Origin of the sequence: Kitasatospora sp. NPDC051702 (genome assembly GCF_040681575.1) — a bacterium.
In the GTDB taxonomy this organism is placed as follows: Bacteria; Actinomycetota; Actinomycetes; order Streptomycetales; family Streptomycetaceae; genus Kitasatospora.
The window spans coordinates 56,139-113,809 of record NZ_JBFAZB010000021.1; the positions used below are offsets into that span (position 1 = coordinate 56,139).

General features: G+C 74.3%; 43 protein-coding genes, 2 tRNA genes and 1 pseudogene (2 of these 46 cut by a window edge). 35 read left to right on the forward strand and 11 right to left on the reverse strand.

Annotated elements, in window-relative coordinates:
- The 4 genes from AB0N04_RS19200 to AB0N04_RS19215 form a co-directional block, all read left to right on the forward strand.
- Positions 1-674: the 3' portion of an FtsW/RodA/SpoVE family cell cycle protein gene (locus tag AB0N04_RS19200; RefSeq protein ID WP_360213593.1), read on the forward strand. Its footprint begins 682 nt before the window's first position; 674 of the gene's 1,356 nt are visible here — the last part of the coding sequence; its start codon lies off the left edge, out of view; it ends in the stop codon at positions 672-674.
- Between the two features lie 44 nt (positions 675-718).
- Positions 719-2,179, forward strand: coding sequence for a penicillin-binding transpeptidase domain-containing protein (locus tag AB0N04_RS19205; protein WP_360213633.1), 1,461 nt, complete (start codon positions 719-721; stop codon positions 2,177-2,179).
- A 248-nt stretch (positions 2,180-2,427) separates the two neighbouring features.
- Entirely contained in the window at positions 2,428-3,924 is a 1,497-nt protein-coding gene (locus AB0N04_RS19210; protein WP_360213595.1) for an amino acid permease, read from the forward strand.
- A gap of 127 nt (positions 3,925-4,051) precedes the next feature.
- Positions 4,052-5,461, forward strand: coding sequence for a glycosyltransferase 87 family protein (locus AB0N04_RS19215; RefSeq protein WP_360213597.1), 1,410 nt, complete (start codon positions 4,052-4,054; stop codon positions 5,459-5,461).
- Positions 5,462-5,590: 129 nt separating this feature from the next.
- On the opposite strand, the gene AB0N04_RS19220 is transcribed toward AB0N04_RS19215, so the two are convergent.
- Together AB0N04_RS19220 and AB0N04_RS19225 are read right to left on the reverse strand one after the other, a co-directional pair.
- Positions 5,591-7,360, reverse strand: coding sequence for a penicillin-binding transpeptidase domain-containing protein (locus AB0N04_RS19220; protein WP_360213599.1), 1,770 nt, complete (start codon positions 7,358-7,360; stop codon positions 5,591-5,593).
- 194 nt (positions 7,361-7,554) lie between these two features.
- Positions 7,555-9,378 carry a phospholipid carrier-dependent glycosyltransferase gene (locus AB0N04_RS19225; RefSeq protein WP_360213601.1) on the reverse strand — a complete coding sequence of 608 codons (1,824 nt, stop codon included), beginning with the start codon at positions 9,376-9,378 and terminating at the stop codon, positions 7,555-7,557.
- A gap of 106 nt (positions 9,379-9,484) precedes the next feature.
- Here AB0N04_RS19225 and rsmI point away from each other — a divergent pair, with 106 nt between their 5' ends.
- The 7 genes from rsmI to AB0N04_RS19260 all read left to right on the forward strand — a co-directional run bounded on the left by rsmI (position 9,485) and on the right by AB0N04_RS19260 (position 17,718).
- Positions 9,485-10,378, forward strand: coding sequence for a 16S rRNA (cytidine(1402)-2'-O)-methyltransferase (gene rsmI, locus AB0N04_RS19230; protein ID WP_360213603.1), 894 nt, complete (start codon positions 9,485-9,487; stop codon positions 10,376-10,378).
- Positions 10,379-10,678: 300 nt separating this feature from the next.
- Positions 10,679-11,104, forward strand: a complete 426-nt coding sequence (locus tag AB0N04_RS19235) for a hypothetical protein (protein WP_360213605.1) — start codon at positions 10,679-10,681, stop codon at positions 11,102-11,104.
- A gap of 147 nt (positions 11,105-11,251) precedes the next feature.
- On the forward strand, positions 11,252-12,874 hold the full coding sequence (gene metG / locus AB0N04_RS19240) for a methionine--tRNA ligase (protein ID WP_360213607.1): 1,623 nt from the start codon (positions 11,252-11,254) through the stop codon (positions 12,872-12,874).
- Entirely contained in the window at positions 12,874-13,749 is an 876-nt protein-coding gene (locus tag AB0N04_RS19245) for a TatD family hydrolase (RefSeq protein WP_360213609.1), read from the forward strand. Before metG ends, AB0N04_RS19245 begins: the two co-directional genes overlap by 1 nt.
- A 70-nt stretch (positions 13,750-13,819) precedes the next feature.
- Entirely contained in the window at positions 13,820-14,701 is an 882-nt protein-coding gene (gene rsmA, locus AB0N04_RS19250) for a 16S rRNA (adenine(1518)-N(6)/adenine(1519)-N(6))-dimethyltransferase RsmA (RefSeq protein WP_360213611.1), read from the forward strand.
- Positions 14,698-15,615, forward strand: coding sequence for a 4-(cytidine 5'-diphospho)-2-C-methyl-D-erythritol kinase (locus AB0N04_RS19255; RefSeq protein WP_360213613.1), 918 nt, complete (start codon positions 14,698-14,700; stop codon positions 15,613-15,615). The genes rsmA and AB0N04_RS19255 overlap by 4 nt, the downstream gene beginning before the upstream one ends.
- 285 nt (positions 15,616-15,900) lie before the next feature.
- A complete protein-coding gene (locus AB0N04_RS19260; RefSeq protein ID WP_360213615.1) occupies positions 15,901-17,718 on the forward strand; it encodes an ABC-F family ATP-binding cassette domain-containing protein in 1,818 nt (605 codons plus the stop codon).
- A 46-nt stretch (positions 17,719-17,764) separates the two neighbouring features.
- Here AB0N04_RS19260 and AB0N04_RS19265 read toward each other — a convergent pair whose 3' ends face one another.
- A complete protein-coding gene (locus tag AB0N04_RS19265; RefSeq protein ID WP_360213617.1) occupies positions 17,765-19,684 on the reverse strand; it encodes an FUSC family protein in 1,920 nt (639 codons plus the stop codon).
- Between the two features lie 408 nt (positions 19,685-20,092).
- Between AB0N04_RS19265 and AB0N04_RS19270 the strand changes: the two genes are divergently transcribed.
- From AB0N04_RS19270 to AB0N04_RS19285, 4 genes are all read left to right on the forward strand, one after another.
- On the forward strand, positions 20,093-20,572 hold the full coding sequence (locus tag AB0N04_RS19270; RefSeq protein ID WP_360213619.1) for a hypothetical protein: 480 nt from the start codon (positions 20,093-20,095) through the stop codon (positions 20,570-20,572).
- Positions 20,573-20,615: 43 nt separating this feature from the next.
- Positions 20,616-22,322 carry a hypothetical protein gene (locus AB0N04_RS19275; protein WP_360213621.1) on the forward strand — a complete coding sequence of 569 codons (1,707 nt, stop codon included), beginning with the start codon at positions 20,616-20,618 and terminating at the stop codon, positions 22,320-22,322.
- A gap of 99 nt (positions 22,323-22,421) precedes the next feature.
- Positions 22,422-23,738, forward strand: a complete 1,317-nt coding sequence (locus AB0N04_RS19280) for a S8 family serine peptidase (protein WP_360213623.1) — start codon at positions 22,422-22,424, stop codon at positions 23,736-23,738.
- A gap of 177 nt (positions 23,739-23,915) precedes the next feature.
- Entirely contained in the window at positions 23,916-25,250 is a 1,335-nt protein-coding gene (locus tag AB0N04_RS19285; RefSeq protein ID WP_363364854.1) for an MFS transporter, read from the forward strand.
- Positions 25,251-25,372: 122 nt separating this feature from the next.
- On the opposite strand, the gene AB0N04_RS19290 is transcribed toward AB0N04_RS19285, so the two are convergent.
- Complete coding sequence (locus tag AB0N04_RS19290) at positions 25,373-25,969, reverse strand: flavodoxin family protein (protein ID WP_360222346.1); 597 nt, start codon at positions 25,967-25,969, stop codon at positions 25,373-25,375.
- A gap of 200 nt (positions 25,970-26,169) precedes the next feature.
- On the opposite strand from AB0N04_RS19290, the gene AB0N04_RS19295 reads away from it, so the two are divergent.
- The 5 genes from AB0N04_RS19295 to AB0N04_RS19315 all read left to right on the forward strand — a co-directional run bounded on the left by AB0N04_RS19295 (position 26,170) and on the right by AB0N04_RS19315 (position 30,378).
- Complete coding sequence (locus tag AB0N04_RS19295) at positions 26,170-26,640, forward strand: helix-turn-helix domain-containing protein (protein ID WP_360222348.1); 471 nt, start codon at positions 26,170-26,172, stop codon at positions 26,638-26,640.
- A gap of 315 nt (positions 26,641-26,955) precedes the next feature.
- A tRNA-Thr gene (locus AB0N04_RS19300) sits at positions 26,956-27,031 on the forward strand.
- A gap of 169 nt (positions 27,032-27,200) precedes the next feature.
- On the forward strand, positions 27,201-27,869 hold the full coding sequence (locus tag AB0N04_RS19305) for a response regulator transcription factor (RefSeq protein ID WP_360222351.1): 669 nt from the start codon (positions 27,201-27,203) through the stop codon (positions 27,867-27,869).
- Between the two features lie 256 nt (positions 27,870-28,125).
- On the forward strand, positions 28,126-29,088 hold the full coding sequence (gene galE, locus AB0N04_RS19310) for a UDP-glucose 4-epimerase GalE (protein ID WP_360222354.1): 963 nt from the start codon (positions 28,126-28,128) through the stop codon (positions 29,086-29,088).
- Between the two features lie 324 nt (positions 29,089-29,412).
- Positions 29,413-30,378 carry a response regulator transcription factor gene (locus AB0N04_RS19315; protein ID WP_360222357.1) on the forward strand — a complete coding sequence of 322 codons (966 nt, stop codon included), beginning with the start codon at positions 29,413-29,415 and terminating at the stop codon, positions 30,376-30,378.
- 97 nt (positions 30,379-30,475) lie between these two features.
- Here AB0N04_RS19315 and AB0N04_RS19320 read toward each other — a convergent pair whose 3' ends face one another.
- Complete coding sequence (locus AB0N04_RS19320) at positions 30,476-30,973, reverse strand: MarR family transcriptional regulator (protein ID WP_360222360.1); 498 nt, start codon at positions 30,971-30,973, stop codon at positions 30,476-30,478.
- 111 nt (positions 30,974-31,084) lie between these two features.
- Here AB0N04_RS19320 and AB0N04_RS19325 point away from each other — a divergent pair, with 111 nt between their 5' ends.
- Positions 31,085-31,876, forward strand: a complete 792-nt coding sequence (locus AB0N04_RS19325; RefSeq protein WP_360222363.1) for a methyltransferase domain-containing protein — start codon at positions 31,085-31,087, stop codon at positions 31,874-31,876.
- A gap of 113 nt (positions 31,877-31,989) precedes the next feature.
- Here the strand turns inward: AB0N04_RS19325 and AB0N04_RS19330 are convergent, their stop codons facing one another.
- The gene (locus AB0N04_RS19330; protein WP_280678407.1) at positions 31,990-32,592 is read right to left on the reverse strand and encodes a TetR/AcrR family transcriptional regulator; all 603 of its coding nucleotides are present in this window, start codon (positions 32,590-32,592) and stop codon (positions 31,990-31,992) included.
- 173 nt (positions 32,593-32,765) lie between these two features.
- Positions 32,766-33,776: a fatty acid desaturase gene (locus AB0N04_RS19335; protein ID WP_360222366.1), complete on the reverse strand. Its 1,011-nt coding sequence runs from the start codon at positions 33,774-33,776 to the stop codon at positions 32,766-32,768.
- A gap of 257 nt (positions 33,777-34,033) precedes the next feature.
- Between AB0N04_RS19335 and AB0N04_RS19340 the strand changes: the two genes are divergently transcribed.
- The 7 genes from AB0N04_RS19340 (at position 34,034) to AB0N04_RS19370 (ending at position 39,651) form a co-directional block, all read left to right on the forward strand.
- A tRNA-Gln gene (locus AB0N04_RS19340) sits at positions 34,034-34,104 on the forward strand.
- Positions 34,105-34,247: 143 nt separating this feature from the next.
- Positions 34,248-35,726: a bifunctional UDP-N-acetylglucosamine diphosphorylase/glucosamine-1-phosphate N-acetyltransferase GlmU gene (gene glmU, locus AB0N04_RS19345; RefSeq protein ID WP_360222369.1), complete on the forward strand. Its 1,479-nt coding sequence runs from the start codon at positions 34,248-34,250 to the stop codon at positions 35,724-35,726.
- A gap of 202 nt (positions 35,727-35,928) precedes the next feature.
- Positions 35,929-36,906, forward strand: a complete 978-nt coding sequence (locus AB0N04_RS19350) for a ribose-phosphate diphosphokinase (protein WP_360222372.1) — start codon at positions 35,929-35,931, stop codon at positions 36,904-36,906.
- Between the two features lie 301 nt (positions 36,907-37,207).
- Positions 37,208-37,792 (forward strand): 50S ribosomal protein L25/general stress protein Ctc, encoded by a 585-nt coding sequence (locus AB0N04_RS19355; protein WP_360222375.1) that lies wholly within the window; start codon positions 37,208-37,210, stop codon positions 37,790-37,792.
- Positions 37,793-37,900: 108 nt separating this feature from the next.
- Complete coding sequence (pth, locus tag AB0N04_RS19360; RefSeq protein WP_360222378.1) at positions 37,901-38,479, forward strand: aminoacyl-tRNA hydrolase; 579 nt, start codon at positions 37,901-37,903, stop codon at positions 38,477-38,479.
- A 136-nt stretch (positions 38,480-38,615) separates the two neighbouring features.
- Positions 38,616-38,942, forward strand: a complete 327-nt coding sequence (locus AB0N04_RS19365) for a hypothetical protein (protein WP_360222381.1) — start codon at positions 38,616-38,618, stop codon at positions 38,940-38,942.
- A 187-nt stretch (positions 38,943-39,129) separates the two neighbouring features.
- A complete protein-coding gene (locus AB0N04_RS19370; protein ID WP_360222384.1) occupies positions 39,130-39,651 on the forward strand; it encodes a SigE family RNA polymerase sigma factor in 522 nt (173 codons plus the stop codon).
- A 297-nt stretch (positions 39,652-39,948) separates the two neighbouring features.
- Here the strand turns inward: AB0N04_RS19370 and AB0N04_RS19375 are convergent, their stop codons facing one another.
- Positions 39,949-40,263 carry a hypothetical protein gene (locus AB0N04_RS19375; protein WP_360222387.1) on the reverse strand — a complete coding sequence of 105 codons (315 nt, stop codon included), beginning with the start codon at positions 40,261-40,263 and terminating at the stop codon, positions 39,949-39,951.
- Between the two features lie 40 nt (positions 40,264-40,303).
- On the opposite strand from AB0N04_RS19375, the gene AB0N04_RS19380 reads away from it, so the two are divergent.
- Positions 40,304-40,729, forward strand: coding sequence for a hypothetical protein (locus AB0N04_RS19380; protein WP_360222390.1), 426 nt, complete (start codon positions 40,304-40,306; stop codon positions 40,727-40,729).
- 66 nt (positions 40,730-40,795) lie between these two features.
- Here the strand turns inward: AB0N04_RS19380 and ppc are convergent, their stop codons facing one another.
- Positions 40,796-43,531, reverse strand: a complete 2,736-nt coding sequence (gene ppc / locus AB0N04_RS19385) for a phosphoenolpyruvate carboxylase (protein WP_363364882.1) — start codon at positions 43,529-43,531, stop codon at positions 40,796-40,798.
- Positions 43,532-43,866: 335 nt separating this feature from the next.
- Between ppc and AB0N04_RS19390 the strand changes: the two genes are divergently transcribed.
- Positions 43,867-45,135 carry a histidine kinase gene (locus tag AB0N04_RS19390; protein ID WP_360221391.1) on the forward strand — a complete coding sequence of 423 codons (1,269 nt, stop codon included), beginning with the start codon at positions 43,867-43,869 and terminating at the stop codon, positions 45,133-45,135.
- Between the two features lie 70 nt (positions 45,136-45,205).
- Here AB0N04_RS19390 and AB0N04_RS19395 read toward each other — a convergent pair.
- Positions 45,206-45,682, reverse strand: a pseudogene (locus AB0N04_RS19395) (SUKH-3 domain-containing protein); the annotation flags it as partial.
- Between the two features lie 115 nt (positions 45,683-45,797).
- The gene (locus AB0N04_RS19400; RefSeq protein WP_360221388.1) at positions 45,798-46,259 is read right to left on the reverse strand and encodes a YwqJ-related putative deaminase; all 462 of its coding nucleotides are present in this window, start codon (positions 46,257-46,259) and stop codon (positions 45,798-45,800) included.
- A 735-nt stretch (positions 46,260-46,994) separates the two neighbouring features.
- On the opposite strand from AB0N04_RS19400, the gene AB0N04_RS19405 reads away from it, so the two are divergent.
- The 5 genes from AB0N04_RS19405 to AB0N04_RS19425 form a co-directional block, all read left to right on the forward strand.
- The gene (locus AB0N04_RS19405; RefSeq protein ID WP_360221385.1) at positions 46,995-47,996 is read left to right on the forward strand and encodes an SMI1/KNR4 family protein; all 1,002 of its coding nucleotides are present in this window, start codon (positions 46,995-46,997) and stop codon (positions 47,994-47,996) included.
- A gap of 60 nt (positions 47,997-48,056) precedes the next feature.
- On the forward strand, positions 48,057-50,762 hold the full coding sequence (locus AB0N04_RS19410; RefSeq protein WP_363364870.1) for an SUKH-4 family immunity protein: 2,706 nt from the start codon (positions 48,057-48,059) through the stop codon (positions 50,760-50,762).
- A 266-nt stretch (positions 50,763-51,028) separates the two neighbouring features.
- Positions 51,029-52,426, forward strand: coding sequence for a hypothetical protein (locus AB0N04_RS19415; protein WP_360221379.1), 1,398 nt, complete (start codon positions 51,029-51,031; stop codon positions 52,424-52,426).
- 719 nt (positions 52,427-53,145) lie between these two features.
- Positions 53,146-56,775: a transcription-repair coupling factor gene (gene mfd, locus AB0N04_RS19420; RefSeq protein WP_360221376.1), complete on the forward strand. Its 3,630-nt coding sequence runs from the start codon at positions 53,146-53,148 to the stop codon at positions 56,773-56,775.
- A gap of 136 nt (positions 56,776-56,911) precedes the next feature.
- Positions 56,912-57,671, forward strand: partial view of a MazG family protein gene (locus AB0N04_RS19425; protein WP_360221373.1) — the 5' portion only. 266 nt of this gene lie beyond the right edge of the window; 760 of the gene's 1,026 nt are visible here — the first part of the coding sequence; its start codon is at positions 56,912-56,914; the stop codon falls past the right edge of the window.

A 57,671-nucleotide genomic window follows, 5' to 3' on the forward strand; every position in this document is an offset into this window, starting at 1 on the left:
TGGTGCTGGAGACGGACCTCGGCACCTCGCTGCTGTTCTTCGGCCTGTTCGTGGTGATGCTGTACGTGGCCACCGCGCGCACCGGGTGGGTCGCGATCGGGCTGGTGCTGGCGGCGGTCGGGGCGGTGACGGTGGGCCGGCTCTCGCCGCACGTGCACAGCCGGGTCGCCGACTGGCTGGACCCGCTGGGATCGATCGCGGCGGGCCGGGGCGCCAACCAGATCGCCCAGTCGCTGTTCGCCTTCGCCTGGGGCGGGGAGCTGGGCACCGGCCTCGGCAACGGCCACTCGGTGCTGATCGGCTTCGCCGCCAAGTCCGACTTCATCCTCGCCACCCTCGGTGAGGAGCTCGGCCTCGCCGGGCTGATCGCGGTGTTCCTGCTGTACGCGGTGCTGGTCTCCCGGGGGTTCCGGACGGGCATCGCCCTGCGTGACCCGTTCGGGCGGCTGCTGGCGATCGGGCTGGCCGCGATCGTCGCCCTGCAGGTGTTCGTGGTGGCGGGCGGGGTGCTCGCCCTGATCCCGCTGACCGGGATGACCCTGCCGTTCGTCGCCCAGGGCGGGTCCTCGGTGGTCACCAACTGGATCATCGTGGCGCTGCTGGTGCGGATGAGCGACACCGCCCGCCGGCCGGCGCCGGTCGCCGCCCGGTCCGCGGCGGGAGGGCGGCCGTGACGGGCGCGGGCCCCCGGGGGAACGGGCCGCAGGGGCTGCCGGGCATCTCCGTCACCGGGCGCCGGGCGGGCACCTTCTGCCTGCTGCTGATCGCCGCGCTGTGCGTCCAGGCCACCCGGGTGCAGGTGTTCGAGGCGGACGGGCTCGACCACAACACCGCCAACCAGCGGCTCACCGTCGAGCGGTACTCCCGGCCGCGCGGCGACATCCTGGTCGGCGCGGACGCCGTGACCGGCTCGGCGCCCACCGGCGGCCGCTACGCCTACAAGCGCACCTACACCGACGGCCCGCTGTTCGCGGCGGTCACCGGCTTCGCCTCGCAGGCCTACGGCGCCAGCCAGCTGGAGGGCGCCGAGGACGACCTGCTGTCCGGCACCGACCCGGGGCTGTCCGGCTGGGCGGTCTGGGACGCGGTGGCCCGCCGGCGGAACCCCGGCGGGGACGTCCGCACCACGCTGAACCGGGCCGCCCAGGAGGCCGCGATGCGCGGGCTCGGCAGCCGGCAGGGCGCGGTCGCCGCGATCGAGCCGGCCACCGGCCGGATCCTGGCGCTGGCCAGCACGCCCTCCTACGACCCGGGCGGTTTCGCCGGCTCCGGCGCGGCCGACCAGGCCGCCTGGAACCGGCTGCGGCTCGACACCGACCAGCCGATGCTCAACCGTGCGCTGCGCCAGACCTACCCGCCCGGGTCGACCTTCACGGTGGTCACCGCGGCGGCCGCGCTCGCGAACGGGGTGGTCACGGACGTCGACGCGCCGACCGGTGCGCCCTCCCCGTACGTGCTGCCGGGGACGGCCACGACACTGGTCGACGACACCCCGGAGTGCGACCGGCCCGGGCAGTCGCTGGACACCGCGATGGTGCTCAGCTGCAACAGCGTCCTCGGCTACCTCGGGGTGCGGACCGGGCTGGACCGGACGGCGGCGATGGCCGAGAGCTTCGGCTTCAACGACCCCGGGCTGGACACGCCGGTGCGCGCCGCCCGGTCGAACTTCGACACCACGATGGACCAGTCGCAGCTGGCGCTCTCCTCGATCGGCCGGTTCGACACCGCGGCCACCCCGCTGGTGATGGCGATGGTCGCCGCCGGGGTCGCCAACGGCGGCACGGTGATGCGTCCACAGCTTGTGGACGAGCTGACCAGGAGCGACGGCGGCACGGTGCGGCTGATGAAGCCCGCCACCTACCGGAGGGCGATGACGCCGGAGGTGGCCGCGCAGGTGCAGCGGCTGATGACCGACGCGGTGGAGCGGGGCACCGGCCGCGACGCCCGGATCCCCGGTGCGGTGGTCGGCGGCAAGACCGGAACCGCCCAGCACGGGGTGGACAACGGCGCGACGCCGTACGCCTGGTTCATCGCCTGGGCCGGGCCGGCCGGCTCGGACCGGGTGCCGCCGGTGGCGGTGGCGGTGGTGATCGCGGACAGCGGTGCCGCGGAGGCCACCGGCGGCGGGCTCGCCGCGCCGGTCGCCCGCTCGGTGATGCAGGCGGTGCTCGGCGGTTGATCTTCGCGACGGCCTCTGACCTGCTGCTTTAACCGCTGGAGAGGAGATGCGCCGTTTGCGAAGTGTCCGGTTTGTGTGCCCCGTTGCGCCGATTCGTACAATGCGCCGAGCGAGACTGTTCGTTTGCGACACTGGTGCATTCGCGGGGTACTGTCCCATGTTTGTTCGGTTGGTCCCCGATGACACCCCACGGGGCGTCGGGTGACCGGCCGCTAGGACACCCTCCCCCGCCTAGAAGGACCGCAGTTTTGGCCAGCAACTCCCTCGGCGCGCGTCTGCTGCGACGCAAGCCCGTCTCATCACTCATCGCCGAGAGTGAGGGCCATGGCCTTCCCGCCGGCGCGCCCGAGGAGGGCGGACGCTCCGGCATCCACCTGCGCCGCACGATCGGCCTCTGGCAGCTGTCCTCGATCGGCATCGGTGCCACCATCGGCACCGGCATCTTCTTCGTGCTCAGCACCGCGGTGCCCTCGGCCGGCCCGGCCGTCATCCTGTCCTTCGTGATCGCCGCGGTCACCGCCGGACTCACCGCGCTCTGCTACGCCGAGATGGCCTCCGCGATCCCGGTCTCCGGCTCCTCGTACTCCTACGCCTACGCCACGCTCGGCGAGGGCGTCGCGTTCGGCGTCGGCATCTGCCTGCTGATGGAGTACGGCGTCTCCGCCTCGGCGATCGCGGTCAGCTGGGCCGAGTACCTGAACAAGTTCCTCGACCTGGCGTTCGGCGTCACCATCCCGGAGCAGCTGTCCGGCGCGCCGGACAGCACCCACTGGTTCAACCTGCCGGCGCTGCTGCTGGTCGCCATGGTCTGCTTCCTGCTGATCCGCGGCGTCAGCGAGTCGGTGAAGGTCAACGCGGCCATGGTCGGGATCAAGATCCTCATCCTGATCCTCTTCGTCGGCGTCGCCCTCACCGGCTTCCACTCCGGCAACCTGACCCCGTTCATGCCGCTCGGCATCGGCGGCGTGCAGGTCGCCGCGTCCAGCATCTTCTTCTCCTTCATCGGCCTGGACGCCGTGTCCACCGCCGGTGAGGAGGTCAAGAACCCGCGCCGCACCCTGCCGCTGGCGATCATCATCTCGCTGGTCGTGGTGACCCTGCTCTACATCCTGGTCGCGCTGGCCGGCATCGGCGCCCAGCCGTGGGAGAAGTTCGACGGCCAGGAGGCCGGGCTCGCCCAGATCCTCCAGGACATCACCGGCCAGAGCTGGCCCGCGATGGTCTTCGCCGTCGGCGCGATCATCTCGATCTTCAGCATCACCCTCGTGGTGATCTACGGCCAGACCCGCATCCTGTACTCGATGGGCCGCGACGGCATGCTGCCCAAGCGCTTCGCCCAGCTCTCCCCGCGCACCGGCACCCCGGTCTGGAACACCCTCGTGGTGGGCCTCGGCGTCGGCGCCCTGGCCGCGTTCATCCCGCTGAACATCCTGGCCGACATCACCAGCCTCGGGACCCTCATCGCCTTCTCGGTGGTCTCGATCGGCGTGATCATCCTGCGCCGCACCCAGCCCGACCTGCCGCGCGGCTTCAGGGTCCCCGGCTACCCGGTCGTCCCGCTGCTCAGCGTCGCCTTCTGCATCTACCTGATCACCGGCCTGCACGCGGACACCTTCCGGGCCGGCGGGATCGCCATCGCCGTCGCCGTGGTCGTCTACTTCGGCTACAGCATCAAGCACTCCAAGCTGGAGCAGTCGGCCCAGCAGGCCGTCACGGCGGACACCCCCGCCGACACGAACAGCTGAACCGGACGTATCCGGACATGAGGGGCCGCCGGTGGGAACGACACCCGGCGGCCCCCCTCGTGCCACCACTCGCGCCGTGGTCGACGCCATGGCGACAGGGCCCCGCTCCCACCCATAACCTTCCACCATGGTGAGCACCCGCACGCCCGGCTTCTCCCGCCCGCGCGGCCGCTTCACCGGCCGCTCCAGAACGCCGGCCCCGCCGACCCCCGACGGAACGCCGTCCGCACCCGGACGGCTGCCGCTGGGCTTCTCCAGTCGGCCGTTCCCCCGTCAGCGGGGCGAGAGCACCTTCCCGCCCACGCCCGATCGGCTGAATCCCGCCCGGCTCGCCTCGACGCGCACCGTCCAGCTCCTCGGCTGCCTGATCGCGGCCGGCTGGGCCGCCGCCTTCCCGCTCGTCTCCGACCTGCCCAACCAGCGGCTGTGGGGCCTCGTCGCGGCTCCCTCGTACGCCCTGGCCGGACTGCTCTGCCTGACCCTGCCGCGCCGCTTCGCGGCCCGCGCCGCCGCCGCCGTCGCCATGGTCGGCGCCGTCCTCGCGCCACTCGCCCTGCTCGCCCTGCACGGCCGCCACCAGTCCGAGGTGATGGTCGTCGAACGCTCGGCGCACCTGCTGCTCACCACCGGCAGCCCGTACCTGCCCCACCCGGTGGTGGTCACCGACTACAACCCGTACCTGCCGGCGATGACCCTCTTCGGGATGCCGCGCCAACTGCTCGGCGACGGGAACGCCTTCGCCCGGGTCGCCGGGGACGCCCGGATCTGGTTCGCGCTCACCTTCGTCGCCTGTCTGCTGGCCAGCTGGCGGCTGCTGAGGCCGTCCCGGGACCGCGCGCCGCTGCTGCCGCTCGCCGTCCTCACCGCCTCGCCGCTGATCGCCCTGGCCTTGGTCGTCGGTGGCGTCGACCTCCCGCTGATCGGCGTCTGCTGCCTCGCCATGGCCCTCGCCGAGCGCGACCGCACCGTCGGCGCCGGCCTGGTGCTCGCCCTCGCCTGCACCCTCAAGTGGACGGCCTGGCCGGCCCTGCCCGTCGCCGCACTGCTGCTCTGGCGCCTCTACGGCCGCCGGCCCGCCGCCCGCACCGCGCTGATCGCGTTCGGCACCGGTCTGGCCGTCATCCTGCCCTCGGTGCTCACCCAGGCCGACGCGCTGCGCGAACAGGTCGTGCGCTTCCCGCTCGGGCTCACCGCCATCCGCACCCCCGCCGGTAGCCCGCTGCCGGGCAAGGTGCTGGCCGGCTTCGGGCCCACCGGGCACTCCGTCTCGCTGGCGCTCATGACCATGGGCGGCATCGGGGTGGCCATCTGGCTGCTCGCCCGGCCGCCGGTCTCCGCGATAGCGGCCGCCGACCTGCTGGCCGCCGGACTGGCCATCGCGTTCATGCTCGCCCCCGCCGGGCGCTTCGGGTACCTGGCGCTGCCGGTGGTGCTGGTGATCTGGCCCCGGCTGGCCGCCCGGCGTTGGACCAGCCGCAGGCCCGTCCCTCCGCCGCGCATGCTGGGGCGGCCGGAGCCCGCGCTGCCGCGGGGCTGAGGCGGTTGGAGCCCGCGCTGCCGCGGGGCTGAGGCGGTTGGGCCGTCGCCCGCTCGCTGGGTTTTCGCCCGCTCGCGGGAGGAGGGGCTCGAGGCGGGGTGGTGTTCGCCCGCCCCGAGCCGGGAGGCGTCAGCGGGTGCCGGCGGCCTTCAGGAGGGAAGCGACGGCCGGGCCGGCCGCGTCCACGCCGTGCCCGCCGCCCTGCACCTCGGCGGCGACCGCGATGTTGCCGCGGTAGGCGGTGAACCAGCTGTTGGTGACGGTCGCCCCGGCGACCTCGGCCGAGCCGGTCTTGGCGCCGGCGTTGTCGGTGATGCCGGCCATCACGTCCTTGGCGGTGCCGCCCTGGGCGGTCGCGGCCATCATCGCCTTCAGCTTGCCGTCGACGTCCGCGGAGAGCGGGCGGGCGGCCTTCTGCTGCGGCAGGTCGGCGACCAGGATCGGCTGCTTGAACTCGCCGCTCTGCACCGTGGCGGTGATCGAGGCGATGGCCAGCGGGTTCATCTGGACCTTGCCCTGGCCGATGTAGTTCATCGCCTGCTCGTCCTTGTTGGAGCCCGGCGAGGGCACCTTGCCGTCGGCGTTCGGCAGGCCGGTCTTCCACTCCAGGCCGATGCCGAAGAGGTCCTTGGCGGTGCCGGACAGCGTGTCGGGCTTCAGGCTGGTCAGGCCCTGGTTGATGAAGGCCGTGTTGCAGGACATCATGAAGTCCTGCTGCAGCGTGTTGTTCGGGAAGGCGCCCGGGAACGAGTTCGGGACGGCGACCGCGTTGCTGCTCTTCTCCGGACAGGCGACCACGGTGTCCGGGTTGACCCCGGCCTCCAGCAGCGCCGCGGAGGTGACGATCTTCATCGTCGAACCCGGTGCGAGCAGCCCGGTGAAGGCCCGGTTCTGGCCGCTGGCGGGCGCGTTGGCGAAGGCCAGCACCTGACCGGTGCTCGGCTCGATCGCGACGATCGACCCGGACTTGCCGCCGAGGTCCGTCATCGCCTTCTCGGCCGCGGCCTGGATGGCGTTGTCGATGGTCACCTTGAACGGCTTGCCGGGCTTCGGCTCGACGATGGTGAACAGTTTGTCGTTGGCGGTCTTGCCGGACGGGTCGCTGATCACCACCGCGCTGCCCGCGTCCTGGTCCTTGTTCGGGTCCGGCACCAGCTTGTGGGCGTTGTCCTGCAGGGTGGCCAGCAGCGCCGGGGTGAGCGAGGCGCCCTGCAGCGCCTTGCCGTTGCGGTCCACCGCGTTGGACGGCGGCGCGAAGACCTGCTGGGTGGCGATCGTCTCGTTGCCGGACAGGTGCGGGTGGATCACCGTCGGCGCCCAGTGCACGGCCGGGGTGTCGTCGCTCATCTTCACGACGCTCAGGAAGCCGTTGTAGTCCCAGACCCGGTTGGTCCCGGCGAACTCGGCGCGGGCCTTGTACCCCATCAGCACGCCGGTCGGCGCGGGGGAGGCGGCGGCGGACGGCGAGTCCGTGGCGCCGGGGGTCGCGCCCGCCGACGGGGTGGCCGAGGCGCCCGCGGACGGCTTGGCGGCCGGGGAGGGCGTCCCGGTGGCCGCGGCGAAGGCCTGCGGGGTGGCCGGGCCGGCCGGGCTCAGGGTCAGCCCGCTCGGCTTGACCTGGTCGCGGAAGGCGGTCAGCGCGGTGGTGGCCGCGGCCGGGTCGTCGGTCAGCGAGGCGGCCTTGTCCAGGTCGCCGGCCGCCCAGGCCGCGAGGAAGTCCTTGGCACCGTTCGCCGCCTGCTCGGCCGAGGGCGGCTCGGCGACCACCGTGCGGGGCTTCTTGTCCGAGGAGGACCCGGAGCCCGAGCCGCCCACCAGGCTGTACGCCCCGTAGCCCCCGCCCGCCAGCACGGCGACGGACACGCCGGTGATGATGCCGATCTTCGCGCCTCTGCGCATGGTGCTGCTCCCCCAAGGGTCTCGCGGCCGGGCGCAACCGACCGGGGCCGGAAACGCGGTTCGCCCCCCACCCTAGGCAGCGCCGATCGGTGCGCCGACGAAACGCCCGGGAGTTGTGACGGATCTGGTACGTGTCGTGCACCGCATACGGACGGTTCGCGGGTGTCCGGTGTGCGCGGACCCGGGCCCGGGCGTCAGATCCAGCTGGTGAACCACATCCGCTGGCGCCACTCCTGCATCGGGATCGTCTGCCCGGTGAACAGCGGGAAGAAGAACAGGAAGTTCCACATGATCAGCAGCACCAGCAGCCCCGCCGCGGTGGAACCGATGATCCGGCGGTCCCGCGAGGCGCCGGCCGGCCCGATCAGCGCCCCGACCAGCATGGTCACCGCGAGCACCAGGAACGGGACGAACACCACCGCGTAGAACAGGAAGATCGTCCGCTGCTGGTAGGCGAACCACGGCAGGTAGCCGGCGGCCAGGCCGCACAGCAGCGCACCGGCCCGCCAGTCCCGCCGCGCCGCCCAGCGCCACAGGCAGTACACCAGCGCCACCACGGCCGCCCACCACAGCAGCGGGGTGCCGATGCCCAGCACCTCGCGGGCGCACTCGGCGGCCGTGCAGCCGCTCTGGCCCTGCTTGGGGGACTCGTAGAAGAAGGAGACCGGCCGGCCCAGCACCAGCCAGGACCACGGGTTCGACTGGTAGGTGTGCGGGTCGCTCAGGTGGGTGTGGAAGTCGTACACCGTCGAGTGGTAGTGCCACAGGGCGCGCAGCCCCTCGGGTATCCACGGGTAGTCGGTGGACCGGCCCACCGCCCAGTCGCGGCCCCAGCCGCCCTGCCCGGGCGCGTTGCTGCTGGCGAACCAGCCCCACCAGGACGCGACGTAGACGGCCAGCGACACCACCACGATCGACACGAAGGCCGGCAGCACGTCCCGGGTGAGCGCCGCGAGGTGGGGGCGCGGGGCCCCGGCCAGCCGGCGGGCGCCGACGTCCCAGAGCACCGTCATCACGCCGAAGGCCGCCGCCACGTACAGGCCGCTCCACTTGGTGGCGCAGGTCAGGCCGACGCAGACGCCGGCGGCGATCCGGTACGGGCGCCAGCCCAGGTTCACCCGCTGCGCCAGCAGCGCGTCCGGCACCCCGCCGAGGCGTTCCGCCAGCCGGGCCCGGGTGCGGTCGCGGTCCAGCAGCAGGAAGCCGAAGGCGGCGAGGATCCAGAACATCACCACCAGGTCCAGCAGCGCGGCGCGGCTGAGCACCAGGTGCAGGCCGTCCACCGAGAGCAGCAGGCCGGCCACGCAGCCCAGCAGGGTCGACCGGAACATCCGGCGGGCGATCCGGGCGAGCATCAGCACCGACAGGGTGCCGAGCAGGGCCACCGCGAACCGCCAGCCGAACGGGTTCATCCCGAACAGCACCTCGCCCGCACCGATGATCCACTTGCCCACCGGCGGGTGCACCACGTACGAGGCCATCGCCCGGTACGGGACGGCCGCGCCCGGCGTCATGATCTGGTCGTTGGCGCCGTCCGGCCAGTTGATCTCGTAGCCGCCGTGCCAGAGCGCGTAGGCGTCCTTGGCGTAGTAGGTCTCGTCGAAGATGATCGCGTGCGGCTGGCCGAGGTTCGTGAAGCGCAGCACACCGGCGAACAGCGCCACCGCCAGCGGGCCCAGCCAGCCGGCCCAGCGGCACAGGAAGGTCCACAGGCCCGGGGCCACGGAGACGCCCAGGCGCTGCAGCAGCGGCGAGGGCGGCGCCGGGGTCGAGGTGACCCCGGGGCCGTCCGGCATCGGCGGCACCAGGCGCTCGGTCAGCGGGGCCGTCGGGCGGGCGGCGTAGCCGTACCGGGCCAACCGCTCCCGCCAGCTCCCCGGGGCCGGCTCGGCCGGTCTGGGGGCCGGGACGACGGGGGACGGCGGGGCGACCGGGGAGGGCGGGCCGGCCACGTCGCCGCCGTCCTGCGCGGTGTGGTCCGTACCGGTGGGCGTCCTGGCCGCCGTGTCGCCGTTCATCCGCCACATCGTAGGGGCGCTCTTCGTACGCGTGTCCGCTCCCTCGGAAGCTGCCCGAATCGTCACCAAAAGCCCCCGGGCGGCGGCAGCTGCAAGGATGGGGGCCGTGACAGGAGTACTCGTTCTCGCAGGCACCCCCATCGGCGACGTCTCGGACGCCCCGCCCCGGCTGCTCACCGAACTGGCCGCGGCCGACGTGATCGCGGCCGAGGACACCCGTCGGCTGCGCCGGCTCACCCAGGCCCTGGGGGTGACCCCGGCCGGGCGGGTGGTGTCCTACTTCGAGGGCAACGAGGTCGGCCGCACCCCCGAACTGGTGGAGGCACTGCTCGGCGGTGCCCGGGTGCTGCTGGTCACCGACGCCGGCATGCCCTCCGTCTCAGACCCCGGCTACCGGCTGGTCGCCGCCGCCGTCGCCGCCGACGTCAAGGTCACCGCGGTGCCCGGGCCGTCCGCCGTGCTCACCGCGCTCGCGCTGTCCGGCCTGCCCGTCGACCGCTTCACCTTCGAGGGCTTCCTGCCCCGCAAGACCGGCGACCGGGCCCGCCAGCTCGCCTCGATCGCCGCCGAGCCGCGCACCATGGTGTTCTTCGAGGCGCCGCACCGGATCGCCGAGGCGCTCGCCGCGATGGCCGAGGCCTTCGGCGCCGACCGGCCCGCCGCCGTCTGCCGCGAGCTCACCAAGACCTACGAGGAGGTCAAGCGCGGACCGCTCGCCGAGCTGGCGGCCTGGGCGGCCGACGGCGTCAAGGGCGAGATCACCGTCGTGGTCGCCGGCGCGCCGCCGGCCGCGCCGCAGGACCTCACCCCGGCCGAACTCGCCCGGCTGGTGGCCGTCCGGGAGGAGGCGGGGGAGCGCCGCAAGGAGGCCATCGCCGCGGTGGCGGCCGAGCTGGCACTGCCCAAGCGGGAGGTGTTCGACGCGGTGGTGGCCGCGAAGAACGAGGCCAGGGGAGCGGCCGGGACCGCGGCCGGGGGCGGCGGCGGGGCCGGGAGGTAGGCGTCGGACGGGCGGGGCCCCCGGGGCCGGGAGGCCCGGCCCGGGGCGCCCTGGAAAAGGGGTGAATTCCGGGGGTTGCGTGACTCCCGGGGAGTCGTACCTTTGAGTGAAGGCCCCGGTAAACGCCAGTGGAGCTGAAGATTCCGTCGTGGTTTTCGGAACGGACCAGGCCTTTCGTATAGGAGTTCCCAACCCGCGTCCAAGTCTTCACAAGCAGGGCATCGGCCGGGGCGGTCCGGGCATTTCCTGGAATGGAAAGACCCAGCCGGGCGAGCGCCCGGCGGGCGCTGGGAGACGGCTATGAGCGAGATGATCGGTAGCCCCCTCGGTGGCAACGCGCTGAGCGCCCCCGGCCTGGCCGGCAGGCCGCACACCCCCGTCGAGACCGTGCGGGAGGCGTACTCCTTCGCGTGCCTGCGGTGCGGGTACGGCTGGGAGCAGGCGTACGACATCGAGCACCACGTCGGCAAGGACGGACACCCCGTGTTCGAGTACCACGCCAACGGAGTCCGGGTGCCGTCCCCGCTGCTCAATCCGACCTGCCCGGGCTGCGGCGGACACACCGTCCGGATCATGCGCGAGGGCAGGGTCGCCGTGGCCGACCAGTCCTGGCACCACGCCCCCGGCTACTCGGCGCACGCCGAGCCCGCCGGGGCGCCCCCGGAGCCCGCGGCCGACAAGCCGCGCGGACGCTGGGCCCGGTTCTGGTCGCGGCTGATGGGCTGACCACGGGCGCCGGGAGCGGATCCGGGGCCGCCCGCCGCACTGCTCGCGGCGGGCGGCCCCGGGCCGGACCGGCCGGGCGGCGGTCCCCGGTCCGCGGGCCGGAACGCGGTCGAAGGGTGCGGGCGGGCCCGACTAAGCTTTCCGACCATGGCGGCCACTGCAGACCACAGCACCACCGGGGCGAACGCCCCGGCGTACTACGTTTCCACCCCGATCTACTACGTCAACGATCGCCCGCACCTGGGCCACGCGTACACCACCGTGGCGGGCGACGTCCTCACCCGCTGGCACCGCCAGCGCGGTGAGAAGGTGTGGTACCTGACCGGCACCGACGAGCACGGTCAGAAGATCATGCGGACCGCCGAGGCCAACGGCGTCAGCCCCCAGGAGTGGTGCGACAAGCTGGTCGAGGAGGAGTGGAAGCCGCTCTGGGAGCACCTGGAGATCGCCAACGACGACTTCATCCGCACCACCCAGCAGCGGCACACCGACCGCGTGCAGGAGTTCGTCCAGGACCTGTACGACAAGGGCGAGATCTACAAGGGCGGCTACTCCGGCCCGTACTGCGTCGGCTGCGAGGAGTTCAAGCTCCCCGCCGAACTGCTCGACGGCGCCACCGCGGACGAGAAGCTCTGCTCCGTCCACAAGCGCCCGGTCGAGTGGCTGGAGGAGGAGAACTACTTCTTCCGCCTCTCCGCGTACGGTCCGAAGCTGCTGGAGTTCTACGCCGCCAACCCGGACTTCATCCAGCCGGCCTCGGCCCGCAACGAGGTGCTGCGCTTCGTCGAGCAGGACCTGAAGGACCTGTCGATCTCCCGCTCCACCTTCAACTGGGGCGTCCCGCTGCCGTGGGACGAGAAGCACGTCCTCTACGTGTGGGTCGACGCGCTGCAGAACTACATCACCGCGGCCGGCTACGGCAGCGACCCGGAGCGCTTCGCCGAGCTGTGGCCCGCCTCCGTGCACCTCGTCGGCAAGGACATCCTCCGCTTCCACGCCGTCATCTGGCCCGCCATGCTGATGGCCGCCGGGCTGCCGCTGCCCAAGCGGGTCGTCGCCAACGGCTGGCTGATGGTCGGCGGCGAGAAGATGTCCAAGTCCAACCTGACCGGCATCTCGCCCACCGACCTCACCTCGCACTTCGGCGTGGACGCCTACCGCTACTACTTCCTGCGGGCGATCCCGTTCGGCACCGACGGCTCGTTCTCCTGGGAGGACTTCACCGCCCGGTACACCTCCGAGCTCGCCAACGACTTCGGCAACCTGGCCTCCCGGGTCGCCGCGATGGTCGGCAAGTACTTCGACGGGAAGCTGCCGGCCGCCACCGCCGCGGGCGAGGCCGAGCAGGCCGTCGCCCAGGGCCTGGCCACGGCCGTCGCCGCCGCAGACCGGAAGATCGGCGAGGAGCTGGACTTCGCCGGCGGCCTCGCGGCGATCTTCGAGTTCGTCAAGCAGGTCAACGGCTACCTCACCGAGCAGGCGCCCTGGAAGGTCGCCAAGGACGACTCCGAGGAGGGCCGGGCCCGCCTCGCGACCATCCTCTACACCGCCGCCGAGTCGCTGCGCGGCACCGCCGTCCTGCTCAACCCGGTGATGCCGTCCACCGCCGAGAAGCTGTGGGCCTCGCTGGGCGCCGCCGACGCGGGCCTCGGCGCGCTCGCGGCGCAGACCGTCGCCACCGCGGCGGACTGGGGCCGGCTGCCCGTCGGCGCCACCGTCACCAAGGGCGACATCCTGTTCCCGCGCCTCGAAGAGAAGCCCGCCTCCTGATGGCCCCCAAGGACGACCGCGCCACGCCGCCGCCCCTGCCGCAACCCCTGGCGGTGGCGGTGGCCGACTCGCACACCCACCTCGACATGCAGTCCGGCACGCCGGCCGAAGGGCTGGCCCGGGCGGCCTCCGTCGGGGTCACCACGGTCGTCCAGGTGGGCTGCGACGTGCCCGGCTCGCGCTGGGCCGCCGAGCTGGCGGCCCAGTTCGAGCAGGTGCACGCCGCCGTCGCGCTGCACCCCAACGAGGCGCCGAGGATCTTCCTCGGCGACCCCGACGGCTGGTCCGGGCAGCAGCGCCCCGCCGGCGGCGCCGCCGCCCTCGACGAGGCCCTCGCCGAGATCGACCGGCTCGCGGCCCTCCCGCAGGTCCGCGCCGTCGGCGAGACCGGCCTCGACTACTTCCGCACCGGGCCCGAGGGCGTGGAGATCCAGAAGGAGTCGTTCCGCCGCCACATCGAGATGGCCAAGCGGCACGACAAGGCCCTCGTCATCCACGACCGCGACGCCCACGAGGACGTCATCGCCGTCCTGCTCGCCGAGGGCGCGCCCGAGCGGACCGTCTTCCACTGCTACTCCGGCGACGCCGCGATGGCCGAGGTCTGCGCCGAACACGGCTGGTACCTGTCCTTCGCCGGCCCGGTCACCTTCAAGGCCAACCAGCCGCTGCGCGAGGCCCTCGCCGCCACCCCCCTCGACCGGATCCTGGTCGAGACCGACGCGCCCTTCCTCACCCCGCACCCCTACCGCGGCCGCCCCAACGCCCCGTACCTCATCCCGGTCACGGTGCGGTCCATGGCCGCGACACTGGGCCTGCACGAGGACGAACTGGCGACCGCCATCGCCGCCAACACGGCCCGGGCGTTCGGCTACTGAGCCGGCCGCCCGGCCGCCGGGTCCGTCCGGCGCGTCCGGGCGGCCCGCCCCGCGCCCGTATCCTTGGCGCGTGAGCACCACCGACCCCACCCCTGACAGCCACCTGCTGGGCGCCGCCGACATCCGCGAGCTGGCCGCCGCCTTCGGCGTCAAGCCGACCAAGCAGCGCGGGCAGAACTTCGTCATCGACGGCAACACCGTGCGGCGGATCGTCCGGGCCGGCGGGGTGACCGAGGAGGACGCGGTCGTCGAGGTCGGGCCCGGACTCGGCTCGCTGACCCTGGCGCTGCTGGAGGTCGCCCGGCACGTGACCGCGGTCGAGATCGACCCGGTGCTCGCCCGGCACCTCCCCGACACCGTCGCCGCCCGGATGCCCGGCAAGGCCGACGCCTTCGACCTGGTGTTCAGCGACGCCATGGAGGTCACCGAGCTCCCCGGACCGGCGCCCACCGCGCTGGTCGCCAACCTGCCGTACAACGTGGCCGTGCCCGTCCTGCTGCACATGCTGGCGACCTTCCCCAGCATCGAGCGCACGCTGGTCATGGTGCAGAGCGAGGTCGCCGACCGGCTCGCCGCCAAGCCCGGCAACAAGGTGTACGGCGTCCCGTCGGTCAAGGCCAACTGGTACGCCGACGTGAAGCGGGCCGGCGCCATCGGGCGCAACGTGTTCTGGCCCGCCCCCAACGTCGACTCCGGGCTCGTCTCGCTCATCCGCCGGGAGCCGCCGAGGACCACCGCCAGCCGCCGGGAGGTGTTCGCCGTCGTCGACGCCGCGTTCGCCCAGCGGCGCAAGACCCTGCGCGCCGCGCTGTCCGGCTGGGCCGGCTCCGCCGCCGGGGCAGAGCAGGCCCTCACGGCCGCCGGGATCGACCCCAAGCTGCGCGGCGAGATGCTGACGGTCGAGCAGTTCGCCGCCATCGCCGAACACAAGCCGAAGGCGGACACCGAGTGATCACCGTACGCGTCCCGGCCAAGGTCAACGTCCAGCTCGGGGTGGGCGGACTGCGCACCGACGGCTTCCACGAGCTGGCCAACGTCTTCTTCGCGGTCGCCCTCGGCGACGAGGTCACCGCCACCCCGGGGGACGGCGTCACGCTGACCTGCTCCGGGCCCGACGCGCACGCCGTCCCGCTCGACGACAGCAACCTCGCCGCCCGCGCCGCCCGGCTGCTCGCCGCCCACCACGGCATCGCCGACCCCGGCGTGCACCTGCACATCGCCAAGGCCATCCCGGTCGCCGGCGGCATGGCCGGGGGCAGCGCCGACGGCGCCGCCGCACTGGTCGCCTGCGACGCGCTCTGGCAGCTCGACACCCCGCTCGACACGCTCCTGGAGCTCGCCGCCGAACTCGGCTCCGACGTGCCGTTCGCCCTGCTCGGCGGCGTCGCGCTGGGTCGCGGCCGCGGCGAGATCCTGCAGCCGCTCGCCGTCGACGGCACCTTCCACTGGGTCTTCGCGGTCGCCGACGGCGGCCTGTCGACGCCCGCCGTCTTCCGCGAGTGCGACCGGCTCCGCGAGGAGGCCGGGACCGGCTCCAGCGACACCGACGTCCCGGTGCCCGAGGCCGACCCGGCCCTGCTCGCCGCCCTCGCCGGCGGCGACGCCGTCGCCCTGGCCGCCGCGCTCGCCAACGACCTCCAGCCCGCCGCCGTCTCGCTGCGGCCCGGGCTCGCCGACACCCTGAAGGCCGGCACCGAGGCCGGGGCCATCGGCGCCCTCGTCTCCGGCTCCGGGCCGACCTGCGCGTTCCTCGTCAAGGACGCCGACGCGGCCGCCGCCGTCGCGGAGGCGCTGCGGGCCTCCGGCACCTGCCGCACCGCCCACGCCACGTACGGGCCGGTGCCGGGCGCGGCGCCGGTGGCGTAGGGGCGGCGGACCGGCGGACCGGCGGACCGGCGGACCGGCGGGGGCCGGGGGCCGGTGCTGTTCGGCGGGGTCCGGGCGGGGCCGGGGCTGTCGGCGGGGTTCGTGCCGGGTCCGGGTGGGGCCGGGGCGGGTTCGTGCCGGGTCCGGGACCGCCCCCGGGAGCAGCCCGACGTGGACCCGCGGGCGCGCCCATTAGGCTGGGGAGATCGGGGCGTCCCCGACAGGGGCACCCGGCCACGAACGGCGGACCGCCCCGACCCCGCCGAACCCAGGAGCGCAGCACACGTGGCCGTCAACCTCGCCACCATCGAGTCCGTCACGAAGGTCTACGGCACCCGGGCCCTTCTCGACGGGGTCAGCCTCGGCGTCAGCGAGGGAGACCGGATCGGCGTCGTCGGACGCAACGGGGACGGCAAGACCACCCTGATCCGGATGCTCGCCAAGCTGGAGGAGCCCGACAGCGGCCGCATCACCCACTCCGGCGGACTCCAGCTGGCCGTCCTCACACAGCACGACTCGCTCGACCCGAAGGCCACCATCCGGCACGAGGTCATCGCCGACCGGGCCGACCACGAGTGGCTCGGCGACGCCCGCATCCGCGACATCATCGAGGGCCTCTTCGGCGGCCTCGACCTGCCCGGCTTCGCCGACGGACTGGACACCGTCATCGGCCCGCTCTCCGGCGGCGAGCGCCGCCGGATCGCCCTCGCCAAGCTGCTCCTCGGCTCGCCCGACCTGATCGTCCTCGACGAGCCCACCAACCACCTCGACGTCGAGGGCATCAACTGGCTCGCCCAGCACCTCCAGAAGCGCCGCTCCGGGCTCGTCTGCGTCACCCACGACCGCTGGTTCCTCGACCAGGTCTGCACCCGCATGTGGGACGTCCAGCACGGCACCGTCCACGAGTACGAGGGCGGCTACTCCGACTACGTCTTCGCCCGCGCCGAGCGCTCCCGCATCGAGGCCGTCGAGGAGCAGAAGCGCCAGAACCTCGCCCGCAAGGAGCTCGCCTGGCTGCGCCGCGGCGCCCCCGCCCGCACCTCCAAGCCGCGCTACCGCATCGAGGCCGCCAACGCCCTGATCGCCGACGTCCCCGAGCCGCGCGACAAGTCCGAGCTGATGAAGTTCGCCAACGCCCGGCTGGGCCGCACCGTCTTCGAGCTCGAGGGCGTCACGGTGAAGGCCGGCCCCAAGCTGCTGCTGGAGAACCTCACCTGGCAGCTCGGCCCCGGCGACCGGATCGGCCTGCTCGGCGTCAACGGCGCCGGCAAGACCTCGCTGCTGCGCGCCCTGCGCGATGCCTACGCCTCCGAGGGCGACGTCCAGCCCGACTCCGGCGTGATCAAGGTCGGCAAGACCGTCCGGCTCGCCTACCTCTCGCAGGAGGTCGTCGAACTGGACCCGGCCACCCGGGTGCTCCAGGCCGTCGAGCAGGTCCGCTCGCGCGTCGACCTCGGCAAGGGCCGCGAGATGAGCGCCGGTCAGCTCTGCGAGCAGTTCGGCTTCGGCAAGGACAAGCAGTGGACGCCCGTCGGCGACCTCTCCGGCGGTGAGCGGCGCCGGCTCCAGCTGCTGCGCCTGCTCATGGACGAGCCCAACGTGCTGTTCCTCGACGAGCCGACCAACGACCTCGACATCGAGACCCTCAATCAGCTGGAGGACCTCCTCGACGGCTGGCCCGGCTCGATGATCGTCATCAGCCACGACCGCTTCTTCATCGAGCGCACCACGGACGTCACCCACGCGCTGCTCGGCGACAAGAGGATGCGGATGCTGCCCAACGGCGTCGACGAGTACCTCGAGCGGCGCGCCCGGATGGCCGAGGCCGCGGCCGCCGCGGCTGCGGCCGCCGTCCCCGCCCCCGTCGAGGCAGCCGCGCCCGGCCTCTCCGGCGGCGACCTGCGGGCCGCGAAGAAGGAGATGCAGAAGCTGGAGCGGCAGATCGCCAAGCTGGACGAGAAGGAGTCCAAGCTGCACGCCCAACTCGCCGAGCACGCCGCCGACTTCTCCAAGGTGGCCGAACTGGACGGGCAGCTGCGCGCCGTCCGGGACGAGAAGGAGGAGCTGGAGATGACCTGGCTGGAGCTGGCCGAGCAGGTCTGACCTTCCGGGTTGGGGTGCCCGGGCCGGGGCCCGTCCGGTGCCCGGCTCAGGCGCCCAGCAGGACCTCCAGCTCGTCCGCCGCACGGCCCAGCGCACTGCGCGCCGGGTCGTGCGGCCGCGTCGGGCGGGGCGCCGCACCCGTCGGCGGGCGGTGCGCCCGGGCGGCCGCGGTCAGCTCGTCCAGTGCCCGGCGGACCCGGGCCACCTCCACCGGATCCGGCACCCGGCCGCCGTAACGGATCTGCGCCGCGAACGCCGCCACCGCCCCGCCCAGCCGCTCCAGCGCCGCCGTCGCCGGCAGCCACCGCTCCGCCAGCCGCCCGGTCGGCGGCGGCTCGACCAGCCCCTGCCGCACCTCCTGCCGGGCGTCCGCCAGCGCCCGGTACGCCCGGCGGCGCAGCCACACCTCGGCCCGGCCGGCGTCCCCCGTCACCGCGTCCAGATAGGCCCGCAGCGCGGCCGCCGCGTCCACCAGGCGGGGCTCGATCCGGTGCCGCGGCCGATCCGGCCACAACAGGCAGCCGAAGAGCAGCACCACCGCGCTGGCCAGCACCGTGTCCAGCACCCGCGGCCAGAACTCCGCCGCACTGCTCTGCCCGCCCAACTGCAGCAGGACCAGCGCCATCGGCGTCATCGCGACGGTGTTCAAGCCGTAGTGCGCCGCCGTCGCGTACGGCAGCAGCGCCACGCACGCCGCCGCGATCACCGTCAGCGCCCACGCGTCCGTGGTCAGCGACACCACGGCCGCCGTCACCACCACCCCCAGCACGGTGCCGACCGCGCGGCTCACCGCACGCAGGAACACCGACCCGAGATCCGGCTTCAACACGAACGCGATCGTCATCGGCAGCCAGTAGCTCTTGCTCAGCGGATAGCTGGCCGTCACCGCCGAACCCACCGCGATGCACAACGCCACCCGCAGCCCGTACCGCACCGAACCGCGCGACAGCAGCCGCACCCGCAGCCGCCACGGGTCGGCCGGCGGCGCCGGCGCCGTGCCGACCGCCGCGTCCCGGCCCGCCACCGCCCCGGCCGCCGCGCGCAGCGCCGCGTCCAGGGCCTGCCGGGACGGCGTGTCCGGCCGCCAGTCCGGCACGGCCACCTCGCCGCCGCCCCGCCGGACCGCCTCCGCCAGCAGCCCCGGCACCGCGGCCACCTCCGGCGGCACCGGCCGCCACGCCCACAACAGGCCCGTCGCCGCCTCCGTCGCGGCCAGCGCCGCCTCGTACGTCCGGCGCAGTCCGGCCGCGCGCGGGCTCCCGCCGGTACGCGGGTTCCCGCCGGCATGCGGGCTTCCACCGGCATGCGGGAGCAGGTCCTGCAGCTGGTTCAGGCGGGCCGTCAGCACCTGGCGCGAGCCCGCGCCCTGCGGCGTCCCCAGATCGGCGAGCGTACGGCCCAGCGCCTCGTACACGGCGGCCAGCGCCCGAACGCGCGGATCGGCCGCCGGGCGGCGCGGCACACCCGTCGGCAGCCCCAGCACCAGCACGAACCCGGCCCCCGCCAGCATCATCGGCGCCGCCGCCCACCAGGGGTGCGGCAGCGGCATGCCGCTGCCCAGCGCCGCCGACACCAGCAGCAGCATCCCCGCGGCCGAACCGCGCGGACCGGTCGCGCTCAGCGCACCCGAGACGAACGCCGTCACCGTCAGCGCCGCGCCCAGCCCCACCGCCGGGACACCCGCGTGCTGCACGGCGGTGCCGACCAGCATGCCCAGCGCCGACGCCGACACGGCGGAGGCGATCCGGGACAGCCGCAGCCCGGCCGGCTCGACCCGGTCGTTCATCGTCGCGTGCATCGCGCCCAGGGCGGCGAACACCCCGAGGTCCAGTCGGTGCGTCAGCAGACCCACGGTCAGCGGCAGCAGCATGCCGATCGCGGCCCGCACCATCAGGGCCAGCGGCAACGGCGGGCGGGACGGTCGCGCGGCGCGGGCCCACCAGGGCTCGTCCGGGGGCAGGGGCATGCGGTCACGTCCGTTCTGCGGCCGGGGGTCGCTGCTGTGCGACATTGCGCGGCAGATGGGGCGTTACCCGGTCCAACCGGGCAGCGCCAGTCTATCCGGGGGCCCGCGCGCCCGGCCGCCGGGCCGCACGTGTCAGGTTCGTACCGATCGCGCACGCGCCCACCAAGGGCCCTGCCGGGCCGACAGGGGCGGTGGCTACGATTGCGGAGGCGGAATCCGTCCCCAGGGCGGACGGGATCCGACCAGGACTGTACGACCGAGAAGTTGACGGCGTGTTGCGGCACGGCGGCCCGGGAGTTACCCGGACCGGCGTCCGTACGGGGGAAGAGGTGAACTGCCATGGCAGGAGAGGTTCCACCGGGACCGGGAACCAAGCCGGATCCGGCCACGACGGTCGATCCGTACACGTTGAGCAACGTGTGGGTCGGCCCCACGGTGAGCTCCGGGCAGACGTACAGCAGTGCCGGCGACCTGGTGTCCGCGTTCGGCAAGCAGGACGTCAAGGTCGAACTGGACACGCTCGTCACGTTCGCGAACAAGGTGGAGGCACTGCTCCAGGCCATGGACGGCTCGGCGGCGGCGCCCTACAAGCTCCAGGAACAGACGCTGACCGGCGGCAACTTCGCGAGCTCGGAGTTCGCCGAGGCGACCGCCCTGACGTCCGCCTACGACAAGGTGCACACCCAGCTCGTCAAGCTGCACAAGGACTTCGTGTCGCAGATCGACGCCATGAAGACCGCGGTGTCGCAGACGGCGGGCAACTACGCGACCAACGAGGACGACACCACGGCCGCCCAGAAGGCTGTCGCGAAGAACGCGGGCGTCGCCACGCCGGCGGCCGGCCCGAACGGGCCGGCGCCGAAGCGGGTCGGTGGCGGCGACCTCTGATGGCGGTCGTCCAAGGCGTTCACGGGGAAACGGGGAGAAGGTAGTGGCAGGCGGAACGAATTTCGAACTCATCGACCACGCGCAGCTCAGGAAGATGGTCGACAGCACCGACCCCTCCAAGGTGCTGAGCCGCGGCACGATGCTGCAGTCGGCCGCCCGCGTCCTGCGGGACCTCAGCAGCGCGCTCAAGTCGCACGCCGAGAACATCCACTGGGAAGGCCCGGCCGCCGAGAACTTCAAGACCTGGGTCGGCAACCTGCAGCAGTCCGCCGGGCTGCTCAGCGACTACTCCAAGTCCGCCGGTGACGCCATGCACCAGGCGGGCGAGGCGCTCAGCACCGCCAAGGCGGCGGTGCCGGGCGTGCCGGACCACGACGTCAAGACGGTCAGCGCGCGGACGGGACAGGGGAGTCCGACCCAGGCTGCGCTCAACATCGCCGCCCTCAGGAGCCCGGACCCCACCACCGCGACCGTCGACGCGGCCATGAAGAGCGTCAACAAGAACTGGGTGAGCGAGGCCGACGCCCAGGCCGCCGCCCAGCGCGTCTACCTGGCGCACCAGGAAGCCATCCACCAGATGGAGAAGCTGGGGCAGGCGTACGACGCGGCGACCCAGACGCTGACCGGGCTCAAGGACGTGGTGCTGCCGGGGACGCCGGATACGACCAGCAACAAGTCCGAGGGCACGACGATTTCGGGTGGTGGCGGCGGCTACGTCGGTTCCGGGGGCAGCGTTCGCAGCTCAGCCAGGAGCGGTGGCAGCGTCGGCGGCAGCTCCAGCCCGTCCGGTGGCAGCTACGGCGGCGGAGGCACGGTGGCCCCCCACCCGCCGGGTTCGGGCTCGGGTTCGGGAGGGTCGGGGACACCGGGACACGTCGATCCGATCCCGCCGTCCGGTGGCGGGCACGTGCCGCCTCCCGCGCACGACCCGGGTTCCACGACGCCGCCCACGGTGCCGTCGGGCCCGATCGACCGGACGGGCACCGGTCTGGACAGTCTGCCGCCGGCTCCCACCCTGCCGGGTCAGACCGGTCCGGTGAGCCCGGTCGGAGGCGGCAGTCTGCCTCCGGACGTCCTGCGGGGCACCACGGGTTACCCGGGTGGACCTGGCGGCGGAACGGCCGGATACCCCAGCTTCCCCGGGGGCGGGCCGGTCCCCGGGTTCCCCGTCGGAAGCGGGGGCGGCTCGATTCCGGGCAGGAGCGGGGGTTCGATCCCCGGCCGTGGCGGGGGTTCGATCCCCGGCACGAGCGGCGGTTCGGTCCCGGGGCGCACCGTGCCCTTCGGCGGTGGCACCGTGCCGGGGAAGTCCGGCACCCCTGGTCTGCCCAGTGGAACGGTCTTCGGCGCCCGTGAGGCCCAGGCGGGCCGGGGCGGGACGGCCGGCGGCACGGGCGGGATGGGTGGCATGCACCCGGGCATGGGCGGTCACGGCGGTGGTGGTGGGGCGGCTGGCGGTTCGCGCGGCCGGGGTCTCACCTCGACCGGTGGCGGGACGGTCGGCGGCCGCAAGGGGCCGACCCCCGGAGGCGAGTTCACGCCGGGTGGTACGGGCCTGCGTCGGGCGGCAGCAGCAGGGGCCGCCGAGGGCGAGGCCCGGGCCGGCCAGAACGGCATGATGGCGCCGGGCTCGTCCGGTCATGCGGGCAAGAGCGGGCGCGACCGCCGCAAGCGGGCTGATTACCTCCTCGAGGACGAGGAGACCTGGACCAGCGGTACGCCGCAGAGTAACCCGAACGTGGTTGAGTAGGACGGTGAGGTCTGCCCGGCCACTGGGTGTCGCCCAGTGGCCGGGCAGACCTGTTCGGGGCGCGGTTCCCGATCAACGGGGAAGTGACGAGGAGCTGTGATGGGGCGGATGGACACGCGAAGGGGCGGGCGGATCTTCGCGACGGCACTTGCGGTTGCGGGAATCGTGGTCGGTCCAGTCGCAGCGCCGGCAATGGCCGAGGACACCATTCGACAGCAGCAGTGGCATCTGGACGCCATGCACGCTCCCGAGATGTGGAAGATCTCCAGGGGCCAGGGGATAACCGTTGCGGTGATCGATGGTGGGTTCAAGCTGGACCATCCGGACCTGGCGGGGCAGTTCCTACCGGGGAAGGATTTCAGTGGAAGCCCTGGTGGAGTGGGTTCCTTCGGAGATGGGCACGGGACGGGGATTGCCAGCCTCATCGCGGGTACCGGCAGCGGGATGGGAGGAACGGGTGCCCAGGGGCTCGCTCCGGGTGTGAAGATCCTCCCGCTGAAGATCAATAACGGGTCCGTCGGAACGCTCGTCTCGGCCGACTTCCTCGACCAGATCGGGCAGGCCGTCGCCTACGCCGTTGACCAGGGTGCCAAGGTCGTCAACATCTCGCAGGGCATGGATGCCGCGCTCTCGTCGTCGGCGAACGTGACCAGACTTACCAGCACCATCGCGGCCGCGAGGGCGAAGGGCGTGCTGGTGGTTTCCAGCGTCGGGAACGAGGCGCAGAAGGGGAATCCGGTCGAGTACCCGGGTGCGCTGCCCGGTGTCGTCGGTGTCGGGGCGGTGGGTCGTGACGTCGTTGCGACGGACGAGTCCGAGCAGGGACCGCAGGTCGTGCTCGCCGCGCCCGGGGTGGACATGGCCGGTGCCTGTACTTCGTCTACGGGTTACTGCAAGACCCACGGGACCTCTGATGCGTCGGCCCTGGTCTCGGCGTCGGCGGCTCTGGTCTGGTCGGTGCACAAGGACTGGACGGCGAATCAGGTTCTGCGGGTGCTGATCAATACGGCGGGCAAGCCGACTGACGGGTCGGTGCACAGTGTCGACGTCGGTTACGGCACGGTGCGTCCGCGGATCGCGCTGACGGACCCCGGGGACCCGGGTCCGGCGGACGTGTCCCCGGTCCCGGCTGCGACCGCCGCGCCGTCGGCCGCACCGACTCCCTCGGTGACTCCGTCCGCCACGGCCCCGGGGGCGTCCGCTTCGGCTGCTGCCCCGAGCGCGGGCAACGCGCCTGCGGCGGCGCCCACTCCGGTGCCCACGTCGGAGCCGAAGGCCGTGGACGCGTCGGGTGGCTCCGGAAGCACGCTGCCGGTCGTGGCCGCCGTGGTGGCCGGGCTGGTGCTGGTGGCCGGTGTGGTGTTCGTCGTGGTGCGGCGGCGTAGGGCGGCCGCCGGGTCGGACGGGGGCCGGTAGGGCCTGAGGGGTGGGGTGGTCCGTCCGGTCGTCGGGGGTGGTGCGGCGGCCGGACGGTGGTGTTTCCGCGGGGGCGGGCGTGGTGTGAGCCGGGGTGGCGTGCGGTGCCGGGGTGTGCGCCGTGGTCACTCGGGTGGGGGCTGGTGGGTGGGGGTGGTGGCTGGTGAGGGTGGTGGTATGGATGCGGAGGATGGCGGGCGGGCAGGGCAGTTGCGGCGGGCGGCGGCTGCGGCGCTGATCGGGACGGCGATCGAGTTCTACGACTTCTTCCTGTACGGAACGGCCGCGGCGCTCGTCTTCGGGCCGGTGTTCTTTCCAGGACTGGGCGGGGTGGGGGCGCTGTTGGCGGCGTTCTCGGTGTACGCGGTGGCCTTCCTGGCACGACCGCTGGGGGCGGTGGTGTTCGGGCACTTCGGGGACCGGGTGGGCCGGCGGGCGACGTTGGTGGTGTCCCTGCTGCTGATGGGGTTGTCGACGGCGCTGGTGGGCCTGTTGCCGGGTTTCGGGTCGTGGGGCTGGTGGGCGCCGGTGGCGCTGGTGCTGTTGCGGGTGTGCCAGGGCGTGGGGCTGGGCGGGGAGTGGGGCGGGGCGGCGCTGCTGATCGCGGAGAACGCGCCGGCGGGGCGGCGGGGGCGGTTCGGGGCGTTCCTGCAGTTGGGGCCGACGGCCGGGTTCGTGTTGGCGAACGGGGTGTTCCTGGCGCTCCAACTGGCCCTGGACGAGCGGGCGTTCCGAGCGTGGGGCTGGCGGGTGCCGTTCCTGGCGTCGCTGGGGCTGGTGGCGGTGGGGCTGTTCGTGCGGTTGCGGCTGGAGGAGACGCCGCTGTTCCGGGCGGACGAGCCGCGGGAGCGGGCGCCGGTGGTGGAGGTGGTGCGCGGTCACTGGCGCACGGTGGTGCTGGGGGCGGGGGCGATCACGGTGGGCTACGCGCTGTTCTACCTGACGACGACGTACGCCCTGGCGTACGCGGCGACCGGGTTGGGGGTGGCGAGCACGGTGGTGCTGTCGATGTTGCTGGTGGGCGCGGTGGGGATGGGTGCGACGGTGTGGGTGAGCGCCTCGCGCAGTGACGGGTGGGGCCGGCGGCGGACGCTGTGCTGGGCGACGGCCCTGGCGGCGGGGTGGTCGCTGCTGCTGTTCCCGCTGGTGGAGACGGTTCGCCGGCCGCTGATGTTCGTGGCGCTGGCGGGGGCGCTGGTGGTGCTGGGGTGTCTGATGGGGCCGGTCGCGGCGTTCCTGCCGGAGCTGTTCCCGACGCGGGTGCGGTACACGGGCGCGGCGCTGACGTACAACCTGGGCGGCGTGGTGGGCGGTGCGACGACGCCGCTGGTGGCGACGAGGCTGACCGAGGCGTACGGGACGGCGCAGCCGGTCGGCTGGTACCTGGCGGGGCTGGCCGCGGTGGCGCTGGGGTGTCTGCGGCTGCTGCCGGAGACGGGTGGTGCGGAACTCGGGGCGGTGGACGGCGGACGCCGCCGGGTGCCCGTCCTGGGGACGGACCCGGCGGCGTAGGCCGTACGGCGGGGCGGTCGGCCGCCCCCGAGGGAGGTCACCCCCGAGGGAGGTCACCCCACGCGGAGATCACCCCGAGGCCGAGGTCACCCCACGCGGAGGTCGTCGTTCCACGCGGCAGGTCAGGCGGCCAGGGCGGCGCGACCGGCGAGGACGACGGCGGTGTGCTTGGCGACGCGCTCACCGAGGTGCTCGGCGGTGGCGATGTCGGCCTTGTGCACGGCCTCCGGGCCGGCGTCGGAGGGGGTCGAGGCGGCGGCGCCGTTGAAGAAGCCGAGGCGGTTGAGGTCGTTCTCGCTGGCGGTGGTGGCGTTCCAGCCGGGCTTGAGGCCCAGGTTGACCCAGTTCATGCCGTGCTGGGCGGCGAGGGTCTGGAAGAAGAACAGGGTGCCGGCCTTGTCGCCGCTCTTGGAGGCCGAGTTGGTGAAGCCCGCGGAGACCTTGTCCCGCCAGGCGTCGGAGAACCAGCGCTTGCTGCTGGCCTCGGCGAAGACGTGGAACGCGCCGGAGGCGGTGCCCATGTAGGTGGGGGATCCGAAGACGATCGCGTCCGCGGCGTCGAGCTGGGCCCACTGCTCGTCGGTGATGGTGTCGACGGCGATCGTGACGACCTCGGCGCCGCCGGCGGCCGCGCCGCGGGCGACGGCTTCGGCGATGACGGCGGTGTGGCCGTAGCCGGAGTGGTAGGCGAGGGCGACGGTCGGGCGGATGGCGGTCATGCGGGCACTCCTGTGGGAAGGCGGAACGGGGGGACGGAACGGGTGCGGGCGGGCCCGGCGCCGCGGGAGGGCGTGACCGGGTACGGGCCGGGGGCGGGTGTGCGCCCCGTGGCCCGGTCCGTCTTGCGGTCTCCAATATAGACCAAGTCTCCATTGGTTACCAAGGGTGGATTGGAGACCGCGGCGCTACCCTGGACCACATGACGACGGAGGAAGCGGTCCGGGCAGCGGCCGGCGCGGAGCAGGGCCAGGCGCGGGGCGACGGGCGAGGGCCGGAGGAGGAGCGGGCGCAGCCGCAGGGGCAGGAGCTCGACGTCTTCGCCCAGCTCTGTCCCAGCCGAGGGATGTTCGCGGAGCTGGCCGACAAGTGGTCGATGCTGATCCTGATGAGCCTCTCCGCCTGCGGGCCGCAGCGCTTCTCGGAGCTCCAGCGCGGGATCGGCGGGGTCAGCCGCAAGATGCTCACCCAGTCGCTGCGCACCCTGGAGCGCAGTGGCCTTGTGCGCCGCACGGTCTTCCCGGAGACGCCGCCGCGGGTGGTCTACGACCTGCTGCCGCTCGGCCGCGAGCTCGCCGAGCTGCTGGCCCCGATCGGCCGGTGGACGGAGCGGCGCACCGGGCGGATGCTCGAGGCCCGCGAGGAGTTCGACCTCGGGCACGCCGACTCCTGACCCCGCCGCCCGATCCCGATCCCGATCCCGATCCCGGTCCGTCCCGTCGGCGGCGTCCGGCGCTCGGCGCTCGGCGCTCGGCATTCGGCGTCCGGCGTCCGGCGTCGGTGCGCGCACCGAGGCCCGGCCGCGAGCGTCCGGGGAGGCCTCCACGCCCACCCGGAGCGGCGGTTCGCGGCGGTCCGTGGGGCGTCCGTGGAGCGTCCGTGGGGCGGGTGGCGTTGTCCCGGACGGCCGCGCAGGGCCGATTTCCCTTTCCGGTCGCCAGCCGTGTAATGTCTTCCTTGTTCGACCGGCCCGGTGAAAACCCGGCAAGCCCCTATAGCTCAGTCGGTAGAGCGTCTCCATGGTAAGGAGAAGGTCTGCGGTTCGATTCCGCATGGGGGCTCCACTGAAAGACCCTCGCCTGACGGCGGGGGTCTTTCGCGTTCCCCGGGCCCGCCGCACCCGCGACGCGCCGTGGCCTAGCGGGTCGGGTACGGAATGCGCTGTGATGGTGCGTCATCGGCCGCCCGCCGGAGGGGTGCGGGCGCGAGCCGGTCCCTGACCGGGAGGGCGTCATGGGCGTTCGACTCGTGGTGGTCGACGACCACCGGCTGCTGGCCGAGGCGCTGGCGACGGCACTCTCGTTGCGCGGGCACCGGGTGCTCGCGGTCGGCTGCCCGGCCGGTGTCGCCGCCGATCTGGTGGCCGGGCGGCGGCCGGAGGTGTGCCTGCTGGGCGTGGCCTCGCCCGGCGAGCCGGGTGCCTTCGACGGGCTGCGGCGGATCCGCCGGGAGCGCCCGGAGGTGGCCGTGATCGTGCTCGGGCCGGTGGGTGAACTGCGCGGCGTGGCGGGCGCGTTCGCGGCCGGGGCGGCGGGCTACGTGCCCAGTGACGAGCGCATCGAGGTGGTCGAGCGGGCGATCGGCCGGGCCCGGGCGGGCGAGGCCGCGGTGGCCGTGGACGTGCTGCGCGGGGCCTTCGACCAACTGCTGCGGCCGGCCGCCGAACCGGACGACGAGGCGGTGCGGCTGCTGCGCCTGCTGACCCGCCGTGAGGTGCAGGTGCTGGCGCGGATCGCGGACGGCGAGGACACCGCGGCGATCGCCGCCGGGATGCGGATCGCCGCGAGCACCGCCCGGACGCACGTCCAGCGGGTGCTGATGAAGCTCGGTGCGCGGACCAGGCTGGAGGCGGCCGCGGTGGCGGCCCGCACCGGGCTGCTGGATCGGATGGCGGCGGGCTGAGCCGACGGCCGTCGCGGCCGGACCGGGTCGCACAGGGTCGACGAGGGGCCGGCTCCGGGCGGTGCGGGGGCGGCGCAGGCGCGGCACCGGGGCCGTGTCGGCATCGGCGGGGGAGCGGCCGGCGGGCCGTCGGGAGCGGGCCGGCCCGCGTGGTCCGGAGCACCCCCGGCGGGCAGGGAGAATAGCCCCAGTCGTACGCACGTCATCGATGGCCGCCGCCGATCGCGCGGGGCCATCGCCCGCTGGAGGTCCCATCATGAGTAAGTACCTGGTCACGGGTGGCGCCGGATACGTCGGCAGCGTGGTGGCCGCCCACCTGCTGGAGGCGGGGCACCAGGTGACCGTCCTGGACGACCTCTCCACCGGTTTCCGCGAGGGCGTCCCGGCCGGTGCCGAGTTCGTCGAGGGTCGGATCCAGGACGCCGGCAAGGTGCTGGACGGCTCCTTCGACGGGGTGCTGCACTTCGCCGCCTCCTCGCAGGTGGGCGAGTCGGTCGTGGACCCGGAGAAGTACTGGCGCAACAACGTCGCCGGTTCGCTGGAGCTGGTCACCGCGATGCGCGAGGCGGGTGTGCGCAAGCTGGTGTTCTCCTCCACCGCCGCCGTCTACGGCGAGCCGGAGGTCGTGCCGATCGCCGAGACCGCCCGGACCTCGCCGACCAACACCTACGGCGCCACCAAGCTCGCCATGGACCACATGATCACCAGCGAGGCCGTCGCGCACGGCCTGGCCGCCGTCTCGCTGCGCTACTTCAACGTGGCCGGCGCGTACGGTGCCTACGGCGAGCGGCACGACCCCGAGTCGCACCTGATCCCGCTGGTCTTCCAGGCGGCGCTCGGCCAGCGCCCGCACATCGCGGTGTACGGCGACGACTACCCGACCCCGGACGGCACCTGCATCCGCGACTACATCCACGTCGCGGACCTGGCCGACGCGCACCTGCTCGCGCTGGACGCCGCCAAGCCGGGCGAGCACCTGATCTGCAACCTGGGCAACGGCAGCGGCTTCTCGGTGCGCGAGGTGATCGAGTCGGTCAAGCGCGTCACCGGCCGCGAGATCCCGGTGCAGGTGGCCGCCCGCCGGGCCGGCGACCCGGCGGTGCTGGTGGCCTCGGCCGCCCGCGCCCACGAGGCCCTGGGCTGGACGCCGCGCCGCCCGAACCTGGACGACATCGTCTCGGACGCCTGGACGTTCACCCTGGCGAAGAACGGCCAGTAGGCCGGAGCCCGGCCGCGCGGCGCCGTTCCCGGACGTTCCGGGGGCGGCGCCGCGGTGCGTCCGGGGACGTCGCGGCCTCCTGCGGCCGCGCCCCCGGGCGTGTGCGGTGCGCTGCGCGCCGCGCACGCACCTCCTGACGAAACTTCACCGAACCGCCACGAGGGGGATTCCCGGCCCGTACGCTGAATGCGGTACCGGTGGGGGCCGGCGCCCTTTTCGGCTGCACCGGTCACCGGTGGGCGGGCGGAGCGAGGACCCGGAGCGCGGGCGCCGGACCGGTCCCCGCCCCCGGGCTCGGCCGGTCTGAGCAGGGGGGTAGGGACGATGGGGCGGATCCGCGTCCTGGTGGTCGACGACCACCGGATCTTCGCCGAGGCACTGGCCGCGGCGCTCGCCGCCGAGCCCGACGTGGAGGTGGGGGCCGCCGGCAGTGCGGCGGCCGCCGAGCGGGCGCTGGAGCGCGCCGCCGCCGAGGGGCGGGCCTTCGAGGTGGTGCTGATCGACGCCGACCTGGGCAGCGAGGGGGCGGCGTCCGGTGTCCGACGGCGCCCCGGACCGGACCCGGCCGAGGCGGCCCGGCGCCGGCCGGCCCCGGTCGTCCCGCCGTCGCGCCGCCCGGCCACGCCGCCGGTGGACCTGCTGCGCCCGGACGCCCGCGGCCGGGATCCGCGGGGAACGGACCTGCGGGGAACGGACCTACGCGGGGCGGAGGTGCGTGCGCTCGACGCCCACCGCGGGGACCAGCTCCGGTCCGCCGCCCCGCCGCCCGACGGCATCACCCTGCTGGCCCGGCTGCGCCGCGCGCACCCCGGCCTGCGCGCCGTGGTGCTCGCCGTCGCGGACGACCCGCACCGGGCCGCCCGGGCCCTGCACGCGGGCGCCACCGGCTGGGTGGCCAAGGAGAGTTCGCTGGCCCGGCTGCTCGCGGTGGTACGTGGGGTGCTGCGGGACGAGACCCACCTGCCGCCCGCGCTGCTGACCGGGGTGATCCGGGAGCTGACCACCGCCCGGCGCGACCGCACCGAGAGCGAGCGGCTGGTGGACACCCTCACCCCGCGGGAGAAGCAGATCCTGCGCTGCATGGTCGCCGGTCTGGGCCGGCAGGCCGTCGCCGAGCGGCTCTACCTGTCGCCGCACACCGTCCGGACCCACATGCAGAACGTACTGGGCAAGCTCGGGGTGCACTCCACGCTGGCCGCGGTGGCGGTGGCCCGCCGGGCGGGGGTGAGCCCCGCGGAGCCGGCTGCGCCCGCGCCGCCGTCGGTGGCGTCCTCGGTGGACCGGCCCTGAGGCCCGGGCGACGGGTGACGGGTGACGGACGACGGGCGAACGGCGACGGGCGACCGGCATCAGCGCAGGGGGCGTGGGGGCGGCCCCGGGGGTCGGGCTAGCCCGGGATGTTGTCGAACGGTGCGACCAGCTGCCGCAGTAGGGCCGCGAGTTCGCCCTGCTGGCCGGAGGTGAGCTGGGCGAGGAGTTCGCGCTCGTGCGCGAGGAGTCCGGCGAGCGCCTGGTCGGCGCGGTCGCGGCCGTCGTCGGTGAGGCGGACCAGGACGCCGCGCCGGTCGTCCGGGTCGGGCAGGCGCTTGACCAGGCCCTTGCCGGTGAGGCGGTCGATCCGGTTGGTCATGGTGCCGGAGGTGACCAGGGTCTGGGTGAGCAGTTGGCCGGGGGAGAGCTGGTAGGGGGATCCGGCGCGCCGCAGGGCGGTCAGGACGTCGAACTCCCAGGGCTCCAGCCCGTGCTCGGCGAAGGCGGTGCGGCGGGCGCGGTCGAGGTGGCGGGCGAGCCGGCTGACCCGGCTGAGCACCTCCAGCGGCTCCACGTCGAGGTCGGGGCGCTCCCGGCGCCACGCTGCGACCAGCCTGTCGACCTCGTCCTCCATGACGATCAGTGTATCGGTGGATGTGTCGATGTGAAGTCTCTTGACATCGAGAAATGTGCCGACACACTGGCTCCGAGATATCTTGATGTCGAGATACCTGCGAGGTGAACCATGACCACCCCCGTCTGGGACCCGGCGCAGTACCTGCGCTTCGCCGACGAACGCACCCGCCCGCTGCGCGACCTGCTCGCCCGCGTCCCCGCCCTCCCGAACCATGACGACCCTGTCGTCCTGGACATCGGCTGCGGACCCGGCAACTCCACCGCCGTCCTGCGCGAACGCTGGCCGCACGCCCGGCTCACCGGCCTGGACAGCTCCGCCGAGATGCTGGCCGCCGCCCGCGCCGACGGTGAACCCACCGCCGACTACCTGCTCGCCGACGCCCGCCACTACGACCCGGCCCCGGCCGCACCCGACCTGATCGTCTCCAACGCCACCCTGCAGTGGATCGACGGACACCTCGGGCTGGTCGGCCGCTGGGCCGCCGCCCTGTGCCCCGGCGGCGCCGTCGCGCTGCAGGTCCCCGGCAACTTCGACGCCCCCAGTCACACGCTGCTCGCCGAGCTCCGCCGCAGCCCCCGCTGGCAGGACGCCCTCGGCGACGGGGCCGTCCGGGCCGGGGTCCACCCGCCCGGGCGGTACCTGGACGCCCTCGCCGCCGCCGACTGCCTCCCGGACGTCTGGGAGACCACCTACCTGACCCTGCTGCCCGGACCGGACCCCGTCCTCGACTGGGTCAAGGGCAGCGCCCTGCGCCCCGTGCTCTCCGTGCTCACCGACCCGGCCCGCCGGGCCGCCTTCCTGGCCGAGTACGGGGCGCTGCTGCGCGAGGCCTATCCGGCCGGACCGCACGGCACCGTCTTCCCGTTCCGGCGGATCTTCGCGGTCGGGGTGCGGCGCTGAGGGGGCGGCGCTGAGGGGGCGGCGCCGAGCACCGGGACGCCGGCGCCGACGGCCGGGCGGCGAAGGGCTCGGCCCTTCCGGCCCCGGTCCTTCCGGCCCCGGTCCTTCCGGGCTCAGCCCTTGCGGTCGCCGACCAGCTTGGGGTGCCGCTCCAGCCCCTCCAGCCCGTGCCAGGCCAGGTTCACCAGGTGGGCCGCCACCTGCGCCTTGTCCGGCTTGCGGACCTCCAGCCACCACTGCCCGGTCAGCGCCACCATGCCGACCAGCATCTGCGAGTACATCGGGGCCAGCCGGGCGTCGAAGCCGCGGGACTTGAACTCCAGGCCGAGGATGTCCTCCACCTGGGTCGCGATGTCGCTGATCAGCGAGGCGAAGGTGCCGGTGGACTGGGCGACCGGGGAGTCCCGGACCAGGATCCGGAAGCCGTCCGTCGAGGTGTCGATGTAGTCCATCAGCGCGAAGGCGGCCTGTTCCAGCAGCTCGCGGGAGTGCCCGCCGGTCAGCGCCCCGGTCACCATGTCGAGCAGCAGCTGCATCTCGCGGTCGACCACCACCGCGTACAGCCCCTCCTTGCCGCCGAAGTGCTCGTAGACCACCGGCTTCGACACCCCGGCCCGCTCGGCGATCTCCTCCACCGAGGTGCCGTCGTAGCCGCGCTCCGCGAACACCGTCCGGCCGATCTCCAGCAGCTGTTCCCGGCGCTGCTTCCCGGTCATCCGGACGCGCGCGCCGCGGCGGCGCGGGGCGGGCGCGCCCCCCTGGGCGCCCTCGCCCGCCGGTGCAGCGGGCCGCGGACGGGCCGGCGCCGCGTCCGTCCGCGTGCTCTGGTGGCCGCCTGTGCTGTCTGCGCTGCTCCCGTTCACCCCTACATCATGCTGGAAGCGTGGCCTCATGCGGCGCGGCGGGCGGCGATCCGCTGCGCGTCCGGCCAGCGGACGTCGCGGACCCAGCCGGCCAGCTCGAACCACCGGATCAGCCGGGCCGAGGAGTCGATCTGCCCACGCAGGACGCCGTGCCGGGCCGAGGTCGGGTCCGCGTGGTGCAGGTTGTGCCAGGACTCGCCGCAGGAGAGCACGGCCAGCCACCAGACGTTGCCCGAGCGGTCCCGCGAGCGGAACGGGCGCCGCCCGACGGCGTGGCAGATCGAGTTGATCGACCAGGTGACGTGGTGCAGCAGCGCCACCCGGACCAGCGACCCCCAGAAGAAGGCGGACAGCGCACCCGACCAGGAGAGCGTCACCAGGCCGCCGACCAGCGCGGGCAGCAGCAGCGAGATCGTGGTCCAGAGCCAGAACAGCCGGGAGATCCGCCTTATGGCCGGGTCGCGGACGAGGTCCGGCGCGTACTTGAGCTGCGGGGTCTGCTCCTCGTCGAACATCCAGCCCATGTGCGCCCACCAGAGGCCCTTGAGCAGGGCCGGGACGCTCTCGCCGTAGCGCCACGGCGAGTGCGGGTCGCCGTCCTTGTCGCTGTACCGGTGGTGCTTGCGGTGGTCGGCCACCCAGCGCACCAGCGGGCCCTCGACCGCCAGGCTGCCGGCGACGGCGAGGGCGAGCCGCACCGCGCGGTTGGCCTTGAAGGCGCCGTGGGTGAAGTAGCGGTGGTAACCCACGGTGATGCCGTGGCAGGTGAGGAAGTACATGACGACGGTGATCGCCGCGTCGGTCCACCCCAGGCCCCGACCCCAGGCCACCGGGACGGCGGCCAGCAGTGCGGCGAACGGCAGGGCGATGAACAGGCCGAGCGCCAGGCGCTCGGCGAAGCCCTGCTTCTCCCCGCCGCGGGTGGCGGACAGTCGGGTGGCGGAGGCTCCGGAGGTGTCGGCGGCGTCGGGCGAATCGGCGGAGTGGGGGGGAAGCGCGGCGGCCCCCGCGCGCGCCTCGCCGGCCTGGATGGTCATGGGCGTCCCTTTGCGGCGTCCCTGAACGGGAGAGGAGCGGATCCTACGTTCGCGTAACCTACGGCATCGTAGGTTGCGCGCCGCGGCGAAGGGAACGCACCGCCGCACGGCGCTTGAGTGAATTCACCCGACTGGATGGATGAACCGTCACGCCCGGGGCGTTCGAGCGGCCCGGCCGGAGGGGCCGGATCCGGGCTTGCGGATCGGGGCAGTTGATACCCACGGCCGGGGCGACTCGGGTAGGGTCTGAACAGCCATCCGCCGTGGTGTAATGGCAGCACAGGGCCCTTTGGAGGCCTTTGTCTGGGTTCGAATCCTAGCGGCGGAGCCTCTGCACGCCTCTGGTTCGGGTGTTCCCCCCACCCGCCGGTATTGTCGGTGCTGCTCGGCGGACTGTGCGAATGGCGACCGGCCTGGGTCCGGGCCGGGCTGCTCTGCCCTCTCTGTGAACCGACTGAGGAGCCTCCCCGCATGGGTGCCAATTCGCTTGCCGCCGTTGTCGTGCTCGCCGCCGGTGGCGGGACCCGGATGAAGTCGAACAAGCTGCCCAAGGTGCTGCACGAGGTGTGCGGCCGCTCGTTGGTGGGTCACGCGGTCTCGGCGGCCGGAGAACTGACGCCCGGGCAGCTGGTCGTGGTCGTCGGGCACCAGCGGGAGCAGGTCGAGGAGCACCTGGCGGCGCACTACGGGGGCGTGCGCACCGCCGTGCAGCACGAGCAGAACGGCACCGGGCACGCCGTGCGGACGGCGCTGGAGGCGCTGGCCGCCGACGGCGTGGTGCTGGACGGCACCGTCATCATCACGGCCGGCGACTCGCCGCTGCTGACCGGGGAGACGCTGCGCCGGCTGGCGAAGGCGCACGGCGACCAGCAGAACGGCGTCACCGTGCTGACGGCCGTCGTGCCGGAGCCCTTCGGCTACGGGCGGATCCTGCGGGACGAGGACGGTTCGGTCGCCTCGATCGTCGAGGAGCGGGACGCCACCACCACCCAGCGGAGCATCGCCGAGATCAACTCCGGCGTCTTCGCCTTCGACGCCAAGCTGCTGGCCGAGGCGCTGGCGGAGCTGACCACGGACAACTCCCAGGGCGAGGAGTACCTCACCGACACCCTGGAGATCCTGCGCAAGGCCGGGCACCGGGTCGGCGCCGTGGTCGCGGAGGACCACCGCGACATCCTGGGCATCAACGACCGGGTCCAGCTCGCGCAGGCCCGCCGGCTGCTGAACGACCGCCTGCTGGAGCGCGCGATGCGCGCCGGCGTCACCGTGCTGGACCCGGCGACCACCTGGTTCGACGTGCAGGTGACCTACGAGCCGGACGCGGTGGTGCTGCCCAACACCCAGCTGCAGGGCGCCACCCACCTGGGCGAGGGCTGCGAGGTGGGCCCGAACTCCACGCTCCGGGACACCCTGGTCGGTGCCGGCGCCCGTGTGAGCAACACCACGGCCGACCGCGCCGAGGTGGGCGAGCTGGCCACCGCCGGCCCGTACGCCTACCTGCGGCCGGGGGCGAAGCTGGCCCGCAAGGCGAAGGTCGGCACCTACGTCGAGGTGAAGAACTCCGAGCTGGGCGAGGGCGCCAAGGTGCCGCACCTCTCCTACATCGGCGACGCCACCATCGGCGAGGGCACCAACGTCGGCGCGGCCTCGGTGACCGTGAACTACGACGGCGTGAACAAGCACCGCACGGTGATCGGCGCCCACTGCCGCACCGGCTCGGACAACATGTTCATCGCCCCGGTGACCATCGGCGACGGCGCGTACACCGCGGCCGGCTCCGTCATCATCAACGACGTCCCGGCGGGTGCGCTCGGCGTGAGCCGGGCGCAGCAGCGCAACGTCGAGGGCTGGGTCGAGCGCCGGCGCCCCGGGACGGCGTCCGCCCAGGCGGCGCACGCCGCGAACGGCGGGGACGCCGAGGCCGGGGCGGACGGGTCCGCGGAGGCCTGACCGGGCCGCCGGGAGTCCGAGGGGCGGTCCCGGGGCGGACGGTTTCTGCGTGGGCGCGTAACCTTGGGGACATACGTGCGCCACTGGGCTTACCGCCCGTGTCCAGGCGTACCGACAATTCCCCGACCCCATCTGCGAGCGGGCTGCGCCTGCCCGCACGGGGTCACGGGATTCAGCGTCCGCAACGCGAGGAGACGGTGCAGTGAGCGGGATCACGACGTCGGGTGAGAAGAAGCTCAAGCTCTTCTCCGGCCGTGCCCACCCGGAGCTGGCGAGGGAGGTGGCCGCGGCGCTGGAGACCGAACTGGTCCCGACCAAGGCCCTGGACTTCGCGAACGGCGAGATCTACGTCCGCTTCCTGGAGTCGGCGCGCGGCGCGGACTGCTTCGTGATGCAGAGCCACACGGCTCCCATCAACCAGTGGATCATGGAACAGCTGATCATGATCGATGCTCTGAAGCGGGCCTCCGCCCGGAGCATCACCGCGATCCTGCCGTTCTACGGGTACGCCCGCCAGGACAAGAAGCACCTGGGCCGCGAGCCGATCTCGGCGCGCCTGGTCGCCGACCTGCTGCGCCAGGCCGGCGCCGACCGCCTGATGGCCGTGGACCTGCACACCGCGCAGATCCAGGGCTTCTTCGACGGCCCGGTGGACCACCTGTTCGCGCTGCCGATGCTGGCGGACTACGTGGGCGAGCGGGTCGACCGCGACAAGCTCACCATCGTCTCGCCGGACGCCGGCCGGGTGAAGGTCGCCGACCAGTGGTGCGACCGGCTGGACGCGCCGCTGGCGATCATCCACAAGCGCCGCGACATGACCCAGGCCAACACCATCCTGTCGGCCGAGGTCGTCGGTGACGTCAAGGACCGGGTCTGCGTCCTGGTCGACGACATGATCGACACCGCCGGCACGATCTGCGCCGCGGCCGACGCGCTCTTCGAGAACGGCGCGGCCGACGTCCTGGTGGCGGCCACCCACGGCGTGCTCTCCGGCCCGGCCGCGGACCGGCTGAAGAACTCTCGGGTCAGCGAGTTCGTCTTCACCAACACGCTGCCCACCCCGGCGCAGCTGCAGCTGGACAAGATCACCACGCTCTCCATCGCCCCGTCGATCGCGGCCGCGATCCGCGAGGTGTTCGAGGAGGGCTCGGTCACCAGCCTCTTCGAGGGCGTGCACTGACCTTCGGGGGCGTGCACCGACGACGCCCCGCGGCGGCGGCCCCGGTCCGGATCGGACCGGGGCCGCCGCCGATTTCACGGGAGGCGGCAGGAGCGGTTAGACTCGTGAAACTGCTCGGCGAGGGATGCCGTGCGCCTGCTTGCCGGGTGCCCGCTCCGTGATCGACGCGCTGCCGGCCGGATCCCGATCCGCCGGCAGAGGCCGTAACCGCCGAGTGACCCCCGAACGTACTGAGGGTGTGGTCCCGGCGGTTTTTCGCGTTGCCTGCACCCCCGCGCCAGTCTTCACGAGGAGTGCAGTCGTGTCCGAGATCCGCCTTGCCGCTGAGACCCGTTCCGAGTTCGGCAAGGGTGCCGCCCGTCGCGCCCGCCGTGCCGGCTTCGTCCCCGGTGTCGTCTACGGCCACGGCCACGCCCCGGTTCACCTGAACCTGCCCGGCCACGACCTGATGATGGCCCTGAAGACCCCGAACGCCCTGCTGGTCGTCCCGATCGAGGGCAAGGACGAGTACGTCCTCCCCAAGGCCGTCCAGCGCGAGGCCATCAAGCGCACCATCGAGCACGTCGACCTGCTCCTCGTGAAGCGCGGCGAGAAGGTCACCGTCGAGATCCCCGTCCACACCGAGGGCGAGCTGGCCCCCGGCGGCAACCTGCTCGAGCACGTCCTGCAGGCCCTGCCGATCGAGGCCGAGGCCACCCACCTGCCCGAGTCGGTCACCGTCTCGGTCGCCGGCCTCGAGGCCGGCGCCTCGGTGCTCGCCAAGGACATCACCCTGCCGGCCGGCGTCACCCTGGCCGTCGACGCCGACGCCGTCGTGCTGCAGGTCATCGCCGCCCAGGCCGCCCCGGCCGAGGAGACCGCCGAGGCCGAGGGCGCCGAGGCCTGAGCCTCGCGCTGATCGCACGGACCGCTGCCCCGGTCGCTCCCGTCGGAGCGACCGGGGCAGCGGTGCGTCCGGGAAGATGACGTCGAGCGCGAGGACGAGGAGCGAGCAATGACGGACGGGTACGAGGGCCCCTGGCTCGTGGTGGGGCTGGGCAATCCGGGCGAGCAGTACGCCCGGAACCGGCACAACATCGGGTTCATGGTGGTCGACCTGCTGGCCGAGCGGATCGGTGCCAGGTTCAAGGCGCACAAGAGCCGGGCCCAGGTGGCCGAGGGGCGGCTGGCGGGCAAGCGGGTGGTGCTGGCCAAGCCGATGTCGTTCATGAACCTCTCCGGCGGGCCGGTGACGGCGCTGCGGGACTTCTACAAGGTGCCGGCCTCGGCACTGATCGCCGTCCACGACGAGCTGGACGTGGACTACGCGGCGCTGCGGCTCAAGCTGGGCGGCGGGGACAACGGCCACAACGGGCTGAAGTCGATCACCAAGTCGCTGGGGCCGGACTACCACCGGGTGCGCTGCGGGATCGGTCGGCCGCCCGGCCGGATGGACGTCGCGGACTTCGTGCTGAAGGACTTCTCCGCCACCGAGCGCAAGGAGCTCGAGTGGTTCGTGGACCGCTCGGCGGACGCGGTGGAGGCACTGCTCTCCGAGGGGCTGGAGCGGGCCCAGGGCACCTACAACTCCTGAGCGGGGGTCGGGGATTCGTCGAGGTACGCAACAGTCGTACAACGCTTGACGGCCAAACCTGATTAGGTGTGAGAACCCTGTGCGGGATCGGATAGCGTCGGTGACCGGTACGCGAGCGAGTCCTGGGGAGTTCTCGATGCGGAGTTTGCGTCCGGTCCGCCGACTGCGGCGGATCCGGGTGGTCCGGCTGAAGCAGCTCGGACGAAGGGTCGGTACGGCCGGTGCGCTGGGGGCGGCCGGAGTGCTGCTGTCCGGCGGTGCGCAGCTGGCGCACGCCGACCCGGTGGCGGAACCGGACCCGGGCGTCACTCCGGAACCGGCGGCGGCCCAGTTCGCGCCGGTGCTCGGCGAGTCCATGGGCCCGGACGCCGGCCTGCTCGCGGTCGGCGGCGGCCTGGTGGTCGTGGCCGGCGGTGCGGCGCTGTGGCTGAAGCGCCGCCGCGCGGGCGAGCCCGCCGAGTAGCGACGGACCGAGCAGCGACGGACCGAGCAGCGACGAACGAACGGCTTCGGGCCGGTGTCCACACCCGTGGGCGCCGGCCCTTCGTCGTCCGGTGATCCGTCCGGTGATCCGTCCGGTGATCCGTCCGGTCACCGGTCCGGTGGCCCGTCCTGTCATCCGTTTCCGGGGCCGGGGGCGTCCTGGGGGTATGAAGCGCGAATCGATGCGCCCGGGGGGCACCGGATCCGACCACTTCGACGAGTTCGTCTCGGCGCGGTACCAGGCTCTGCTGCGCGGGGCCTACCTGATCACCGGGGACGTCCACGACGCCCGGGACCTGCTGCACGACGCGCTGGCCCGGGTCTACCCGAAACGGTCGACGATCCGGGACCCGGGGGCGGCCGAGGGGTACGTCCGGACGGCGATGGTCCGCACCCACGTGTCGCGCTGGCGGCGGACCCGGCGGGAGGTGCTCACGCCCGTGCTGCCGGACGCCCCGGACACGCCGGCGGCCGAGCGGGACGAACGCCTCGCGGCGGCGCTGCGGGCGCTGCCGCCGCGTCAGCGGGCCGTGGTGGTGCTGCGCTACTACGTCGACCTGCCGGTGGCGCAGGTCGCCCAGGAGCTGGGGTGCTCGGTGGCCACGGCGAAGACGCACCTGGCGCGGGCGATGAGAGCGCTTCGCGAGGAGCTGGCACCGGCGAGGGAGATGGTGGGGCATGGCGGCTGAGCGGCAGGACGGGTTCGAGGAGGAGCTGGTCGTCCGGCTCGGGGCACGGGCCGGGGCGGTGGGCGGGATCCCGCCGCTGGCCGGGCTGCGGGAGGCCGGGCGGCGGCGGGCACGGCGGCTGACCGCGCTGCGCGGGGCGGCGGCCGTGGTGGCAGTGGTGCTGGGGGTCGGGGCGCTCAGCCAGCTGGGCGGCGGCGCCGGGGCGGCACACCCCGTGGGCGGGCCGTCTAGCGGGCCCCCGTCGGGCGCGGCGACCGGCGCGGCGGACGGGGGGGACTGGGCGGCGGCGGGCCCGATCTACGGGTGCACGGCCGGTCCGACCTCGCTGCGGACGCCGGGCTGGACGCCGCCGCGGCCGCCCGCGGGGCAGGGCTCACCGGGGTCGTCGGCGTCCTCGGGCGGGCCCTCGGGCTTCCCGTCGGGCCTGCCGTCCACGGGCCTGCCCTCGACGGGGGCGTCCTCGTCCGGGGTGCCGTTCACGGGCCTGCCGTCCACGGGTGCGCCCTCGTCCGGCCTGCCGTCCACCGGGGCGCCCTCGTCCGGGGCGCCGTCCTCGGGGATGCCGTTCACCGGGTTGCCGACCGGCCGGACCTGGACCTTCGGCACGGTCACCTCCGAGCCCTCGGGGCACGCGTCGCCGGCCTTCCGGCCGGTGGGCGGCTTCCCGATCGACCCGGACCTCTTCCAGGCGGCCCGGGCGGTCGCGGAGCTGGCCGTCGGCCCGTACCGGGACCAGTACTTCGGCGCCTGCAGCGACCAGGCCACCCACACGCTCTACGTGATGCGCAAGCCCGGGAGCGACTTCGACCGGGCCGCGCGGGCCCGGGTGGACGCGACGAAGGTGCGGCTGGAGTTCCGGGACGCCGTCGGCACCAGGGCGGAGCTGTCCGCGCTGGCGCAGCGCATCACCGAGGAGGGCACCGGCTACTGGAAGGACCGCGGGGTGGAGATCGTCTCGACCCAGGTCTGCAACGACGGTGCCGGCGTGCGGGTGGACGTCGCGCGGCCGGAGAGTGCCCGGGCCGACATCCTCGCCCGGTACGGCTCGCGGGTGGCCGAGGTCGTCCTGACGGGCTGACGGGCGGTTCGGAACGACGGAGGGGCCGCCGGCACCGTGCCGGCGGCCCCTGCGTCGTGCCCGTCGTCAGCCGGTGTTGCGCAGGCCGGCGGCGATGCCGTTGACGGTGAGCAGCAGCGCGCGGGCGCGCAGCGGGTCCTCGGTGCGGCCGGCCGCGACCTCCTCGCGCTGGCGGCGCAGCAGCGCGACCTGGAGGTAGGAGATCGGGTCGAGGTAGGCGTCGCGGACGGTGAAGGTCTGCTTGAGCACCGGGTTGTGCTCCAGCAGCTCGCCCTCGCCGGTGAGCCGGAGCACCTCGCGCAGGGTGAGCTCGTGCTCGGCGACGATCTGGTCGAAGACGTGGTGCAGCTCGGCGGGCACCAGCTGCTCGACGTAGTGGCGGGCGATCCGCAGGTCGGTCTTGGCCAGCGTCATGGCGACGTTGGACAGGAAGTTGCGGAAGAAGTGCCACTGGCCGTACATCTCGTCGAGCACGTCGCCGAGGCCGGCCGCGCGGGCCGCGGCGAGGCCGGAGCCGACGCCGAACCAGCCGGGGACGATCTGGCGGGACTGCGTCCAGCCGAAGACCCACGGGATGGCCCGCAGGCCGTCGAGGCCGGCGCCGGAGTCGGGGCGGCGGGACGGGCGGGAGCCCAGGTGCAGCGAGGCCAGCTGGTCGACCGGGGTGGCCGCGAAGAAGTACTTCGGCAGGTCGTCCTGCTCGACCAGGGTGCGGTAGGCGGTGTGGGCGGCCTCGGAGACCTGGTCCATCGCGGCGTCCCAGCGGGCCAGTTCCTCGGGGGCCTGGCGCGGGGCGGTGTGCAGCGCGGAGGCGGAGAGGGTGGCGGAGATGGTCAGCTCCAGGTTCTCCCGGGCGAGGGAGGGGAGCAGGTACTTGTCGGAGATGACCTCGCCCTGCTCGGTGACCTTGATCTCGCCCTCCAGGGTGCCCCAGGGCTGGGCCAGGATGGCCTCGTGCGAGGGGCCGCCGCCGCGGCCGACGGTGCCGCCGCGGCCGTGGAAGAGGCGCAGCCGGATGCCGTAGCGGTGGGCGACGTCGCGCAGCCGGCGCTGGGCGCGGTGGATCTCCCACTGGGAGGTGGTGATGCCGCCGAACTTGGAGGAGTCGGAGTAGCCGAGCATGACCTCCTGGACGTCGCCGCGCAGCGAGACGAGCAGCCGGTAGGAGGGGTCCGACAGCATCTCGTCGAGGATGAGGTCGGCCTTCTGGAGCTCCTCGGTGGTCTCCAGCAGCGGCACGATGCCGATCTTGGCGATGCCGGCGTGCAGGTCGACCAGGCCGGCCTCGCGGGCCAGCACGGTGGCGGCGAAGACGTCGTCGGCGCCCTGGCACATCGAGATGATGTAGCTCTCGACGATCTCGTCGCCGAAGCGCTCGAAGCCCTCGCGGATGGTGTTGAAGACGCCGAGGGTCTTGGTGCCGGCGGCGTCCAGCGGGGCCGGGGTGGGGGCGAGCGGACGGCGCGAGCGGAGCTCCTTGGCGAGCAGCTTCTGCCGGTACTCGCGCGGCATGTCCGCGTAGCGCCAGGCCTCCTCGCCGAGGCGGTCGAAGAGCTGGCCGAGGGCGTGGTGGTGGGCCTCGGCGTGCTCGCGGACGTCCATGGTGGCGAGCTGCAGGCCGAAGGCCTCGATGGTGCGGATCGCGCGGGCGAGCCGGCCGTCGGCGATGAGTTCGCCGCGGTGGGCGCGCAGGGAGTCCTGGATGAGCCGCAGGTCGGTGATGAGTTCGCGGGTGCCGAGGTAGTCGCGGCCCTGGACGTGCGGGGTGCCCTGGGCGAGGCGCTCGCGGGTGTTCTCCAGCTTGAGCCGGACGCAGGTGGCCTTCAGCCGGTAGGGCTCCTCGGCGTTCATCCGCTTGTAGCGGGGGCTGAGTTCGGGGAGCCGGTGCAGGTCGTCGTTGAGCGAGGCGAGCAGTTCGACGGAGGCGCCGGCCAGCCGCTCGGAGGTGGAGAGGGTGCCGCGCAGGTCGTCGACGGCGGCCAGGGCGTCCATGATGCCGTACTCGTGCTGGAGGTTGAGGACGTCCCAGGTGACCTGCGGGGTGACGTTGGGGTTGCCGTCGCGGTCGCCGCCGATCCAGGTGCCGAAGGTGAGCGGGCGGACGCCCTCGGGCAGGGTCAGGCCGACCCGGCCGAGCTCCTCGTGCAGCTCCTCCAGGACCTCCGGGACGGCGTCGCGGTAGAGCTCGTCCAGGTAGTAGACGGCGTTGCGGGCCTCGTCGGTGGGCTCGGGGCGGGCGATGCGGAGCTCGTCGGTCTGCCAGAGCAGGTCGATGACCTCGGCGAGCCGGCGGTCGGCCTGGCGGCGGGCGCTGGTGGTGCGGGCGCGGTCGGCGTGGGAGAGGCCGGCGGCGATCTCCTCGCGGTGGATGCGGTCGAGGAGTTCGCCGATGCGGCGCAGCTTGTTGAGGACGCTGCGGCGGGCGGCCTCGGTCGGGTGCGCGGTGAAGACCGGGCGGACCGCGAGGTGGGCGAGGGTGTCCTCGAGGTGCTTGGGGTCCGCGTCGGCGAGCTGGTCGGCGGTCTGGGCGAGCAGGGAGCCTTCCCGGGCGCGGCGGGTGGCGAACTCGCGGCCGCGGTGCACCTGCTCGGTGACGTTGGCGAGGTGGAAGTACGTGGAGAACGCGCGGACCAGCTTGGCCGCGGTGTCCAGGTCGATGTCGGAGAGCAGTTCGGCGGTGGCCTCGCCGTCGGTGCGGCTGAGCAGGCGGACCTGTTCGACCAGGCCCAGCAGCTGGGGGCCCTCCTGGCGGACCAGCGTCTCGCCGAGCAGGTCGCCGAGGCGGCGGATGTCCGCACGCAGGGCCGAGTTGTCGGCGACTGGGCCGGCGGCGCCGACGGTGGGGCTGTCCGCCGGAGTGGGGACCGGAGCGGTCACGGCTGGCTCCCTGAGGTGGTGGGGTTCGGCAACGGCTCATCGTCAGGAGTCCCGTCCGCGTGGGGCGGGTGTGACGCGTGCGGACCGCGCTGTCCGACGCGACCAGCATAGGTGTCGGGGCGGTCGCTGTCCGCGAGGTGGCCGGATGGCGGACAGTCTCACCGAAATCGACCTGTGGTCTGGACCACTGAAGGGCTCGGTCGGGTGTCGGGGAGAATCCCGGTGGGGAGGGGACGGGGTTGCCGCTTAGGCTGTCGGCCATGAGCAAGTCGCCTGGGGAGCGCGCGCCGGTCCGGTCGTTCTGGTGGTGGAAGCGGCCGCGCAGCGCCCTCCTGGACATCGGGCTGGCGGTGCTCGCGGCGCTGGAGTGCGCGCTGAGCACGATCGCCTTCCTCTCCGCCCGGGTGCACCTGAGCTCCACGGCCGTGGCCGGCCTCGCACTGCTCGGCGCGCTGGCGGGCGGATCGCTGGTGCTGCGCCGCCGCTGGCCGGCCGTTCCGGTGCTGGTGACCCTGGTGGCGATGCCCGGGATGCTCGGCGTGCTGCTGCTGGTGGTGTCGCTGTACACCCTGGCGGAGACCTGGGAGTGGCCCTCGCGCCGCTGGCGGGTGGTGTCGCTGTCCGCGCTGGCCTTCGCCGAGGCCGTCGCCGTGATGATGGTCTCGATGCTCACGCCCGGCGACGCCGTGGTGGAGGAGCCGCCGCTCTGGGGGCAGGTGCTGATAGCCGTCCTGGTCGCCGTCGGCCTGACCGTCCCGCCGGTGGTGACCGGCCTGTACGTGGGCGCGCGGCGACGGCTGATCGACTCGCTGAAGGACCGCGCGCACGGCCTCGAGGCCGAGCTGGACCTACTGGCCGAGCAGGCCCAGGAGCGCGCCCGCCGGGCCCGGCTGGAGGAGCGCACCCGGATCGCCCGGGAGATGCACGACGTGGTGGCGCACCGGGTGTCCCTGATGGTGGTGCACGCGGGGGCGCTGGAGCGGATCGCGGCCAAGGACCCGCAGAAGGCGGCGCAGAGCGCCAAGCTGATGGGCGAGGTCGGCCGGCAGGCGCTGAACGAGCTCCGGGAGATCCTCGGCGTGCTGCGGATGGACGACGAGCGGCCGCCGGAGCCGGACTCGCTGGCCGGGCTGCCGCGGTTGGTCGACCAGTCGCGGGCGGCCGGCATGGCGGTGACGCTGACCGTCAGCGGCAGCCGTCAGGAGTTCACCGGCGAGGCCGAGCAGACGGCCTACCGGGTCGTCCAGGAGGGCCTGACCAACGCGCACAAGCACGCCGGCGGCGCCCAGGTGTCGGTGCTCCTCGCCTACGCGCCGAACGGGGTGCGGGTCAGCGTGGTGAACGCCTGCCCGGGCGGTGCCGGGGGCGGGGCGGAGCTGCCCAGCGGTGGCAACGGGCTGGTCGGGATGCGGGAGCGGGTGATCGCGCTGGGCGGCACCTTCTCGTCCGGTCCGGAGGCGGACGGCGGGTTCCGGGTGGAGGCGGTCCTGCCGTCCCGGCTGGCCGTCCGGGCCGAGCCGCTGCGCTGACGGGGGCTCGGACCGCCTCTCCCCGGTGGGCGTTGCGCGGAAGGTGCGCCGGACGCGGCCAAGCCGCGCTCTAGACCTCGTCGGCGGTGCGCAGTCGTTCCGGGGCGGTGCCGAGCACGAGCGCGGTGATCGCCTGGTCGATGCCGTGGCCGAGGAACCACTCGCCGGTGTGGTCCAGGCTGTAGACCCGGCCCTCCTCGTCGACGGCCAGCAGCGCCTGTCCGTGGGCCTCCTCGCCGAGCGGGGCCAGTTGGGCCCCCAGGGCGCGGCCGAGGTCGAGCAGGGTCCGCGGCTGGTGCAGCCCGCGCAGCGGGTCGATCAGGAACGGGGTGCGGGCCAGCTGGCGGCCCGGGCCGGACAGGTCGAAGGCGAGGCCGCCGAACTCGGCCCAGGCCTCCACCGCCGCCGGGAACACCGCGTGCCGCGGGCCGGCCGGCCCGCCGTGCCCGACCAGGGCGTCGGCCCACTCCTCGGCCTGCTGGATCTGCCAGCGGCCGGGGTGCCAGCCGGCCGCCTTGAGCTCGGCGGCGACGTCGGCGGGGAAGCGCGGGCGGGTCCGCCCGGCGGTTCCCGCGGCGAGGGTGGCCGGCGGGGGCGGGGGCGGGCTGGGCGGGTTCAGGGCGGACTCCTGGGGTCGGGGACAGGGGCGTGCGGGGGCGCGGTCAGGGCGCGGGCGGCCCGACGGCGACGCTCTGCACGGTGAAGTGCTCCAGCATCGGCGTGCAGGAGCGGCACGGCGGGGCGTGCGTGCCGTGCGCCGGATCCCCCTCCTCGCGGATGCGGACGGTCGTCATCCGGGAGCCCTTGAGCGCCTTGCGGGCGTCCTGAAGGCTCATCGGCTTGCGGGCGGCGCGCTTGGAGCGCCGGCCGTCGACCGCGGTCAGGTACTGGGAGAGCAGGACGGCCTCCGGGCAGCGCCCGGTGAACCGCTCGCGCGCCTCGACCGGCAGGGTGTCCAGGAAACCGCCGACCAGGTGGTGCAGCACCGGCCGCCGGTCGGCCTTGTCGCCCGCCAGGGTGTGCACCTCGCCGCCCTTGAGCGAGAGCGCGGCGGCGACGGCGGGCAGCAGGCTGTCGCGGTGGTGGCGCAGCACGGGCGGGCCCGCGGGCTCACCGGTGGTCATGCGTCGTCCTCCTCCTCGTTCCCGCTGGCGTCAGGACCGGTGGGGGCCGGTCCGGGGCAAGCCTGTCAAATGACACCGACATCCGTACAACCGGGGTGCGGGGTCGTCGAACGGGCGTGCGGGACGGGCTGGGTGGTCACCCGATCATCGCCGGACCGCGGCCGGATCCGCACGGGACCATCACGACTTGTCCGCTGATTTCCCGAAACCGCCGTCCGGCCCCGGCGGCGGCCGGTACCGTTCCGGCAGCGGGCCCGGGGGCGCTCGGGCCGGCGCTGTGCCCGGCCGCGTCCGGGGCCGGATCCGGTGCGCGGAAAGGCCGTTGGGGCCGCCCGGGCGGGCCGTCACCCGATCCGCGTCGGCGCGCGGCAGTGCGTGCGAGCGCCCCCGAACAGGACGCCGGGGCGCCGCCGGGCGCGCTCGCGCCGCCGCCCGTGCACCCCGCGGGCCGTCCACCCCGCCGCCCGTCCACACCGCCGCCCGTCCACACCGCCGCCCGTCCACACCGCCGCCCGTCCACCCCGCGGGCCGGTTCGCCCCGTCAGGGCGCCGCCGGAAGCTGTCCGGGGCGCGTCGGTCGGTGGAGGGCGCGCCCCGGCCCGTGCGCCCGGCCCGCCCCGCCCGGGGAGCCCGGAGGCCCCGGCCTCGCCCGCCAGCGGGGGGTTTGACGGCGGGCCCTAGGCTGGTGCCCAGCAAGCGCACCGAGAATTTGCAGCAGCCAGTGGGGGCTCCCAGATGACGACAGGTCGGCCCGGCGTCACCGCCGCACCGAACGCGGCGTACGCAGGTCAGGTGGTGCAGTTCCCGGACCCGGTCCGGGCCGAGCGGCACCCCGCCGGGGTCAGGGTGGACGAGCACGGCTACCCGGACTTCGGCCCGTACGCGGCCGCCGCGGCCGAGGTCGCCGATCCGCCGGACGGCTTCGGCGTGGACGAGCTGCGGCTGACCGACTACGTGTCGGCGAACGCCGCGCTGTTCACCCAGGGCCACCCGCTCTGGGCCGACCTGGACACCGCCGTCGCCACCCCGCCCGGCTGGACCTGGCACCACGCGGTCGGCCGGGCCACCCCCGGCTGGCGGCGGATGGAGCTCGTCCCGGTCGAGGTCAAGGCGCTGCTGCGGCACCACGGCGGACTGAGCACCTCCGGCGCCGACCACACCCGGCGCGGCACCCGCCCGCTGCAGGAGCGCCGCCCGGTGCACTTCTCGCTGGCCAAGGACGGCGGCGACCCGATCGGCGTCCCCGAGGACCTGGTGCAGAACGCCGAGGAGCGGCTCGGATACCGGCTGCCCGGCGCCTACCGGACGTTCCTCAAGCTGGCCGGCGGCCGCGGCCCGGTCGGCGTCGCGCTGGACACCGAGCTCGGCATGCTGCTCGACCAGCCGTTCCTGACGCTCACCGAGGAGTACGGCACCGAGGACGTCGTGTACGCCAACAAGTGCCTGCGCGACCACCTCACCAAGGACTACCTGGGCATCGCCTACGCGCAGGGCGGCCTGATCGCGCTCAAGGTCCGCGGGGACCGGATCGGCTCGGTCTGGTTCCACCTGTACGACGACGCCCGCGACACCGGCGCCGCGGAGAGCCCGGAGGACCGCTGCGCCCGGCTGCTGCTGCCCTGCGGCGAGGACTTCGACGCCTTCCTGCTGCGGCTGGCCGGCAGCCCGCCGGAGCTGGAGACGGTCGCGGAGCTGATGGTGGACGGCGGGTTCGCCCGGGCCGTCCCGGTGGGCTGACGTGGTCGCGGTGGTGGAACGAGCGGGGACGACGAGGATGGGGACAGGGGTGAACCGGGCGTGGTGACGTACGCGCAGGCGCAGGAGCTCGCCGAGGAGTGGATCAACGGCGGGGTGCCGCGGGCGCAGCAGCGCGAGGTGCGGGTCCGCGAGTTCGACCTGGGCTTCGTCTGCTGGGCGGTGCCGCCCGCGGGGGCGGACGGTCCGTCGGGTGCGGCGGACGGCACGGCCGGACCGGCCGGTTCGTCCGGCTCGTCCGGTGAGGCGCGGCTGGTGATCGCCCGGGACTCCGGCGCCAGCACGCTCTGGCCGGCGCTGCCCGTCAACGAGGTGGTCCGGCAGTACGAGGAGCTCTACGGGCGGCCGGTCGCGGCCAACCCGGCGGGGGCGGCCAAGCCCGCGCCCGGGCCGGTCGAGGCGACGTCCTTCCTGCTGAGCCCGCCGCAGTGGCTGCAGGAGGCGGGGGCCGCGGCGATCGCGGCCGAGGCGGAACGGCTGGGGGCGGCCGGTGCCCCGGCACCCGCCGCCGCGCCCGCGCCCGCGCCGGCGCCCGCACCCGAACCCGCCGTCGTGCCTGCGCCCGTACCCTCGCCGGTGCCCGCCCCGGCCACGCCCGCCGGCCCGCCGGCGCCGGCCGTGCTGACCGCGCCGCCGGTCTCCGACCGGCCCGCCGGGGACGCGCCGACCATGCTCGCCCCGCCGCCCGGCCACGACGAGCCCGCCGCCCCGCCGCAGGCCCCCGCGGCCGCCCCGGCGCCGGGCGCCCCGGTGCCGCCGCCCGGTGCCGAGGCGGCCACCGTCCTGATGCCCGAGGGGCTGCGGATCACCGGCTCCGACCGGCCGGAGGCCCCCGTGCCGACCGGTGCCGAGGCCGCGACCATGCTGATGCCGCCGGAGGGCGGCTACGGCGTGCCGCCCGTCCCGGCGCCCACGCCCGCCGCGCCGCAGCCGCAGCCGCAGCCGCCGGCGCCCGCGCCCGCCGCCGAGCCGGCTCCGACGCTGCTCGCGTCGCCGGACGCCATGGCGGGCCTGCTGGGCCTGCCCGGTGCCCCGGCCGCCCCGGCCGCGCCCGTGGAGCAGGCGGCGACCATGCTCGCCACACCCGGCGGCGTGCCCGGTGCCCCGGCCGCGCCCGCCGCACCGGTGGAGCACGCGGCGACCATGCTCGCCACGCCCGGTTCGCTGCCCGGACTCGCCGGTCTGCCCGGTGCCCCGGCCCCCGGCACCCCGGCCGGCGGGACGCCCGCGCCCCCGGCGGGCGGGGTGCCGCAGGGCGGCCGCGGCCCCGGCTCGGCCCCGCCGCCGCCCCCGCCGGCCGCGCTGCGCGGCGGTGCCCCGGGCCAGGGCGGCTCGCACGGCGTCTCGCTCGGCCGCAACCCGGGCTCGGCCCCGCCGCCGCCCCCGCCCGCCGGGCTGCGGCAGACCCCGGGCGCCGGCGCGCCCGCCGCCGCCCCCGGCGGCCGCGGAGCCGCCTCGGCCCCGCCGCCCCCGCCCCCGGCGGGTCTGCGCGGTGCGGAGGCCCCGCCGGCCGCCCCGGCCCCGCAGGGCACCCCCGCGGGCGGCGTGGCGTACGAGGCGACCCAGCTGGCCGGTGCGATCGACCCGGCCCTGCTGGCCGCCGCCCCGGCCGACCCGGGGACCCCGCCGTCCGGCGGTCCCGCCGTCCCGCCGCCGCCCGGCGGCCCGGCGGCCCCCGCCGCGCCCGCGGCCGGCTACGGCTACCCGAACCCGGCCGGGGCCGTCCCGCCGGCGGCGCCGGTGCCCGGCCCGTCCGCGGCCGCCGTGCCGCCCGGGGTTCCGACGGTCGGCCCCGGCTACTTCGCCGCGCTCAGCTACCGGGGCCCGGACGGCTCCGAGCAGAAGCTGCTGCACCGCAGCGAGCCCGGCACGCCGCACCCGGAGTGGAAGATCCTGCAGGACCTGCGGCGGCTGAACGTGCCGCCGGAGCAGGTGCTGGAGCTGTACACCGAGCTGGAGTCCTGCGACCTGCCGGGCGGCTACTGCAACCGCATGATCGCCGCCTCCTGGCCGAACGTGCGGCTCACCCACACCGCCGCGTACGGCCGTGACCACGCCTCCCGGCAGGCCGGCATGGCCGAGCTGCTGGACCACCTGGACGAGCTGCACCAGCTGGCGTCCGGCGCCCAGCGGGTCCGCCCGTCGCGGGTGCCGCTGCCCGCGCCCGGGACGGTCCAGCCGCTGCCGCCGCTCCCGCCGCAGCAGCTCGCCCAGGAACTCGGGACGGCCTTCGGCCAGAACGTGTTCCGCTACGAGCAGCGCGCCGTCTCCCGCCAGGGCGTGCCCGAGCCGGTGTCGCAGTCCCTGATGTGGGCCGGTCTGCCGCGTGACTTCGGGCCGTTCTTCTGGGCCCAGGCGCAGGAGGGCCGGCCGATCCCGACGCTCGCCGAGCTGGCCGCCGAACGCGGCCTGCCCGCGGCCCCGGACTTCGGCGGCTACCTGGTGCTCGGCAACGACTACGGCCGCCAGCTCTGCGTCCAGTACGGCACCGCGCACGTGGTCGCCGTGGACGTCGACGGAACCGGGCAGCCGCCCCGGTTCGTCAACAGTGGTGTACCGGAGTTCGTCCGCTCGATGGCTTTGCTGGGCCGGATGTGGCGGCTGCGGTACGGGCTGACGCCGGACCAGGCAGGTCGTTGGACGACCGACTTCCAGGCCCAGCTCGCCGCGATCGACCCGGCGGCCCTGCAGACCGCGGACACCTGGTGGGCCGTGCTGCTGGAGCAGTTCTGGGACGGCCTGCTGTAGCGGGTCGTCGCCGATCCTCGCAGGTGGGGAGGGGTCGTTCCGGTGTCCGGAACGACCCCTTCGGCATGCCGCCGCGGCTCTGCCTCGTTGGGGTTTCGCCCAGATCTGCGCAAAATAGGTCAAGAGGATGGGTCTACTCGTCCGGTCCTCGACACATTCCGGTCCGCCTGACGACCGGATCCGGACCGGATCGCAGAACCGGTTCCGGATCCGCCCGTTCCGTCCGATCATGGGCTCCGCAGCCCGCGACACGAGGGGAAGAGCCCATGAGCGACGCCGTCCCCCAGCACGGCTTCACCGCTGCCCGGCGCGGCTACGCGCCCGAGCAGGTCGACCGAACGCTGGCCGCGCTGACGGCCCAGCGCGACGAGGCGTGGGAGCGGCTCAGCGTGCTCGGCGCCGGGATCCGGCAGATGGAGGCCCGACTGGCCGACGTCCGCCGGGCCGCCGAGGAGGCTCCGGAACCCGACTACGAGGTGCTCAGCGAGCAGGCCGCCGGACTGGCCGCGATGGCCGGCAACGAGGCGCGCGCCATCCGGGAGAAGGCCGAGCGCTTCGCCGAGGACCTCCGCGACGAGGTCTACGACGCCGGCCAGGAGCTCGACCGGGTTGCCAAGGAGTACAGCGCCACCACCCGCGCCGAGGCCGACCAGGCCGCCCGGCGCACCGACGAGCGCACCCGCGCCGAGGCCGAGGGCATCCGGGCCGAGGCCGACCGGGAGAGCCGCACCGCCCGCGACGCCGCCACCGCCTACGCCGCCAAGGTGCGGGTGGCCGCCGCCGAGGCCGGCGAGCAGGCCGAGGCCAAGCTCGCCGAACTGCGCCGGAAGGCCGACGAGACCTTCGCCCAGGCGCAGGCCAGGGCCGACGCCGAGGACGCCGAGGTCTCCTCGACCGCCGAGCGCCGGGTCAAGGAGGCCGAGCAGCACCGGGAGACGGTGCTCGGCCGGATCAAGCAGCTGGAGACCGACGCCCAGGCCAAGGCCGACCAGCTGGTCGAGCAGGCCCGCCGGGAGGCGGAGCGGATCAACGCGGCGAGCGAGCGCGAGCAGCGCGAGTTCGACAACCGGCTGGAGACCGTCCAGCAGCACCTCGACCACATCAAGGCCACCCTCGCCTCGCTCACCGGCGCGGCGGTGGGCGCCATCGAGCCCGAGCCGCCGGCCGCCGCGCCGACCGGACCGGTGGACGGGGTCGCGGACGCCGTCGCCGACGCGGTGTCCGTCGACCCGGAGGCGGACACCGGCGAGATCGCGGTGGCCGGCCTCCGGAAGGCCGTCGTGCCGGCCGGGCCCTCGCAGACCGGCGCGGAGCGGGCCGGCGCGGAGCAGACCGGCGCGGAGCAGGCCGGAGCAGCCGGGCGGGAGAAGGCGACGGCGGTGCTGCGGATGCCGGTGGTCGGCTCCCCCGCGGGTTCCTCGGCGACGGCGTCCTCCGCCGCGTCCTCCGCGGGCCGGGCGCCCGCCGCCGTGGTGACCGGGCCGGTCGAACCGTCCGCGGTGCCGCCGAGGCCGGCCGCGCCGCCGGAGGCCGCCGCCGCGGAGGAGGGCGAGGGCGCCGACGCGGAGCCGCAGGACGAGACCCGGATCATCCCGAAGATCGTCATCGTGGACGACGGCAGCGGCTACGCGACTCCGAACACGGTGAGCTACCGCCGGCGCTGACCCGCCGCACGGACCGGCCGGCAGGGCGGTCGCGTCGTCCGGCGGCCGTGCGGGCCGCAGGCCGTCCGTCGCCCGCGGCACCGGCACCGGGCGACGGACGTCCGCCGGCCCGGGGCACCGCCGCGGGAGGGCCCGCGAAAGAGTGAGGCCGAGACCCGTGGCGCCCTCCAGGAAAGGGCGCCACGGTTCCCGGCGCTTGGGCGGGCGCCCCCACCCAGGGTCGCCCGGCCTCGCACCTCCGACCCCCATCGGGGGTGCGACAGTGCCGCCACAGCCATCCCCCACGGTTGGGTGCGGCGGGCACGTTCACCATGGTGCGCGATCTCCATGGACGGCCAGTGACAGGAGTATGTCCAGCTCGTGGCGGATCGCGGAGCCTGGCTCCGGCCGGTTCGTCCACCCGCCGGGCGGCCCCCGCGTCCGGTCGTTCGTCCGCGGTCGCACCGGGCTCGCGCCGCGCTCGCCCCCCGGTCGTGCCGCGGGCCGGTGCCGGGCGCCCGCGCGGGCCCCTCCGGCGCCCGGCCTGCGGGCCCTGCCGCGGCCGGGGCGGCGGTTCGTCCCCGCCAGGCCCCGCCGGGGTCGTACACCGCGTGCGTGTCCGTGCCGCGGCGTAGGCTGGAGACCCCCGGCCGCTCGGCGTGCCGGGCCGTTCGCGTTGCCCCGGCAGGCCTTCGCCGCCCGGAGGCAGCACCAGCCACGGGACGAAGAAGAGACCCCAGATGAGTCTGACCGGACTGCTCGATGTCGTCGCGCGGGACGCGGCGCTCGCCGAGGCGATCGAGGCGGCGACCGCCGCCGGAGCCGCGGCCGGCGGCCGCCGCCACCTGGACCTGGTCGGACCGCCCGCGGCCCGGCCGTTCGCCATCGCCGCGCTGGCCCGCGCCCTCGCCGGCCGGGCCGCCGGGGACCGGGGCCGTCCGGTGCTCGCCGTGACCGCGACCGGGCGGGAGGCCGAGGACCTCGCGGCCTCGCTGCGCTCGCTGCTGCCGCCCGACGCCGTCGCCGAGTACCCGGCCTGGGAGACGCTGCCGCACGAGCGGCTGTCGCCCCGCTCGGACACCGTCGGCCGCCGGCTGGCCGTGCTGCGCCGGATCGTGCACCCGCGGGCGGACGACCCGGCGGCCGGGCCGGTGCAGGTGGTGGTCGCGCCCGTCCGCTCGGTGCTCCAGCCGCAGGTGAAGGGGCTGGCCGAGCTGGAGCCGGTGGCCGTCCGGCGCAGTGAGTCGCACGATCTGGAGGAGGTCGCCCGGCGGCTCGCCGCGGCCGCCTACGCGCGCGTCGAACTGGTCGAGAAGCGCGGCGAGTTCGCCGTCCGCGGCGGCATCCTGGACGTCTTCCCGCCGACCGAGGAGCACCCGCTGCGGGTGGAGTTCTGGGGCGACGAGGTCGAGGAGGTCCGCTACTTCAAGGTCGCCGACCAGCGCTCGCTGGAGATCGCCGAGCACGGCCTCTGGGCGCCGCCCTGCCGCGAGCTGCTGCTCACCGACGAGGTGCGGGCGCGGGCCGCCGAGCTGTCGGCCGCGCACCCCGGGCTGGCCGAGATCCTGGACAAGATCGCCGAGGGCATCGCGGTCGAGGGCATGGAGTCGCTGGCGCCGGTCCTGGTCGACGACATGGAGCTGCTGCTCGACGTGCTGCCGATCGGCTCGGTCACCGTGGTCTGCGACCCGGAGCGGGTCCGCACCCGGGCCGCCGACCTGGTGGCGACCAGCCAGGAGTTCCTGCACGCCTCCTGGGTCGCCGCCGCGTCCGGCGGGGACCGGCCGATCGACCTGGAGGCGATCGACGTCTCCGCCGCCTCGCTGCGCTCGCTCGCCGAAGTGCGCGAGCACGCCGACGAGATCGGGCTGCCCTGGTGGTCGGTCAGCCCCTTCGCGACCAGCGAGTCGGCGGTCGACGGCATCCTGGAGTTCGACGCCAACACGCTGACCCTCGGCATGCACGCCGTGGAGGCCTACCGCGGCGACACCGCCCGGGCGATCGCCGACGCCAAGGAGCGGCTGGCCGCCGACTGGCGGGTCGTCATGGTGACGGAGGGCCACGGGCCCGCCTCCCGGCTCGCCGAGGTGCTGGGCAACGAGGGCATCCCGGCCCGGCTGGTCGCCGACCTCGCCGAGGCGCCGACCCGGGACGTCGTCCACGTCTCCTGCGGCTCGATCGAGCACGGCTTCGTCGACGAGGCCCTCAAGCTCACCGTCATCACCGAGACCGACCTGTCCGGCCAGCGGTCCTCCACCAAGGACATGCGCCGGATGCCCTCCCGCCGCCGCAACGCGATCGACCCGCTGGCCCTGGTGGCCGGCGACTACGTCGTCCACGAGGCCCACGGCGTCGGCCGGTACGTCGAGATGGTGCAGCGGACCGTCCAGGGCGCCACCCGCGAGTACCTGGTGCTGGAGTACGCCCCCGCCAAGCGCGGCCACCCCGGCGACCGGCTGTTCGTGCCGACCGACCAGCTCGACCAGGTCACCAAGTACGTCGGCGGCGAGGCCCCGACGCTGCACCGGCTGGGCGGCGCGGACTGGGCGAAGACCAAGCAGCGGGCGAAGAAGGCGGTCAAGGAGATCGCCGCCGACCTGATCAAGCTCTACTCGGCCCGGATGGCCGCACCCGGCCACACCTTCGGCCCGGACACCCCGTGGCAGCGCGAGCTGGAGGACGCCTTCCCCTACGCGGAGACGCCGGACCAGCTGACCACCATCGCCGAGGTCAAGGCGGACATGGAGAAGTCCGTCCCGATGGACCGGCTGATCTGCGGCGACGTCGGCTACGGAAAGACCGAGATCGCGGTGCGGGCGGCCTTCAAGGCGGTGCAGGACGGCAAGCAGGTGGCGGTGCTGGTGCCGACCACGCTGCTGGTGCAGCAGCACTTCTCGACCTTCGCGGAGCGTTACGCCAACTTCCCCGTGACGGTGCGGGCGCTGTCCCGCTTCCAGACCGACGGCGAGGCCAAGGCCGTGCTGGAGGGGCTGTTCGAGGGCTCGGTGGACGTCGTCATCGGCACCCACCGGCTGTTCTCCTCCGAGACCAGGTTCAAGGACCTCGGCCTGGTCATCGTCGACGAGGAGCAGCGGTTCGGCGTCGAGCACAAGGAGCAGCTGAAGAAGCTGCGGGCCAACGTGGACGTGCTCACGATGTCCGCGACGCCGATCCCGCGCACCCTGGAGATGGCCGTCACCGGCATCCGCGAGATGTCCACCATCACCACCCCGCCGGAGGAGCGGCACCCGGTGCTGACCTTCGTCGGCCCGTACGACGAGAAGCAGATCTCGGCCGCGATCCGGCGCGAACTCCTGCGCGAGGGCCAGGTCTTCTACATCCACAACCGGGTGGAGTCGATCGACAAGGCGGCCGCCCGGCTCAAGGACCTGGTGCCCGAGGCGCGGATCGCCACCGCGCACGGGCAGATGGGGGAGACCCAGCTGGAGAAGGTCGTCGTCGACTTCTGGGAGAAGGAGTTCGACGTCCTGGTGTCGACCACGATCGTGGAGTCCGGCATCGACATCTCCAACGCCAACACCCTGATCGTCGAGCGCGGCGACACCTTCGGCCTCTCCCAGCTGCACCAGCTGCGCGGCCGGGTCGGCCGAGGCCGCGAGCGCGGCTACGCCTACATGCTGTACCCGCCGGAGAAGCCGCTCACCGAGACGGCGCACGAGCGGCTGGCCACCATCGCCCAGCACACCGAGATGGGCGCCGGCATGTACGTCGCGATGAAGGACCTGGAGATCCGCGGCGCCGGCAACCTGCTCGGCGGCGAGCAGTCCGGGCACATCGCGGGCGTCGGCTTCGACCTCTACATGCGGATGGTCGGCGAGGCGGTGGCCGAGTTCCGCGAGTCGCTGGCGAACGGCGGCGAGCCGGAGGAGGAGCCGCTGGAGGTGAAGATCGAGCTGCCGGTCGACGCGCACGTGCCGCACGACTACGCGCCCGGCGAGCGGCTGCGGCTGCAGGCGTACCGCTCGATCGCCGCGGTCAACTCCGAGGAGGACATCCAGCACGTCCGGGACGAACTGACCGACCGCTACGGCAAGCTGCCCGATCCCGTGGAGAACCTGCTGATGGTCGCGGCGCTGCGGCTGTACGCCCGGCGGTGCGGCATCGCGGACATCACCCTGCAGGGTGCCAACGTCCGGTTCGGGCCGGTGGAGCTGCGGGAGTCCCAGCAGCTGCGGCTGAACCGGCTCTACCCGCGCAGCCAGGTCAAGGCGGCCGCCCAGCAGCTGCTGGTGCCGCGGCCGAGCACCGGGCGGATCGGCGGCAAGCCGCTGGTCGGCCGGGAGCTGCTGGGCTGGTGCGGCGAGTTCCTGTCGGCGATGTTCGACGACCTGGCGGGTTCGAGGAAGTAGCGCCCGGCGGCGGGCGACGGCGGTCCCGGGCCCGGCCCGGGCCGGCCGTCGCGTGTCCGCGGCGGCCGGTCGGGAGTCGGGCGCAGTTGCCCTTCTCCGGCCCGGGGCGGGGGCGCGGACGGGTAGGTTCGGGGGTGTGACGACGAATGTTCCGGGCGCGAAGTTGATCCTGCTGACCACCACCCACCGGGTGGCCCCCGGGTTGCTGGCGTGGCCGGCGTGGGAGGCCCTGCGGTCGGCCGGCCGGGTGCTGGTGGCGGACGAGGGGCACCCGCAGGTGGCGGCGGTGCGGCAGGCCGGGGTCGTGGTGGAGGTCGTGGCGCCGGGGTCGGCGCCGGCCCTGGCCCGGCTGCTGACCGCGCCCGCGGAGACCGGGGCGACGGTGTGGCTGGGGAGTCCGGACGGGGATCCGGGGCTCACGGACGCCCTGGCCCGGCTGGCCGTGGAGCACGCGGGCGAGGTGCCGGAGATCGAGGTGCTGCCGGGCTCCTACGACCTCCCGGGGGCGCGCCTGCTGGACCTGGTCTCGGTGATGGACCGGCTGCGGTCGCCGGGCGGCTGCCCGTGGGACGCCGAGCAGACGCACGAGAGCCTGGTGAAGTACCTGGTCGAGGAGGCGTACGAGCTCGTCGAGGCGATCGAGGAGGGGGACCGGGAGACGCTCCGCGAGGAGCTGGGGGACGTGCTGCTCCAGGTCTTCTTCCACTCCAGGATCGCCGAGGAGCACCCGTCGGAGGCGTTCTCGATCGACGACGTGGCCGGCGACCTCGTCGACAAGCTGGTCTACCGGCACCCGCACGTCTTCGGTGACGTCACCGCGGAGGGCGCCGCCGAGGTGGAGGCCAACTGGGAGCAGCTGAAGGCGGCCGAGAAGTCGGACCGGGAGTCGGTGCTGG

Excerpts from the sequence above, each read along its gene's own strand:
- AB0N04_RS19315 (WP_360222357.1), top strand. The coding sequence starts at position 29,413 with ATGGGGCGGATCCGCGTCCTGGTGGTCGACGACCACCGGATCTTCGCC.
- AB0N04_RS19215 (WP_360213597.1), top strand. The coding sequence starts at position 4,052 with ATGGTGAGCACCCGCACGCCCGGCTTCTCCCGCCCGCGCGGCCGCTTC.
- AB0N04_RS19330 (WP_280678407.1), bottom strand. The coding sequence starts at position 32,592 with ATGACCGGGAAGCAGCGCCGGGAACAGCTGCTGGAGATCGGCCGGACG.
- AB0N04_RS19415 (WP_360221379.1), top strand. The coding sequence starts at position 51,029 with ATGAGCGACGCCGTCCCCCAGCACGGCTTCACCGCTGCCCGGCGCGGC.
- metG (WP_360213607.1), top strand. The coding sequence starts at position 11,252 with ATGGCGGCCACTGCAGACCACAGCACCACCGGGGCGAACGCCCCGGCG.
- glmU (WP_360222369.1), top strand. The coding sequence starts at position 34,248 with ATGGGTGCCAATTCGCTTGCCGCCGTTGTCGTGCTCGCCGCCGGTGGC.
- AB0N04_RS19325 (WP_360222363.1), top strand. The coding sequence starts at position 31,085 with ATGACCACCCCCGTCTGGGACCCGGCGCAGTACCTGCGCTTCGCCGAC.
- AB0N04_RS19405 (WP_360221385.1), top strand. The coding sequence starts at position 46,995 with ATGACGACAGGTCGGCCCGGCGTCACCGCCGCACCGAACGCGGCGTAC.
- pth (WP_360222378.1), top strand. The coding sequence starts at position 37,901 with ATGACGGACGGGTACGAGGGCCCCTGGCTCGTGGTGGGGCTGGGCAAT.
- AB0N04_RS19390 (WP_360221391.1), top strand. The coding sequence starts at position 43,867 with ATGAGCAAGTCGCCTGGGGAGCGCGCGCCGGTCCGGTCGTTCTGGTGG.
- AB0N04_RS19335 (WP_360222366.1), bottom strand. The coding sequence starts at position 33,776 with ATGACCATCCAGGCCGGCGAGGCGCGCGCGGGGGCCGCCGCGCTTCCC.
- AB0N04_RS19365 (WP_360222381.1), top strand. The coding sequence starts at position 38,616 with ATGCGGAGTTTGCGTCCGGTCCGCCGACTGCGGCGGATCCGGGTGGTC.
- AB0N04_RS19305 (WP_360222351.1), top strand. The coding sequence starts at position 27,201 with ATGGGCGTTCGACTCGTGGTGGTCGACGACCACCGGCTGCTGGCCGAG.
- AB0N04_RS19265 (WP_360213617.1), bottom strand. The coding sequence starts at position 19,684 with ATGCCCCTGCCCCCGGACGAGCCCTGGTGGGCCCGCGCCGCGCGACCG.
- mfd (WP_360221376.1), top strand. The coding sequence starts at position 53,146 with ATGAGTCTGACCGGACTGCTCGATGTCGTCGCGCGGGACGCGGCGCTC.
- AB0N04_RS19370 (WP_360222384.1), top strand. The coding sequence starts at position 39,130 with ATGAAGCGCGAATCGATGCGCCCGGGGGGCACCGGATCCGACCACTTC.
- AB0N04_RS19285 (WP_363364854.1), top strand. The coding sequence starts at position 23,916 with ATGGATGCGGAGGATGGCGGGCGGGCAGGGCAGTTGCGGCGGGCGGCG.
- AB0N04_RS19235 (WP_360213605.1), top strand. The coding sequence starts at position 10,679 with ATGAGCGAGATGATCGGTAGCCCCCTCGGTGGCAACGCGCTGAGCGCC.
- AB0N04_RS19280 (WP_360213623.1), top strand. The coding sequence starts at position 22,422 with ATGGGGCGGATGGACACGCGAAGGGGCGGGCGGATCTTCGCGACGGCA.
- AB0N04_RS19320 (WP_360222360.1), bottom strand. The coding sequence starts at position 30,973 with ATGGAGGACGAGGTCGACAGGCTGGTCGCAGCGTGGCGCCGGGAGCGC.
- AB0N04_RS19290 (WP_360222346.1), bottom strand. The coding sequence starts at position 25,969 with ATGACCGCCATCCGCCCGACCGTCGCCCTCGCCTACCACTCCGGCTAC.
- AB0N04_RS19400 (WP_360221388.1), bottom strand. The coding sequence starts at position 46,259 with ATGACCACCGGTGAGCCCGCGGGCCCGCCCGTGCTGCGCCACCACCGC.
- AB0N04_RS19225 (WP_360213601.1), bottom strand. The coding sequence starts at position 9,378 with ATGAACGGCGACACGGCGGCCAGGACGCCCACCGGTACGGACCACACC.
- AB0N04_RS19220 (WP_360213599.1), bottom strand. The coding sequence starts at position 7,360 with ATGCGCAGAGGCGCGAAGATCGGCATCATCACCGGCGTGTCCGTCGCC.
- AB0N04_RS19295 (WP_360222348.1), top strand. The coding sequence starts at position 26,170 with ATGACGACGGAGGAAGCGGTCCGGGCAGCGGCCGGCGCGGAGCAGGGC.
- AB0N04_RS19245 (WP_360213609.1), top strand. The coding sequence starts at position 12,874 with ATGGCCCCCAAGGACGACCGCGCCACGCCGCCGCCCCTGCCGCAACCC.
- galE (WP_360222354.1), top strand. The coding sequence starts at position 28,126 with ATGAGTAAGTACCTGGTCACGGGTGGCGCCGGATACGTCGGCAGCGTG.